Genomic DNA, 57,671 nt, shown 5'->3' with positions numbered 1-57,671 from the left:
TAACCGATAAAACACCGCCAACAATTTTGTTTCACAATCAGGATGATACGGCCGTTCCGCCGATAAACAGCATTTTGTATTTCAAGGCAATGACGAAAAACAATGTGAAAGGTGCGATGTTTATTTTCCCGAAAGGTGGCCACCGTTTTTTTGTAACCGACAAAGATCCAATGAACGAAAACTGGAAAAAACTGTGTGCAGACTGGCTTTCGAGTATTGGTAATGAGTAATTTAAAAATCGATTTGTGTAGAATTGATTTTTTGGGCAGCTATTCCGCCTTCCACTCCCGCTTTTTTGTTCGTCGTTCCTCCTCGCAAAAAGAGCTCCGTTCAAGTCGGGCTGCAGATTTGTCATCAAAACAAAATTTGTCTTTAACCGACAATAATTCAGATTAAAAAAAAAACGAATGTCCACAATTCATTTGTCATCATGAAGAACACTGTATTTCTTTGTTAAGTTTACGCCTTTGTGTAACTTAAGAAATGGTCATCATTTTAAACTCTTTGTTTGGCTTTGCGTTAAATTAAAAATTATAATCAATTGCGGATTTTTTAAAAAAAATAACAATGAAAAACATCATCCTTATATTCAGCATATTTATTGGAATTCAAATTTCTGCCCAGCAAAAAATAACCGTCTGGCCGAAAGGTGAAATGCCTAATTCCAAAGGTTTAAAATTAAACATCATTGAAGAAAAAGAAGGCCGGATTACGCAGATTCAGGAAGCTGAACTGTTCGCTTTTCTTCCCGCCAAAGAGGAAAGGAAAAAAATGGCTGTTATCATTATTCCTGGCGGTGGTTACAGACATTTGACCTATGACCTGGGTGGATATTCCTACGCAAAATGGCTCAACACTTTAGGCATTTCAGCATTTGTTTTAAACTACCGATTACCGACTTCTCCGGATTTAAAACAGAGAGAAATCGGACCGTTGCAGGATATTCAGGCTGCAATAAAATTAATCAGAAAAAATGCAGCTCAATATGGAATTTCACCTGATCAAATCGGAGTTTTGGGAACTTCAGCAGGTGGACATCTTGCAGCAATGGTAAGTAATATTCCAAAAGATTATACTGAATTGAAAGGAGATTGGACAAGCATTTCCACCGTTCCCAACTTTGCAATCTTGGTTTCTCCAGTAATTGATCTGGGCGAATTTGCCCATAAAGGAAGTCGTGTAAATCTTTTGGGAGAAAATGCTTCCGATGAAAAGATTAAAGAATATTCTATGCAAAATAGCGTGACCGAAAAAACTCCGCCAACCATTGTATTTCATGCTCAAAATGATCCTGCAGTTCCTGTGATCAACAGCATTTTATATTACGAAGCGATGATTAAAAATAAAGTAAAAGGAGCCATGTTCATTTTCCCGGAAGGTGAACATAACATCGGAATTTCCAACAAAACTGCACTGACGGATAACTGGAAGAAAATTTGCGCGGACTGGTTGGGGAATATGGGTAATAAGTGATGGGTAATGAGTAATATTTAAACGTTGATTTAGATTATAAGCATTCTATTTTAAGAATAGAGATTAAGATAAATCGCTGATGAAGCTCGAAAATGTATCAGCATAATTTATCATATTCAAAATAGATATTCGCCAGTTTTTTTTCAGCGCGTTTGTCATTCCGTAGGAATCTCAATATGCAGGGATAAAACAGTTCAGATTCCTAAGGAAAGACAGAGTAAATGCTGATTTTTAACTCTCAGAAAAACCTCTGCATTTAAATTTTAAAATTTATTTCACTAAAACATCTTTAAAATGCTAAGAATAATCAAACATAAAATAATCTTACTGGCTTGCGGAACGCTGATCTCTGTATCAACTTTTGCTCAGCAAAATTTAAAATTAACTTACAGCAAACCCGCAGAAAACTGGAACGAAGCTTTACCCATCGGTAACGGAAGGTTAGGTGCAATGGTTTTCGGTGGCGCAGTCCAAGAGCATCTTCAGTTGAATGAAGAAACCATCTGGGCAGGAGAACCTGGAAATAATGTTCCGAAAAACACATTCGACAGCATTCAGAAAGTCCGTCGTTTGATCAATGAAAGTCAGTTTGAAAAAGCACAGGATTTAACCAACAAAACCTATCCGAGAATGGCTCCAAAAGATTTGAATTATGGAATGCCGTACCAGACGATGGGTGATTTGTATCTGGATTTTAAAGGCCATGAGAATTTTACGAATTACCAACGGACTTTAGATATTGAAAAAGCAATCAGCACAGTTTCTTACGAAGTAAACGGCGTAACTTTTAAGCGTGAAACCCTCTCTTCTTTTGCCGATAACGTGATCATGATTAAACTGACTTCCAGCAAAAAAGGAAGTTTAAATTTCAATATCAACGCCTCTACTCCACACAAAATCAATTCAATTTTCATCGAGAAAAATCAATTGGTCATCAATGGAACGAGTGGTTCGGTAGACAATAAGATCGGGAAAATTAATTTTAAAACCGTCGCATTTCCTGTTTTAAAAGGTGGCAAACTGACCTCAACAAAAGATCAGCTGCAGATCTCAGGAGCCGATGAAGTGGCCATTTATGTTTCAATTGCAACCAATTTTAAAAAATACAATGATCTTTCCGGAAATCCTGATGTGAGAGTTTCAGAATATTTAAGTAAAGCTCTAAGTAAAAAATATGATACTGAGTTAAAGGCTCATATCTCCAACTATCAAAAATATTTTAAACGGGTAAGTCTAGATTTAGGAAAAACGGAACATTCAAATAAAACAACGGATATCAGAATTCAAGAATTTGGAAATTCACAGGATCCGGATTTGGTAGCTTTGTATTTTCAGTTTGGCCGTTACCTTTTGATTTCCTCATCGCAACAGGGAACACAGCCCGCCAATCTTCAGGGAATCTGGAATTATCAGCTGAATCCTGCCTGGGACAGCAAATACACGGTCAACATCAATACCGAAATGAATTACTGGCCGGCAGAAAATACCAACCTCAGCGAAATGCATGAGCCTCTGTTTGATATGATTCAGGATCTGTCGGTTACCGGACAGGAATCTGCCAAAGAAATGTACAAAGCAAGAGGCTGGAATATGCATCACAACACCGATTTGTGGCGAATCACAGGAATCGTTGACGGCGGTTTCTACGGTATGTGGCCAATGGGCGGAGCGTGGCTTACCCAACACGTCTGGAATCACTACCTGTATACCGGAGACAGGGAATTTTTAAAGAAAAACTACGATGCTTTAAAAGGTTGTGCTCTGTTTTACTTGGACGTCCTCCAACAGGATCCTTCAAAAAAATATCTGGTGGTTTCCCCATCGATGTCGCCGGAAAATAAATATTTTAAAAATGTAAGTATCACAGCGGGAACCACGATGGATAATCAGTTGGTTTTTGATGTGTTTAATAATTTTATCAATGCTTCAAAAATTTTAAATCAGGATCAAAGCCTTTCTAAAGACGTGAAATTAGCTTTGTCTAAACTTCCGCCAATGCAGATCGGGCAACACGGTCAGTTGCAGGAATGGCTGACCGATATGGACCGAACTGATGATAAACACAGACATATTTCACATTTGTACGGACTGTTTCCATCGGGACAAATTTCGCCTTTCAGAAATCCTGATTTAACGGAAGCCGCAAAAAAATCGATGACTTACAGAGGCGATAAATCTACGGGTTGGTCGATGGGCTGGAAAGTGAATTGGTGGGCAAGATTACTGGACGGAAACCGTGCTTTTAAATTGATTTCAGATCAGTTAACTCCTGCGCCGATGGAAAATAAAGGCCAATCCGGAGGAACCTATCCGAATCTTCTGGATGCGCATCCGCCATTTCAAATCGATGGTAATTTTGGCTGCACTTCGGGAATTGCAGAAATGCTGTTGCAAAGTTATGATGGATACATTTATCTGTTGCCTGCACTCCCCGATGCTTTGCCAAGCGGCTCTGTCAAAGGCTTAAAAGCCAGAGGTGGTTTTGAAATCGATATGGACTGGAAAAATTCTAAGCTAACGAAATTAGTTGTAAAATCCAGTTTAGGCGGAAATGCAAGAATCAGAGTGGCGAAAAATTTAAATTTAAAATCTAAAACCACTTTCATTTCAGCAAAAGGAACAAATAATAACGAATATTATCAGGTGGATATGATTAAAACGCCTTTAAAATCGGCTAAAGCAGAGCTGAAAGGTTTTGCAGTTCCGGAAACAGAAACGTTTGATTTTAAAACTGAAAAAGGCGGAGTTTATAGTTTTGAAGTGAAGTAGATTCGCACAGATTTCGCGGATTTTCACAGATATTTACGCAAAAGATCTGTGAAAATCTATGGAATCAGTGCGGGATTCAGACAAAATTTCTTTCAAATAAAATTTAATTTGAATTATGAAAAAAACTATTTATTTTTTACTGATAATTTTTGGCATCACAAGCTTAAAAGCTCAAAAATCTTCGGATTTAAAACCAAGAATCCTGATCAGTACAGACATTGGCGGAACCGATCCCGATGACAATCAGTCAATGATCCATTTACTGATGTATGCGGATAAATTTAATATTGAAGGGTTGGTTTCTTCGCCGTCTTTCGGAAACGGAAGCAAAGATGAAATTTCAAAAATGATTGGTCTGTACGAGAAAGATCTTCCAAAACTAAAAAAACACAGTTCAGGTTTTCCTACTCCAAAATATCTGCGCTCCGTTTCTAAACAGGGATTGCGTGGAAATGCACCTTATGAAGGATATTCAAAACCTACCGAAGGTTCAGAATGGATTATTAAATCTGCCAGAAAAAAATCAGCTCAGCCGCTTTGGGTTTTGGTTTGGGGCGGATTGGAAGATGTTGCTCAGGCTTTGCACGATGCACCCGATATTCAGACTAAGATTAAAATCTACTGGATCGGCGGACCCAATAAAAAATGGAGTGCCAATTCCTATTCGTACATCGCAAAAAACTTTCCTGATCTTTGGTTTATTGAAGCCAATTCGACCTATTATGCCTTCTTCTCAAAAAATGATGATCCTAAGATTCTGAAAAGCACTGAATATTATGACCAATACATCAAAGGTAATGGAGCGATGGGAAAAGATTTCAAAAATTATTATAAGGGCGAGATCAAAATGGGTGATAGTCCTACTCTCTTTTATCTTATGCATGGCAACCCCAATGATCCTACCGGAGAAAGTTGGGGCGGAAGTTTTGAAAAGATCAATCGAAGTGCGCAGGTTATTGTTGACGGAGCCAAAGGAAGTTCTGAAGAAATTGCTTTTTGTTCGCTAATTGAGTTTCGTTTTAAAGGTCCTGTTTTAAAGGAAAATCCTGTCTCTGTACCTTTTCACATGGAAACGATGCACAAAAAAGATGTTCAGAAATGGGCGGGTTCTTATCTTGGTGACGGAAATTATGCTTTGAAATATGTCCCGAAAGGTGCAGAAATTTTGACTTACAAATTTGTATCAGAAATTCCTGAACTGAACGGTCATGAAGGGAAATTAAATATTGTCAATCTTTGGCCGGGAAAGGAAAATCCTACCTATATTCCTTTAGGAAATACGTGGTTTTCTGATCAGTCTGATCCGAACCTGTATGAAGGAAAATTTCAGGGTGGAAAAACGATCTCAAAATGGAAAAATGATATTCTTCTGGATTGGGCGAAACGTTGGGAGTGGCTGAAGTAGTTTGCCACGAATGCACGAATTTTTTGATAGTGGAATTTTTGTGGATTTTAGCGCAAGGAGTTTCTCACGGATTTCACAGATCTTCACAGGTAATTTCGCAAATAAGAATCTATGTAAATCTGCGGAATCTGTGGGGAATTAAACATTTATTTCTTTATCACTTTTGAAACTTTGTTTAATGTCAAAATCTGCTTTGATAATCACATAAAAAAATCCTGACGCATATTTTGCATCAGGATTTTTATTTCTATCAAACCTCATAGGTTTTGAAAACCTATGAGGTTTACTTTGATCTATTGCGTCAATTTATTTCGCTTCAGCCATTTTGGAAACTCATTTTCAATCAGTTTTGTTCCAGATTCATTGTACCAACTGTAGCCCATTCTGCGCTCTTCTGAAACCTCTTCATAATTGAATTTCACACTTCCATCACGATCTCCGAAAACCGGTTTATTGGTCGGAATATCATAAAATCTCGCCCAAACTGCCGAACCTTCTTTCTTACTCAGCGTACGGATTGCCTTCTCACTTTCTCTCGAAACATTATAGGTATAACCGTCAATTTTGCTTTCTTTAAACCACTGAACAGCCGATTTGATTGACTTCTCAATTTCTGGAGTGACAGGCTGCAACATCAGAAATTTCACAATGTTCACCGATTCTCCTGTGGCCAGTGACATCGGTTCAAAAGCTCTGGCTTTTTCAGGGACTAAAGTAACTTCATTATACTGATCTGCCCAGATGGATAATTTTCCGTTTTGCAAAACCTGAGTTTTCAATACACATGCAATTCCTTTTTGTAAAGCAACTTTCGACTTTTCTTTTAGCTGAGAGCTGACCGCGTCAAAGCCTTCTTTTCCTTCAGAAATATTGTACAGAATCGTCAGTACATTAATCATAGCATTGTCGTTGTACGTCACCTGTTTTCTGTAAATCGCAGAGTTTGGGAAATACTGCGGGAAACCTCCATTTTCGTACTGCATAGAAAGCAAATACTCAATTCCCTTTTCTGCTGATTTCAGATATGCGGAATTTTTTGTGGTGCTATATGCGCTAATCAAACCGTTAATCTCTTTCGAGGTCGCGTTGTTATCAATGGTTGCAAGATTGTTGTCTCCGGCTTTAATGATTTTTAAAAGTTTAGGATCAATCTTTTTCTTGTAATCCACCTCTTTTTTATTGCTCATATGTTTTCCCCAACCACCGTTCGGAAGCTGATAGACCATCATTTTTTCGGCCAAAGTATCTTTTAACTGAGCAGAAAATGTGGCTGTTATTAAACAGAATGATGCTATTTTGAATTTTAAATTCATTATTATTTTAATTATTTAATCGTAATTACTAACGGATTGGCAACTATTTTCGCCTGCTTCTCCAAAAGATTTTCCCAATCTTTCAGCGTCTGAATCTGTCCGCTTTTCTGCCATGCAAATCCTGCGTAATAGGTCAGCTTTTTCTGAGGTTTCGTTACAACCAGCAAATTACTCTGATCCGGAGTTTCAGATTTTAAAGCTACAGATTTCTGAACAATTTTCGGATCTACCACAATGCCTTCGCCCACAAAGGCATCATCGATTTTTTCCCAGTGCAGATAGTACCCATTTTTGTCATTCAGCTTAGATTCGCCTTCGTTTTTATGAAGAGAAATTCCGACCGTGTAATTCGGAACAGGTTTTTCAGTTTCAAAAGTCGATTCGAACTTAGAAAAATTGGAACCTAAATCAAGTGAAATTCTTTTGGTCTCTTTCACACCAAACTCACTCCATGGTGCATACGTCAGTTCAAAAACGGTTCTCAACGGACCTTCAGCGATAGTTTTTGAAGTCACAAAATTCTGCGAAACCTCCAGTTTTTCATCTTTCCAAATCCCAATTCCGCCCGTTCCACGGCTGTCTCCAACGTGATACGGATCGTAGCCTTCGCCTCTCGTGTCTTTGTGATAATACATCGGATCGGTCAGATAACCTTTGTACCATTCGTTGATGACAGATTTTTCGGTTCTTTTAAACCAGATATCGACTCCGCTGGAAAGTGTGCTCCCTTTCACTTTTGCCGAAGCTTCAGCCTGACCTTTTGGGCCATACACTCTGAACGCCACCCTGTCGTTTTCCCAAGTGTAGTCATCCACCCTTTCCGGAACCAGTCTGGAATACGTAGTTACATGACTTTCAGGAATCGGCGTGTTGGCATCTGCTAAAATCGTATATGAATTTGTTTTCTTAGCATCGAGTTTCGCCTGAAAAAGAAGTTCATCATTTTTCCCGTCGCCGTCATTATCTATCCACTGAATGGGAAGATATTGGTTTTGGGCATCTTTTATTCTTAAATCTTCCGCTTTATTTTTCCCTAAAAATGCTTTCAACTGCTTCGCTGAAACAGAAACGATTTCATTTCTTGCAAAATCCTGAGTATTTTTAACCTGAACTGAAGTCTGTGCATTCATAAAATTCGCAGCAATGCAAACGATTGCACAACTTAAACTCAGTTTTGATATATTTTGTCCGAACATAAAATGTAGTTTTATCAAAAGTAAAGATATTCTTAATACTGTATGAATTTTTAACCTTAAATGTTTCTTAAAAAGTCACTTCAAATTTTTCTGTATGTTTTTTCAGTGAAAATTTTTATTTCATCCTACCATTATAAAATTTTTAATATTAAACTGAATTTTTAATATTAAACTGAATTTTTAATATCTGCTAAATTTGTCTAATCTGCGTGAACTTAATTCCGATATAAATTAAAAATTTCTTATTTTTAAATATCAATTAATTCCAATGAAAGACAATCCGGAATTTTACGAAATCCAACGTTTCAGGCAGTGGTGGCTTTGGCTGATTATTCTTTTTGTGCTCGGATTTTCCGCATATAATTCAATCGGTAATGCTGAATTTTTCTCTACTACGGAATTGATTATTTCTTTAGCCATTCCCATTTTAATTTTCCTTTTGTTTTTCATTATTAAATTAGAAACTAAAATTGATACTCTGGGAATCCGGGTCCGCCTTTTCCCATTTCATTTTCATTTTAAATATTTCCCGTGGAAATCTATAGAGAAAGCTTATATCAGAGAATATTCGCCATTGATGGATTATGGAGGCTGGGGATTACGAATTGTATCTTTCGGAAGAGGAAAAGCGTATACTGTTTCTGGTGATTTGGGATTACAGCTTGTTTTTAAAGATGGAAAGAAACTGTTGATTGGAACGCAGAAATCGGTGGAGATTAAAAAGTTTATCGCAGAAATTCAAAAATTTAATTAACGTATTTTTACATATAGCGCTAAAATCAGCGTCGTTTTGTCATTCCGTAGGAATCTCAACACTCAGAAAGCAAAAGGGTTTAGATTCCTATGGAATGAAAGACAAAGCGGTAAAACTAAATTATTACTATGTACGGACTTTAGTAAAAATAAGTCTAACCTCTACATTAATTCTTTTTATTTCAACTGACCAAAATCAAATTTAATGAAAATCCTGAAAAAATATTTTATCACTTGGTACATACCAATACTATTTTACTTAATCCCTTACCTCATTTTCCAGTTAGGAATGATTCTTAAAAAAGATGAAATAATTGATTTGTCTCTGGCTATTTTCTACTTAAATATTTTAGGAAATTTTATTTCTGCCGTTGTGCAAATTGTAATAAAAAAATGGTACTTTCTTTTTCCTCAAATTATGGTATCTGCGTTTCTGTTTTTTTCAGTATCAATGTATCTTGCATTTTCACCACCCGATTTCTATGGCGCTAATAAAGTAATTCCAAAAAATATAAAATTTGAAATTCCTGCTGAAAAAGAATTGACACAAAAAGACTTAAAGCAAAACGATTTTAGGCTAGCAGAACTTTCACAGCCTGGAATTTATAATTTCTACACTAATCATCAACCTAAAGAATCGGGATATTTTTATATTAAAGCATTTGAAATAACTTCAAACGACAGATTATCTGAAAATAGGATTACAGAGCATTCAAAAATTGTTGTCGAAAAGCCAGATACAAAAATCTACACCGGAGATTTTACAATTTACGAAGGGTCGTGGGATGATCAGTACGGAGCGAGAATTGAACTTTGGTATCATCCCAACAGCAGTTCTGAATATAAAATTAAACAGAAAAATTATATTATTGAAGGTTGGATGCGATGAATCAATCGGCCTTGAAATCAGTTTAAAAGAAAATTCCCACCTCTTTCCAGAATCATTCTCTACATTTGCCTCATGAAAATCCTTGTTGTAGAAGACGAAAAAGAACTTTTGAAATCGATTCATGATTCGCTGATTCAGGAGCAGTTTCTGATTGAGACTGCCGAAAATTATCAGTCCGCAAGCGAAAAAATTGCGCTGTATAGTTACGACTGTATCCTGCTCGACATCATGCTTCCCGGAGGAAATGGACTGCAACTTCTTCAGCAGCTGAAAGACATGGGAAAATCGGAAAATGTCATCATCATTTCGGCAAAAGATTCTCTTGATGATAAACTTGCCGGACTGGAACTCGGAGCCGATGATTATCTAACAAAACCTTTTCACAATGCCGAACTCAACGCCAGAATAAAAGCTGTTCTCCGCAGAAAAAATCAGGACGGCAAAAACAGTATTGAGATGGGCAATATCGAACTGGATCTTACAGAGCGGAGCTTTTCTGTAAATGGAGAACTGATTACGCTCAACCGAAAAGAATTTGACATTCTCCATTTTTTTCTTCTTAATAAAAAACGGTTGGTGACGAAAACGGCTTTGGCAGAGCATGTTTGGGGCGATCACATCGATCAGGCAGATAATTTTGATTTTATTTATTATCAAATCAAAAATTTAAGGAAAAAACTGCAGCAATCCAATGCCGAGATCGAAATTGAAGCAGTCTACGGAATCGGTTACAAATTGACAGAAAAATGAAACTGCTCAACAAATCTATACTTCATCTCATGAGCTGGCTTCTGCTGATCGTAAGTTTATGGTCGGTGGTTTTCTATTTTAATATGCTTGATGAAATCAAAGACAGCGTAGATGAAGAGCTCGAAAATTATAAAAGGCAAATCGTTTTTAAAGCAGAAAAAGATCCTACTATTCTGCAACAGAAAACTTTTGATGAAGGTTTTTTTTCTGTAAATCCAATAAGCAAAAACAAAGCACTTAACTTTAAAGATACGTACGAAGACACCGAAATTTATGCTCAGGACGCTGACGACGAAGCGCCGGAACTGGAACCTGTAAGAATTCTGACGACTGTTTTTGAGCAAAACGGAAATTTCTACGAGCTTAAAATTTTCAACAATATGGTTGAAGAAGATGATCTCGTAAAAGAACTGCTTTGGGACGCAGCAGGATTGTATGTGCTTTTGATTTTCAATATTTTAGTCATCAATAATTTCGTATTGCAGCGGCTGTGGAAGCCTTTTTATGAACTTCTGCATGAACTGAAAAATTACCGTCTGGGAATCAGCAAAGCTTATCCTAAAGTTGAAACCAAAACCAAAGAATTCAGCGATTTGCAGGATGCCGTCACGACTCTTTTGCAGTACAGTGAAAAAAGTTATGAGCAGCAGAAAGAATTTATAGGTAATGCTTCACACGAACTTCAGACTCCTTTAGCCATCGCCATCAGCAAGCTTGAACTGTTGATTGAAAAAGAGAATCTCACTGAAAATCAGGCAGAAAAGATTGCTGAAATTATGGAAATCATCGAAAGACTGGTTCGCCTCAACAAATCGCTTCTTTTGCTTACCAAAATTGAAAACAAACAGTTTTTTGACAATCAGGAAATTAAAGTCAATACAATTGTCGGAAGAAATATTGAAGATCTTCACGACATTGCTGAATTTAAACAGGTCGAAATTCAATTTTCACAAAACACCGAACTTTTCGTCCAAGCCGATGCTGCACTGATCAATATTGTCGTTTCCAATTTATTGCGTAATGCCATTTTCCACAATATCAAATCAGGAAAAGTGGAAGTTAAAATTGAAGCGAAAAAATTAATTGTTTCGAATACCGGAATTGAAAAGTCTCTGGATTCCGAAAAAATATTCACCCGATTCCAGAAATCAGAACAACATCAGTCCGGAAGCGGTTTGGGACTGGCGATTGTACAGGCAATTGCTGAACTTTATGATTTCTCAGTTTCGTATGATTTTAAAGATGGAATGCACGAATTCCAAGTCAGGTTTTAAATTCAAATGAATTAAAATTCCAGAATAGATTGTTCGAGATCGTGATATAGCAGGACTTTCCAGTGTTCTTTTTTCGCAAGAATCTCCCACTCTATCCGGTGATCTTTTGCAGTTTTACCGTCAAAATCCGTTTTGTAAGCCAAATGATATTTCAAATAAGCCGATTGTGGTAAATTATCTGCTCCATAAAAATAAATTTCCTCTTCATTTTTAATCCAGAAAACCTGATGGAAAGGCGAATGGCCACCGGTAACCTGAAAAGTAATCTCATTAGAAATACTTCCGGAATCTTCATTCATCCAGATAATTTCAGCATTTTTAATGATAAAATCAAGAATTTCAAAATCGAAAGATAAACTGCCTTTTTTACTCAAAGCAAATTCATATTCTCTTTTTTGAATATAAATTTCAGCATCAGGGAAATTTAAATTCCACTCTTCTGCGGAAGTATTGACCAGACCCGAAATATGATCTTTGTGCAGATGTGAAAGTAAGATTTTATCAATGTGAGAAGGCTGAAGTTTATGTTCTGAAAGATTCACAACAATTTTAGGCTGATGATTTTCAAGCCATCCCAAACCAGCATCCAAAAGGATATTTTCAGTTCCAGTCATCACCAGAAATGGCTGAATGGACATTTTAATCCCTTTCGAAGATTCATCCAGAAACACGAATTCTTTTTCTTTGTTAGCAGAAAAATTCCCTTCTTTCAATGCGACCACTTTCATAATTTAAGATTTAATTGTCTGTGTTTTTAAGGTTAATATAAATGAAATAGCAACGGCGAGACTTAGCAATCCGACAAACCAAAACCATGATGTAGCATGTAGAAAATAACCGCTGCCACTTCCCAAAACACTGGATCCAAAGTAATAAAACAGCCAGTAAATTGACGTTGCCGCAGATTTTGCCGCTTTTGCTTTTACAGCTACCATTCTGCTTGCCATCGTGTGTGCTGCAAAAAACGTGAAGGTAAATAATCCCAAGCCTACAATAACGATCCAGACATTGGTCGAAAAAAGACAGAAAACTCCGATAATCATAGTCAATACTGAAGTTTTAAGGATTGTCGACTGACAGTATTTTACAGACCATCTTCCTGAAAGCATCGTTCCAAAAACCCCAACTGTGTACATCAAAAAAATGAATGCAATGAAAATATGATTCAGTGAAAATGGAGGCTGTTCTAATCTGAAGCTCAGATAATTGTAAACACTCACGAAAGATCCCATCAGCAAAGCAGCGATGAAGTACAAACTTAAAAAATCAGAATCAGAAAAAAACGTTTTCATCTGTCGCATTTTTAAAGCCAGACGCTGTCTCTGTGGTCTGAAAAATTGGGATTCAGGGAAAAATTTCCAGAAAACCAATGCCAGAAAAAGGCTCTCAACACCGATGATTAAAACAGCATTTCGCCATCCCACTTCTCCTGCTAGCAAGATTGCAAAAATTCTTCCGCTCATACCTCCGATAATATTTCCGCTCAGATACATGCTCAAGGTCAGACCCAATACTGAGGTTGAGACTTCTTCAGTGATGTACGCCAGAGCGACTGCCGACACTCCCGAAATAACAAAACCTTTTAAAACACCGAGAAGAACAAGGATTTCAAGTTGATGGACGTATGAGGAAATTAACGTTAAAAATGCAGAACTGAGTAAAGAGAACAGCATGAGTTTTTTCCTTGAAAATGCATCAGCTTTAAATGAAAAAAACAACAGTCCGGTAGCCATTCCTATCGTCGATGAAGAGACCAACAGCGAACTGTCACCAACGGAAGTCTTGAATTCTGAAGCGACATTGGGAAGCAGAGGCTGAAATAAATAGAGCTGTGAAAAAACCGACAAACCCGAAAGAAAAATACAGATCTGGATCGCCCATAACCGTTTTGTATTTTTTTCCGCTTTGTCCATTTGCTGTTTAAATTATTTTGATAAAGCAAAGTTCAGTATAATTTTTAAATTTGTAAAACGCTTTATTTCGATAACATCAATCTATAAAACCGATTTACGAATGGAACTCCGTCAACTGAAATATTTCCTCAAAGCCAAAGAGCTGATGAACTTTACGGAAGCTGCGAATGCGATGCACATCAGTCAAAGTACGCTTTCCCAACAGATTAAACAGTTGGAAATGGAAATTGATACGCCGCTTTTCAATAGAATCGGGAAAAGAATTCAGCTTACCGAAGCCGGAAATGTTTTCGCTGAGTTTGCCAAAAAATCGGTCCGGAGCTCTGAAGAATCTTTACTGGCGATGAATGATCTAAAAAAACTCTCACGCGGAAGTCTTATGATTGGTGTTTCGTATGGACTTCGTTCGATATTGGTTCCTGCTGTGAAAAATTTCATTCAGAATTATCCTCAGATCAATCTTGAAATCCTTTTTGAAACTACCGATATTCTGCTGAAAAAATTAAGCGATGCTGAACTCGATCTGGTTTTAAGTTATCAGGAAGCTCATCCGGCAGAAAATTTCACGTATCAGAATCTTTTTGTTTCTGAAATGATGTTTGTAACTTCTACAAATTCTGAATTTTCAAAACTTAAAAAGATCAATCTTAAAACCATTGCTGAACTCCCTTTAGCAATGCCTTTTGACGGTTTTAGTACTACACATTACGTCATGGATTTATTTAAACAAAACCTCATCTCTCCCAACGTAAAAATGAAGATCAACGACATCCCTACTTTGATAGAAATTGTAGAAAACGGAATTTTTCACACCATTCTGGCCGATTCCACAGTAAATGACAGACAAAATCTGGTGACCATTCCGATTACAGAAAATAAGGCTGAGCGCAAAGCTGTTTTAATGCAGTTGAAAGAAGCATATCAAACCGAGGCGATGAAAAGTTTTTCTGAGATGATAATGAAAATCTAAATTCCCAGTTCTTTCCAGATTTCTTCCCAAATTTTTCCCGATTCGTGCTGTTGATTTGCAGTATGAAAACTACGGAACGAATTATACTCACAGGAATTTTAAGTATTTTAGGATGCTTTTCAGCATTTGCACAAACACAGTCTAAACCTGTAAAAGTTTCTCATGCAGAACCTATTTTTCAGGATTTGGTGCGGGATCTCGGAGCCAGAAAAGGCGAAAAGGAATTTAATCTGGGTGCAGATTTTTCAAGCGGAACTGATTACAGAGAAAATGGTTATTTAGCCGAATACGAATTTGCGCCGATCAACAGATTAGGTCTGGAGGTGGAAACAGATTTTTCTTTTTTCACTCCGAAAAACAATTCTACCAAAGAACAGATTCCGGGAAACCGATTAGACGGAATCAGGCTTTCTGCGCAGTACACGTTTTTTGTTTCGGAAAAATCTCAGACTTCGATGGCTTTGGGCTACACGCAGGTTCTGGAGTTCACAGATTTTAAAAATTACGGCAGAGGAAAATTCATTACCGGCTTGGTGTACAGTCCGTTTTTTGTGGCAGCGAAAAAATGGGGTTCCAATATTCACACTTTGGTTTACACCTATCCGATGATTCAGCACGAACTGGGCGAAAAAGCAACTCCGGTCGACTGGCAGATTAATACTTCCGTGATGTATTCGCTACCCAACTCCGGTCATTTCATCGGGATGGAAGTGAATAAAGAAATCACCCACGGAAAAATGTTTGTCACGCTCCGTCCACAAATCAAAATCAAACTGGATTCTCATTTTGCGGTAGGATTCGTAACGGGAATTCCTGTTTCGCACGATAAAGAAAATGTGTCTTCGTTTTTCAGACTGGTGTATGAGCCTTGATTAACGTTGTAATTTTTATTGTTATTGACACCGCAATCTGTTGAATTTCTCAAACTTTCTGAAGCAGGAATTTATCTTTGATTAATTTTTTTGAACATCTGCAATTTTTTATAAAATTTAATTTAACGCAAAGCCAAACAAAGAATTATAATAATTATCGTTTTTAAGTTACACAAAGGCGTTGACTTAAATAAGAAATACAAGGTTTTTCTAACGATGAAAATTTGCGGATCATCGTTAATTTTTTAGGATTCCCGAAGATTTTGCTGATGTTGCAGATTTTTAATTATTCGGCTCAATCTGTTTCATTTGCGTGAGATTTTTTTTTAAACGATAAGGTTTACGACTAACGCAAATCCTTTTTAATCACCAGATATTTCAAATCTTTATCTCCAGCATTGCTGATTCCGTGATCTGAGTTGGGCGGACAGTACAAACTGGTATTCGGGCCGACTTCCACGGTTTTTCCGTTGAGATAAAAAGAAGCTTTTCCTTCAAGAATATAAAAAAATTCTTCCTCAGGATGGCGATGTGGAGCGTGCGTAGATTTTCCGGGTTCTACAATACTCATCTTTAAGGTGTTTTCTTCAGTAAACTTTTTGTCGGCGAACCAATACTGATAACCGGAATTTGTTTTTTTTGCCTGAGCTAAATCAAATTCGTTGACGCAATTTTCGATGGTGTAATTACCAGGCACTTTTGCTGTTTCAACTTTCTGAGCATACATTTTTTGCTGAAACAGCATGATGAAGACGGCCGCGATGAGTGGTGAAAATATTTTCATTTTTAAATTATTAAAACAATCTTTTCAAAGATATTCAATTCTGTTCTGAATTTTCCGCTTTCAGCAGTTTTCGGATCTAAAAACTTTAAAGTATTTCAAAAACACACTCAGATTTTACTCAGAAGAAACATTCAAAAACATTTAATCTGTGAGAGAAAATAAAAATATAATCTTAAGAAATTTATTTCCCTTAAACCATCTTAAGTCCTTAACAAATCTTAATGGTTTAAAAAATTAAAAAATATTCCCAATTGTTTCCAGAATCGTGTCGGAAATTAGCATTATAAAAAATTTACGTTATGAAAAATTTAATTGCAGCCATCAGCATTTTTGGTTTAAGTTTAACCCACATTTCAGCGCAGGATATTCATCAGAATGAAGTTCCTTCCGTGATTCTCAACAACTTTCAGAAGAGTTTTCCAAAAGCCGCAGATACCGACTGGGAAATTAAAAGAAATCTATATGAAGTGGAATTTGAAACAGGATTTTTAGGCGACGACCACAAAGTTCTGTATTCAAGAGACGGAAAACTGGTGAGACACGAGGAAGAAATTTCTAAAGGTAATCTTCCGAAAGCTGTATTGGCCTCTATCAACAAATCTTTTGCAGGCTACAGAACCGATGATCTGAAGAAAATTACGGAAGGCAGAAAAGTAATTTACCATGTCGAACTGAAAAATATATCTCAGGAATGGAAAGTGGTTTTTGACGCGCAGGGAAGAATTTTGGAGAAGAGAGCAGATTAAAATGAAGAAATTTTTAGTTCTCAGTGCTTTAATAGGCATTGTCTTGCATATTTCTGCACAAATCAGTCCGCCGGGATTAGGACATGCAAAATCGGCGGGCTGGTTTGCTTTGGGAATAAAGAAAAAAATCAATAAAGAATGGGAATCCATGAGCTACGTCGCAATGGGAAGAACGGGTGAAACGTTGCTTAATCCTGTGCAAAAATCTTCAATTTGGGTTCTTAATCAGGAGTTTTACAGAACATTTAAAAGCAACTGGAAGTATTCATTCGCATTAAGTCTGAGGGATCAGAAAGAAAAAATGGCTGCAACGAATCAAACGGTTGACCAGCAGGAAGTAAGGCTGTATGGAAGACTGTCTTATGCTTTTAAAGGTTCAAAATTTAAAATAACACCCACTTTCAGGCAGGAATTCAGGAAATTTTTCGCCCCGAAAAGTCTGGAAGATGCTGAAACTTTTGCTTTAAGAAGCCGGTTGCGGCTGCAATTGAGTGTTGACCTGAATGAAGATGCCACCAAAAAAGTAATTATCAGTTCCGAGCAGTTATTTTCCACCGAAAAAGATTTTGTGTCAAAAGAATGGAGCGATTTGAAATACCATGAAAGCCGTTTTCTCGCTTACTACTCCGTCACCCCAAAAAATTCCGCTGTGACTTTTGATATTGGTTATATGAATAACCTGGTGGGAGGAAATCACCCGTATGACGTGAGTTATCTGGCGCTGGATGTGGTTTTTAATGGGAAAAAGAGAAAATAGAAGATCAGGGAAAGTTTGTATATTTGAGAGAAGAAAAATACTTTAAGATTTCACAAATGAAGAATTATCAAATGACCATTTTCTGTCTGATGCTGGCAATGTCAAGTTGCAAAGGCCAAAAATCAAATAGTGAAAAATATATTACAGAAATACAAAAAAACGAAGCTGCACACCTGGATAAAATTTATAAAGCAGCGGGAGAATTGATATCTGAAATCAACTTTGAACTTTCTGCAACCGATGAGCAAAAAGCAGATTGGCCCGAAGGCATAATACCTTGGATCAGTGTCGAAAATCCTCAGGATGAAATCAGTCAGCTGATTAATCCTAATGAAATTGTTATTAAAGAAAATAAGATTAATTTACTTATTGATTATCCATTAAAAAAACCAGCAAAAATTGAACTGTCAAACCCGAATGGTTTTACGCGAAAAGATTTAATTCTAGAAATCAGTAATAATTACCATAAAATTTACGCTGAGGAAGAAACAACAGCAAAAATCAAAACTATTCCTCTTGAAAAAAGAACAGATTTAATCAACCGAAATGAAACCAACGGAAAATATGGAATTTGGGGACATGATTTAGCAGATTTAGATTTAAGCGGAATTGAAGTTCATCAAACGACGGACGGAAAGATTAATTTAATTTTGATTATAGAATCTTAAGTAAATTTGCAAATACTGTATTCAATATCATCCGGAAATCCATTTTGTCAATATCTGTTTTATTTCTAAATTGCATTATCTCCCGAAAAGGAGAGTGATCACAAAATACATTTATGAATCAGATTATTCCGTTTGACTTACAGATACAGCACAGCTCTTATTTTAACTATACTTTTTGCCTCAACCAATATCCTTTTCTACAGAGCATTGCTTTCAGAGAAGTGACTGAAGATCTTGAAAATCTGAATCTTCAGATCAGTTCTTCATTAGGCTTGTTTGAAAAATACAATATTTACATTGACAAAATTAAGGCGAATGCACTGTACAAAATCTCCCTTTTCAATTTTGTCTTTGATAATTCTTTGCTGAAGAGGCTGACGGAAAAAGATTTAGATCAGATTAAAATTCAGGTTTTTAAAGACGGTGAATCTATTTTTGAAAAGAGTTTCAGCATAGAAGTTTTGCCGATGGATTATTTCGGTGGACTGCAGTCGTATCCGCAACTTTTGGCGTCTTACGTTCTTTCCAACAATACTTCACTGTACAAACTGAAAGCCGATGCCATCGATATTTTAGCAAGAAATAAACTCACACCATCATTTGAGGGCTATCAGCAGAAAAGTAAGGAAAGAGTTTTACAAATGGTTTCGGCGATTTATAAATCTATTCAGAACCTGGATTTGATTTACAGCTCAATGCCTCCAAGTTTTGAAAAGAACGGACAAAGGATCAGGCTTGTGGACACTGTTTTAGAAACAAAATTCGGGAACTGCATTGATATTTCCCTGCTTTTTGCGGCATGTCTGGAAGCCATCGATTTAAATCCGATAATTGTTGTAACAGAAGGCCACGCATTTGTCGGAGTCTGGTTGGATGATCAGCGGTTTGACGGGATGATCAATCTAGATCAGAAGGCGATTTCCAAAAGAATTGCTTCGGGAATTAAAGAAATTGCTTTAATTGAATCGACCAGCCTATGCAGAGGAACCCAAATTTCATTCAAAGATGCCATGAATTCTGCAGAAACCCAGCTGATGGATTCATCGAGATTTCTGTTGTCACTGGATATTAAAAACGCAAGATCAGCAGGAATCTCTCCGCTCCCACTTCTTAAAAATGAAACAATTCAGAGTCAGGATTTCAGTTCAATTCCACATTCAACTGAGCTCGATCAGGATTTTAATTTGGGAACGCAGTACGACGATCTTGAACTGACCGATTTTTCAAATTTAACCAAACAGAAAGTCTGGGAAAGAAAACTGCTCGATCTCTCGCTCAGAAATAATCTTCTGAATCTGCGCTTTACCAAAAGCATGCTTCAGCTGATTGACACGAAAATTAATGTGCTCGAAGACAGCCTTGCCGACGGAAAATCATTCACCATTCATCCCGACAACAATCAGGCTATGCTCAGAAAATATAGTCTGTATGGCGAACCTTTACATCTGTCGCAGCCGCTTTTCAAACTGGCGGAAGATGAGTTTAAATACAACCGACTTTTAACATATTATCATCAGGATGACCTCGACAATATTCTCACCAACCTTTACCGAAGCGCAAAACTTGCCGAAGAAGAAAACGGAAAAAGTACACTGTATCTGGGCATTGGTTTGTTGAAATGGTTTGAACCGAAAAATAAAGATATCTCGAGGCTCGCTCCTATTTTATTAATTCCCGTCGAACTGTCGCGGAAATCAGTAAATTCTAAATTTACGCTCCGAAGCCGTGAAGAGGAAACCATGATCAACATTACGTTGCTCGAATATTTGAAGCAGGAATTCAAACTCAACATCAACAGTCTCGAAAATCTTCCGATCGACGAATCGGGAGTTGATGTTCCGAAAGTTTTGGCGATTATCCGAAATGCCGTTCTCAATCTTGAAGGCTGGGATGTTCTGGAGCAGTTGGTTTTGGGTATTTTTTCTTTTAACAAACTGATTCTTTGGCAGGATATTTCAAAATATTCAGAAGAAATTCAGAAATCTTCGATTGTAAAAAGTCTGATCGACGGCCGCCTGACCGGAACTTTGGAAAGCGTGGAAAATGATGTTGAAAGTCTTGAAAACATCTCCGCTTCTGAATTGGTTTTGCCCATTTCGACCGATAACTCTCAGCTGAATGCTGTAAAAAATGCCAACCTCAACAAAAGTTTTATCCTCCATGGGCCTCCCGGAACCGGAAAATCACAAACGATTACCAACATCATCGCCGATGCTCTGTCGAATGATAAAAAAGTGCTTTTCGTGGCTGCCAAAAAAGCCGCTCTGGATGTGGTTCACAACCGTCTGGAAAATATTGGTCTGGGCGCATTCTGTCTCGAACTGCATTCCAACAAATCGAAGAAATCGGATGTTCTGAAACAGTTTGAAAGAACGCTGGAAGTTCCGAAATATAAAATCAACGCCGATTATCATGAGGAGGCAAAACGTCTCGACGAGCGCAGAAAAGAACTCGGAAAATACGTGAATGATCTGCATCAGAAATTCCCGATTGGCTGGAGTTTATTTGATACGATTGCCTTTCTGGAAACCAATCACGTAAAAGCAGACGAACGTTTTCACATCAATTTTCCTCTGGAAAGTGCCGATGTTTTCAACTGGAATCAGTGGAAAGACTGGTTAATTCCGTTTGCTTCGATTGTGCAAAAGGTTGGGCAGCCTTCGCTTCATGCTTTGCGACCGATCAAAACATCGAGCCATCAGTTTGAAAATAAAAACCTGATTCTGTCGGCAATTTCTCAGTTTAATGAAAAGAAAAATTCGGCGGAGCAGATTAAAAAACAGTTTCAGCTCGAAGAAGTTTCCAATGCGGACAGTGTGGAAATTCTTGAATTTTTAAAAGACAATCCGGTAAAATCGGGGTTGATTGATCTGGTTTTTAATGAAGGTCAGCTGAATTTATTTAAAAACTGGATGGCGCAACAGACGCAGTTTCAACAAACTGAAAGTCAAATCACTTCCAATTTTACTTCTTCCATCTTAAATATTGATTTTGCTTCATTAAAATTGATTTGGAATCAGGCGAAACATACCTGGTTTATTCCAAAATGGTTTAAACAAAGGAAAGTAAAGCAGCAATTAAACGGTTATGCGAAATCAGGAATAGAATCTGATGTGCAGATTGACGGACTTTTTGAAAAGCTTGAAAACTATCAGCAGCTTAAAAATCAACTTTCAAATCTCCATTACAACGCACTTTCACCGGTGACGAATCTTTATTTTAATGGAAGCGCATTTGATATTTCGGCGATTGAAAAAGATTTAAAAACCATTGAAAATGCGAAAGATTTAGCCCAAAAAATATCCATCAGAAATTTCCCGGAATGGCTGAAAGATTTTTCTTTAAAACAGAATAACAGTCAGAACATTTCTGAAAATGTTGAAAAGCTGAAAGAGCTCCACGATGCTGAAAATAATCTCTTGGAATATGTAGCGGAAATTCCCGGTGATGCCGATCTGCAGACTATTGTACAAAATATCAATCAGCTGGAAGACTGGATTAATTTTAATGGTTTAAAAGAGAAAGCGAAGGATTTGAACCTCATTTGGTTTATTGATTTTCTGGAAAAAGGCTGGCTCGACACAGAATCTTTGGAACTCGAATTTGAAAAAATCATTCATCTGAATTTATTCATTAAAACCATTTACAGCTCGGGAACTCTGAACGGTTTTGATGCCAATATTTACGAATCTCAGATTCAGCAGTATAAAAATCTGCACAAAGAATTTACGGAACTTACGAAAAATCAGCTGACGATGAAGCTCAGCGACCGCATTCCGAATTTTTCTCAGGAAGCCGTTCAGAGCTCAGAAATCGGAATATTGCAGAAAGCAATCCGGAATAAAGGTAGAGGTTTATCCATCAGAAAACTGTTTGACCAAATTCCAACTTTGATTCCGAGGCTCAAACCGTGTATGTTGATGAGTCCGATTTCAGTAGCGCAGTATTTTGATGTGAATGAAGAGCATTTTGACCTGGTAATTTTCGATGAAGCTTCTCAGCTGCCGACTTCGGAGGCGGTAAGTGCTTTGGCGAGGGCAAAGCAGGCGATTATTGTGGGCGACCCGAAACAGATGCCACCGACGAGTTTCTTTGCTTCCCAGAAAGTGGATGAAGAAAATTTTGAGCTCGAAGATCTGGAAAGTATTCTCGATGACTGTCTCGCACTTTCAATTCCATCCAATTATCTGTTGCGTCATTACCGAAGCAAGCATGAAAGTTTGATTTCGTTCTCGAATGCTCATTTTTATGACAATAAACTCCTCACCTTCCCGTCTCCGGATGATTTAAACCGAAAAGTAACGTTTGAATTTATCAACGGATTTTACGACAAAGGGAAAACACGAACCAATAAAAATGAGGCGGAAGCGATTATTGAATATATAAGAATTCATCTCGAAAATCAAAATAAAAAATCGATTGGTGTGGTGACTTTCAGTCAGACTCAGCAAAGTCTGATTGAAGATTTGCTGCAGAAATTATTTCAGGAAAATCCGCATCTGGAAGAATTTGCAATTAATTCTGAAGAACCAATTTTCATTAAAAACCTGGAAAATGTACAGGGTGACGAAAGAGATATTATTCTCTTCTCGATTGGCTACGGACCCGATGAAGACGGGAAAGTCTCGATGAATTTTGGTCCGCTTAATCGTGATGGTGGCTGGAGACGGTTGAATGTTGCCGTCACAAGAGCCCGTTACGAAATGAAAGTTTTCTCTTCGTTAAAAGGCGACCAGATCGACATGAACAGAACGAGTTCGGAAGGCGTTTTGGGATTAAAAAACTTCCTGAATTTTTCTGAAAAAGGTTTAGTGTATCAAAATTCAAATCAAACTGTCAGTCAGCAGAAACTGATGGTGAATTCTATTGCGAAAACCCTTGAAGAGCACGGTTTGAAAATCAAAACCAACATCGGAACTTCAGAATATAAAATCGACATCGGAATCATCGATCCTGAAAACGAAAGCGAATATCTTCTGGCGATTTTGCTGGACAGTGAGAATTATTTTAACATCCACACCACCAATGACCGCGAACTCCTCGTACCGAATGTACTGAAAGGTTTGGGCTGGAACGTTTTCAGAATCTGGACGCTGGACTGGATTAAAAATAAAGAGAAAATCGTTGGAAAAATTCAGGCTGAACTGGAAAAAATCAAAACACAGGTCAAAGAAAAAAAGGAAGAAATCATTGAACTGAAAACTTCTGAAAAAGTCTATCTGAGCGAAGTTTCGGAAGCAGAAAAGCCTACGAAAATAATTCCTTACGTCGCAGCAGATTTAAGTCCTGCAGTCAATGCCAACTCGGAATCGATTTATTATTTTGAAAACAGACCGGTTCTTTTAAGTCAGATTAAAACCATCATTGATACGGAATCGCCGATCAGCCAAAACGCTTTGTTCAGAAAGATTCTCAAGCTTTGGAACACTTCGAGAGCCGGCGGAAAATTGAATACCTATCTCCTGGAAACCTTGGCTTCTATTCCAAATATTCAAACCACAGAAAGTTATCAGAAATTTTACTGGAGCGAAAATTTACAGTCTCAAAATCTCGATTTTTACAGAGATAATTCCACAGAAAAAAGGCTGATCGACGAGATTGCGCCTGAAGAAATTTCTGTGGCCATGATGGAACTGATGCATTCGAGTTTGAGTCTGAATAAAGAGGAACTGATCCGCGCGGTTTGTAAGACCTTTGGTTTTTCGAAAGTGGGTTCGCAGATTGATGCGGTGGTGAAATTTTGTGTGGAGGATTTGGTTGGGAAAGGATTGCTGAAGGAGGTTGATGGGAGGATTGTTTTGGGGTGATAGATTTGCTCACATTATAATTTAAAAATAGAATTGTCCTGCTTCCAATAATTTAAAATATAACTAAAATGACAAAAACTTATAAAATTCTTATTATTATTTTTTTTCGATTATCAGCTGTACTCAAAAAACACAGCAACCTTGCGATGATTCTTTTATTAGAGCTAATAATTACGTCTTAGCGTCTGATTTTGAAAATGCTAAGAAGGAATTTGAAAAATCGATAAAAGCTGATTCAAAAAACGCAAATGCATTTTATGGACTTGGTTATACTTACAGTGTCGAAGGAAAATATGAAAAGGCAATTGAAAACTACACAAAAGCAATTGAAATAGATTCAAAATTCAAATTAGCACTCTTTGGTCGAGGTTCTATCTATTACGTTGTTGGAGACTACGACAATTCCGAAAAGGATTTTAGAGAAGTCACAGAATTAATGCCCAATTTCTCAATGGGCTATTTATACCTAGGGAATATAAAATCTCAGAAAGCAGATTTCGAATCGGCACTAATATACTTCGATAAGGCATTAATTTATGATAAAAAAAATTCCACAACATATTATTCAAAAGCAATTTGTCAATCTTATTTAAATAAGCCATTGGATGCAATATCTTCGCTAAAAAAGTCTATTGAAATCAATCCAAAGTATGGAATGGCATATTTTTATAAAGCAACTTTTGAGCACCAACTGAATTTGAATGATGAGGCTTGTAAAGACTTTAAAATGGCAGAAAAATTAGGAATTACAACGCAAACCAGCATTGCAGAATTTTGTAAATAATCAAAAATGAAAAAAGCATTATCACTTTTAGCCCTCTCAATATTCTCCATCTGTTTTTCACAAAAAATCTCAGACCGCTACCAATCTTCCCAACCGCAGGATCAATCTGTTCCGCCACCACCGAGGGTTAGTTTTCCTGCACAATTCCCAAGTAGTAACAAGGTATTTTTGAAGAAGATTGACCAGAATATCAACAAAAGTAATTTGAAAATTGCAGGTAGTAATTTAAGTACTGAAATCATTTTAAAGATAGACCAAGATGGTAACGTTCTTAATATTTCTACCTACGGAAAAAATGAAATTTTTAATAAAGAAGTAAAAGCTGCTGCGGGAAAATCAACAGAAAATATAAAATGGATTGCGGGAAAAAATAATCAGGGACAGAAAGTGATTGATATTGTGAAGATTCCGTATCGATTTAAAAAATTGTAAATTCTCAGAGCCTGTTTAAAAATGATTAAAAAACAAATTTTCAAGTCATTTTTCTTTTTCCCAACCCTAAAGGGTAGAAAAATGCCTTGAAAATTTCATCAAAATTAACTCCTATGTCATCCTGAGCTTGTCGAAAGACGAGTCGGGGCAAATTAATTCTGATGAAATTTAAACAGGCTCTTAATCATAAATTATTTTTCATAAAAATCACAAACAGGAGAAAATCAGTCCAGATTTTTCTTACCTTAGTTTCACAAATAGTCATCGATGAAACAATTTTTACAAATTATATTTCTGGTTAGCTGCCACTTTATATTTGCACAAAACCAGCCATTGGAAAACCAGCTTAAACAAGATTCTGCTGCAACGGCTTCGCAGAGAGACACTGCAAAAACTGAATCAAACAATATTAAAAGCAAAATGATTTTACCTGAAAAAAAATCAGATCCAATGAAATCTGTTGCCGAACATGATTTTGATCTTGAAATCAGAGCAATTCTCGATTACAGACTTAACCGTGTTTTAAGGGAGGATCTTTTTTGTCTTATTTGTGAAACCGAATCTGATAAAGGTCAACTTGCTTAATCTTTCCTTCATTTAAATTATACTAAATTAATGAAACTATACCTGAACTTTGTTGCCTTACTATACATTACGTTTGTGTCGGCTCAAAATAAAGAATTTACTTACGAATATCGGTTCATCTCAGATTCTACCAATCAGAAAGAGGTCAGCAGAGAAATCATGATTTTGAACGTAGGAAATGAGAAATCATATTATTACAGTTTAGATAAATTGATCTCGGATTCCACAATAAATGAAGAGAGTAAAAAAAATATGATGGTAATGCCGCTTCAATACAGAATTGGTGAAATGGTAATCAAAGATTTAAAAAACAATACAGTTTCTTTTGAAACTAAAGTTGGCGATGCTAATTTCAGCATCGAACAAAATATCAATTTAAAATGGAATTTAGTGAATGAATTTGATGAAATTCTAAACTATAAAGTTCAGAAGGCAACTACAAATTTTGGTGGAAGAATATGGAATGCATGGTTTGCCAAAGATATTCCGATTCAGGACGGTCCTTACAAATTCAAAGGTTTACCTGGATTAATTCTAAAAATTGAGGATAAAACTTTAAGCCATAAATTTATTCTGAAGGGCATTAAAAACGTGCAAAGTCCTTTCGAATATCCTTACCGAAAGGATGAATCTAATCCTAAAAGACTGGATTATGAAACTTATATAAAAAACTACCTTCAAAACAGAGCAGAACCCACATCCCATCTTATCGGGAGAATTCCTGACCAAACAGATGCCCAGGGAAATTTCAGAACGGGCGAACAGATTATCCGTGAAATCAGGAAAACAATGCTCGAAAAAATAAGCAAAGACAACAACATTATTGAGATTGATGTTTTGAAGAATAACGGCAAATCAAAGAAACGATAATCATTTTATTTTGCGTGAATGAAAGTAAATTTATTCTTTCCACTATTCTTCATTGCATTTGGGTGTTCTAAAACAAATACTAAATCTATAAGTTTCAGCAGCTTTGATATAACAGTTCCTGTTAATTGGAATAAAATTAACTTAAAAGGAACTGACAGTGATGTTGGCGCTATTGTAACAGAAAAGAATGATACGGTTTTCTTTGATCATGGCCCTTATTCAAATTCACTGGATGAAAATTCTGTAATCTATGAGAAATCATTTTTAGAGATCATCCTACAAAAAATTCCGGATATTGATACCACTAAAATGATTATCGTGAACGACCTCTCTAAAATAAATGTGGATGATTATAAACTTAACACCAGCAGATATGAAATAATTTCCGGCTACAAAGCAAAGATTGTAAGTCCAAAAAAACAAGGCAAAGGTATGACAGGTATTTACATTGACAGTTTAGGGTCTTCTTCGCTCGGCAAAATCAAATTTAATTTATATGCGGAAAATCTGAGCTCAGCGAATCAGAAAGATCTGTTAAAAGCTATTCGAACTATTAAATTTAAGAAGTAAAAGCTATAATTTTAATAATTCTCCTCTCTTAAAATCAATCTTAAGATGATCAGCATCATCTCCCGTAGATAGCTTTTCTAAAATGGCAAAAAATAATTTAAGCTGAGTCAAAAATTCATCATCCGTTTCCAGCATTGTAAAATTCTCTTCCAAAATTCTGTACTGAGACAGTCTTTTTTTCGGAATATCTTTTTTTGCCAGTTCGTCTGCAGACTGAAATTGATACAAATTTAAAAGTGCATCATCAAACCTCCATGTCTCAAAACTTTTTGTGTTGAATTTACTTAAGTCTTTAGAGTTTCCTAGACTTAATTTTAATAAATCTTTTCCCGAAAGCTTTGAAGCTTTTTCAATGAAATCTTTGGGCCAATCGGACGGCACGAAACGCAACCGCACCAATTCCTTCAGATGAAATAATGTGAAATCCCTGTAATTTTTTGTTTTTAAAATATCATGATTCCAGATATCGCTTGAGTTTTGAGTTTTTAAATTTTTGAATTCTCTCTCATACAACGAGAATAATTCATTAAATCGCGGAACATTTTTAATACATACCATTTCCACTTCAAATTCATCCTCAGATTTCACTGTCAGAATTTTATATCCCGGAATATACGCCGCCAGAGAAGACACCTGAATATTGACGAGCATTTTCCCGTTTTTAAACTTTTTAACTCCGGTGTCGTTAATGTGCATATGACCTGCAAAATGTAGCTTCAAACCCGCTTTTGCAAACAATTCTGCAACCTCATCATTCGGAACCCGATCCATTTGCCACTTGTCATTTCCTAAAAGTTGCTTTATTTCAGAATTGGCATCATCATTAAAATCCAGAATCGGATAATGGGTAAAAGCAATCAATGTTTTGTTGAGCCTTTTCGCTTCAGTTACCACTTTTTCAACCCATAAAAACAAATGTTTTTTATTGCTTAAAACGTTGTTGTAGCCAATGGATGCTCCGCTGTAATTATTTTCATCATCAGGATTGCCATCAATATTTTTTGGAATATAAGTATTTCCATCAATAGCCATCAGCCAAATTCCATCAGTGGGTTCGACCATATAAGAAAGATCAGGTACAGAAAAACCGGAACTCACCTCATACATTCTGTTTTCATATTCTGAATCTTTTAAAGCATTTTTAAACTGAAACTGTTGATAAGAATCTTTACTGAAAGGCGTTTGCCAAAAAATATCTTTTCCAGAAGGTGCAAATCCGAAATCATTCATGCTGTTCAAAATTTCCAGATATCCAGACATCGCAATGTCTCTGGTAAAGATGGATTTTGAATCTTTTTTTCTAATTAAATTTTCATCACTTACAATTGATAGTTCACCTCCATTTTCATCCATAAAATCAGATTTCCCACCCTGTTTCAAAAACGGACCAACCGGATCGTGATTTCCGGTGGTAATGAAAAACCTCATCCCATATTTCTTCTGATATCCGTCTAAAATTTTCTTTAAACCCCGTAAATTGTAGGCCTGTCCGTCATCTGTAAAATCTCCGGGAAGTGCGACAATTTTAATATTTCTTTTTGCAATATCATCTAAAGCCGCAAGAAAAGCGAAATAATTTTCATTAAAAATTCTTGTCGAATGCAGCTGAGAATCCATCGTTCTCAGAATGGTTTTCTTTCCCGTTCCCGGATTTTCAATTCCTTTAAAATCTGAATCCGAAAATTCACCGTACAGATCCTGAAAATGAACATCAGCCAGAAAAGCAATCTGCACAGGTTTTTGTTGGGCCGAAATCACAAAATGACCTAGAAATAAGATAGAAAACAGAAATTTCAAAAATATTTTCAAACCGGTATTTATTTAATTTAATGAAAAGAAATCTCACGCAGATTGAGCGGATTGAGCAATTTTCATAATCGGCTCAAGATCTGCGTGAGTAATTTACTGCAGTTTCAAAGCCTTGAGAATTTTATGAAAAATCTCATTGTTTTCATAAACTCCTATGAAGTTTTCAGAACCAGCACCATACGAAAACACTGGAATCAAGGTGGCAGAATGATCATCAGTAGTAAAATCTCCTTCCACCGTACCTGTTTCCATATCGCCATGCGGAATGCTGAAACCGCCCGTTTCGTGATCTGCAGTAATCACTACCAGCGTTCCCGGATTTTCATCTGCAAACTGAATCGCTTTCGTAATCGCTCTGTCGAAGTCAATTCCTTCTGTCACAATCGTGCCTGTCGTATTGCTGTGACCGCCACTGTCAATTTGCGCCGCTTCAACCATCATAAAAAATGGTTTTTTCTTGTTTTTTAAGAACTTCAGACCATTTTCCACCGTTTCTGCGAGTAGATTTCCACGGCCTTTTAAAACCTGTGGAACTCCGTTTTCAGAAAGATAGTAGGCTAAGTTTTCGGCCTTACTTTCTCCCACTTCTACCGCACTATTTGCCAGTTTAAAATGATTTAAACCTGAAACTTTTGATTTTCCACCTGCTGCAAAAAATGTGAGTTTCGATTTTGTTAAATCCTGCGCAATTTCTTTTTCCATGCCGCGGTCTTTCTGATGGGCATAAAAGGCAGATGGTGTGGCACCAACAATTTCGTCGGTGGTAATAATTCCTGTGCTGAAGCCTTTTCCAGACAGAACTTCCGTCATATTCGGTATCGGTTTGCCATCAGAGTCTACACCGATAAATCTGTTTTTTGTCTTCTTCCCTGTTGCAAAAGCGGTTGCTCCCGCCGCGGAATCTGTAGTGAAATTATCTGTTGCGGTTGTTTTAATTAAACCGATATTTTTCAGTTGGGTTAACGTCAGCTGACCTTTATTGGCTAAAACAGAAGATGAAATCTGGGATAAACCGTTTCCGTCACCAATTAATAAAATCACATTTTTTACCGGAGTCTTTTTATTTTCATAACCAAATTTTGGCTGATAAACTTCGCTGAACACTGTATTTTTAAAAGTCCGCTGCTCTAATTTACTTAAGTATTCTGCGCACTCCTTCGGATGGTCTGTATTGATAAAATCAACACCGTGGTGTGCGAAAAATTCCCACGACGTTTTCCCATCCGGAATCGCCCAGAATCTGAAAGGCTTGCCAAATGATTTTGCTTTTTTGATGACTGCACTTACTTTTGGCAGGTCATCTTCAGTCAAACCACCCTTCCCGTTCCAGACTGAGTATTGTTTAAAATTTAAACTTAAAAGCCCAACCTTTTCCCATTGTTGAGGAGTAAGATTTTCCAGCGACTGATAATCAAATCTGATAAAATCAGGATATAAATTAAATTTATCAGGTTTCGGCTGGTTTCCTGAAATCACAAAGCTGATATTTTTCTGAGCTGTAATTTTGGGATATTTTGAAATCTCAGCAACGATTTTATCTAAAGTCGGTTCCGCATCGGTTTTCAGATCAATTAAAATCTGAATCGGCTGATCTTTAATAATTCCTAAATCAAGGGCTTTTTCAATTGATTTTAAATACAAATTACCGAAAGTTCTTTCTTTCTGAATATTTTTCTGTTCATGCGAAACAAACAATTCATTATTTACAAGATAAACATCGGCTTCAACCGACTTTGCACCCGATCCTAAAGCATACCAGAACGGTACTTTCTGTTCGTAATCGTTGTGAGAATGCGCTGAATAATTCTGGGAAAAAGCTAAACTTGCTGCTGAAACAGCTAATGCTAAACTTATTTTTTTTAGGGTTGAAAACATTTTTGTTAGGTTGAGGTTAAGAGTAAGGTTAAGGTTAAGATTAAGGTTAAGGCTGAGATCATTTAAAAAATTAAACAGCTGTGAAAACTGACGGTTTTTTGGCCGGGAATCGGTTCGCCGTTCCTTCGTCGTCGCTTCGTCATCGCTTCGTCGAAGTAAAATCTCTGTTTTGGATTAAAAAAAAATTAAACAGTATCTTTTATAGGGTACTTTTTCAGCTACACCATCAAACCTTATCAAGGTTTTTTTTACTGATCATTAATCCTGACAAGGTTTTCTCAAGTGGTCATTAAAAATTACTTTACAGCGACGCCAGATTTTTTTAAAGCTTCCACCAGTTTGTGGTAAATGGTATTGTTTGGATACACTCCGGAAAACAGTTCTTGTCCTTTTCCCATCGCAAAAACGGGAACCAAAGCGGCAGTGTGCTGATTGTCTATAAAATTGACCTGTACTTTATCTTTTACTTCTTTCTTTTTTCCTGTGGCAGTATCTTTTTCCATAAATTTCCCGATGCTCGCGCCACCCGTTTCGTGATCGGCTGTTACCACCAATAAAGTGTTTGGATTTTTCTTAATGAATTCCATCACAACGCCGATGGTTTTGTCAAAATCCAGAACTTCCTTCACCATCATTTCAGCATTGGTTGCATGACCGCCCCAATCGATGAACGATCCCTCCACCATCAGAAAAAATGGTTTCTTTTCGGCTGAAAAATAATCTAAAGCGGTTTGTGTAGCTTCCGGGAGAAAATCTTTCCGTCCCTGAATTTTATTCGGCAATTCGTCTTCTGCCAAAAGATATAAATTCCGCTTCCCGATAACAGGCTTTGAAAGGGAAACCGTATCAATTCTGTACTGCTTTTTCAGTAAATCGTTTAACAGATTTTTCTGATCTTTTCTTTTATTGAAAAACTTTAAACCTCCTGCAGCAGCGAAATCCACATCAGATTTTATGAAATCCAAAGCAATATCCTCATGCCAGTCGCGGTCTTTGATGTGTGCGTAATAGGCAGCCGGCGTTGCATGGGTAAGGCTCGTTAAACTTACCAGTCCGGTTTTGTAACCTTTATCCTGAAGCTGTTCCAATATTGTCGGTATTGCCAGAGAATCTTTATCTACGCCAATCGCTCTTTTGTATGTTTTCTTACCGGTGGACAAAGCAGTTGCTCCAGCTGCAGAATCCGTAATTCTGTCGCTGGTACTTGAAGTTTCAGACAACCCGACAAATTTGAAATTCTGAAAATTGGGTTTTCCTTCTCCGAAATAAAATGCTGAAGTCACCTGCGATACACCCATTCCGTCACCAATCATAAAAATGACATTGATCGGTTTTTGACTTTGCGCAGTTAATAATGATTCAATTAGAAGCATAAAAACAGCCGTCAGTGCCTTTAAATTAAGGTTTTTACAATGATAATTCATATTGATTATAATTTTGATAATTAATTATTTTCAAAAACAACGGGCAAAATTACAGATTATAAGCAACGGAAATGCAGGTTTAAAATCCAATTAAATCAATGTTAACAGGCTATTAGTTCACACACAATGTTTTAACCAAAACGATTTAACATTAAGTTTACTGAAATTTAATTTTTCGCAATAAAATTCACATTTTATTAATTCTAAAAATCAGTTTCTTAACGGTAAATTAACGGAAATCGGGTTTTATTGACCCTAATTTTGCACCAAAATAAAAAGGAATGAAGCGTATTTACCTTGTGCCGACTGTTTTGATGAGCTGTGTAAGCCTAACATTTGCACAGAAAAAAGAGTCTGACACAATTAAAAGTGACAGCAAGCAGACAGACATAGAAGAGATTGTAATGATTGGTTACGGTTCTCAGAAAAAGTCTGATGTTACCGGAGCCGTTGGTTCTGTTAAGGCAGAAGATTTCAACAAAGGAATGGTTGCCAATGTAGGACAGCTGCTTCAGGGAAAAGTAGCCGGTGTAAATGTTGCCAACGTGAGCGGCGAGCCTGGTGCCAATCAGAATATCGTCATAAGAGGTGTCGGAAGTTTGCGTTCAGGAACCACTCCACTTTACGTGATCGACGGTTTTGTGATTGATAACAGCAATACGGGCGTTGCCAACAACCCGATGAACTTCATCAATCCGGATGATATTGCATCATTGGATGTGCTGAAAGATGCTTCTGCAGCAGCAATCTATGGAGCACGTGGTGCCAACGGAGTTATCGTAATCACGACCAAGAAAGGTAAAAAAGGAAGAACGCAGATGAATCTTTCTTCTAATCTTACGGTTTCAAAGCTTGCCAATAAGATGGATATTTTTGGTGCTGATGAATTCAGACGGCAAGTTGCTGCAATGGGTGCCAAAGTAGATGACATGGGTGGAAACACCGATTGGCAGGAGGAACTTACGAGAACTGCAATTTCCGAAAATGTAAATTTCTCAGCCGCCGGAGCAACCGATAACTCAAATTACTATGCTGCTTTAGGATATGAAAATCAGGAAGGTATTCTGTACAACAGTAACCTGAGAAGATATTCCGGACGTGTAAATGTTTCACAAAAAGCATTCGACGGAAGAGTAAATATTGATTTTAACCTCAACGGAACACGAACAGAAAATAACAGACCGAGTGTGACGAGCATGGTTTCAACGATGCTTACCTTAAACCCGACATATCCGGCTTTCACAAACGGTTCTCCAACAACGGTTTTCAATAACGGAGCCTTCAACCCACTCATCCGTCAGCAGATTTACAAGGATTTTACCAACAACAACAGGATTTTAGCCAACGTATCGCCATCGGTTGAAATTATAAAAGGTTTAACCTATAAAATGAATTTAGGGATTGACTACTCTTCCGCTGACCGTGTTGTACAGAATACACCGCATGCGATTCCTTTAGAAGTTGGTACATTAAACTTAAACTATTTTTCAAATAACAACACACTGATTGAAAACACTTTAACTTATAAATTTAAAATTAACCGTCATGATTTTAATTTTTTAGCAGGACATTCATATCAAAGATTATTTCTGGTAGCGAGAAGCTGGGATTACTCAGTATTTCCAAACAATGGAATTGAGCCACAATATCAAATCGGTGCAGCCAATAAAAACAACACGACTTCTTCTTCTCTGGCCAACAGAAATGAACTTCAGTCATGGTTTGGAAGGGTAAATTATGGATTTGATGACAAATATCTTTTAACCGCGACTTTAAGAGCAGACGGATCATCAAAATTCGGTGAAAATAACCGTTATGGATATTTCCCTTCTGTAGCAGCCGGTTGGAATATAGGTAAAGAGAATTTTATTGCTGATATAGATGCCATCAGTAACTTAAAGCTGAGAGCGAGTTGGGGTAAGACAGGAAATCAGGAAATCCCAAGTAAAATCACACAGAGAAGCTACAAATCTGCATCAGACGGAAGCGGACAGGCAACGTATCCCATGGACGACAGCGGAAATTATCCGGTAGGAATCTACCTTGTGAGAGCCAATAATCCTGATCTTCAGTGGGAAGTTACCACGCAGACCAACATCGGTTTAGATTTCGGATTTCTGAATAACAGATTATCGGGAAGCGTTGATTTCTTTAAAAAAGTTTCAAACAATATTCTTTTGGAGATCAGTCCCGAAGACCCAATTGAACCGGCAGAGACCATGTGGAAAAACATTCCGGACATGACCATCAACAACACAGGTCTTGAATTTGCGCTGAACTACGACAGCAACCGTAACAGAGATTTCACTTACAGTATCGGAGGAAATATGTCTTTCATTAAAAATGAGGTGAGAGATTCACCTTACAAAGTGATTTCAACCGGAGAAGCACAGGGTCCCGGAACGACCAATGCAGTGATCAACGGATACATCAACGGTCAGCCCATCGGAACTTTCTATGTAAGAGATTTCCAGGGACTGAATGCCAGCGGAACAAATATTTTCAGAGATGTAGACGGCGACGGACAGATAACCGACAACGACAGAATCGCAGCGGGAAGTGCTTTGCCGGACTTTACTTACAACATCAGCCTCAAGGCAGCCTACAGAAATTTTGACTTAGGATTAAATTTTAACGGTGTTGCAGGAAATATGATTTACAACAATACAGCTTCTACTCTTTTTACAAGAGGAAGATTAGGCCTTTCACAAAATACAACAGATGCAGCAACCCAGTTTCCGAACGAAAGTGCCAATAACACCAACGTAATCTCTACAAGATATCTGGAAAAAGGAGATTTCTTCAGATTAAACAACGCCACTTTGGGATACAGTTTAGATCCTAAAATCATCGGAATCGGAGAACATATTAGAAATATCAGATTTACGGTAACTGCTCAGAATTTGTTTGTCATCACAAAATATTCAGGTTTTGATCCTGAAATCAACACTGGTATTTCACAGGGAGGAATTCAGTCTTTCGGAATTGACTACGCCACTTATCCAAGAGCCAGAAGTTTTGTATTTGGTGTAAACGTAGCATTTTAATTCATATTTAAAATTAAACTTATGAAAAATAAATTTTTAATCACAATATTGAGTCTTGGAGCGCTTGTAGCAACAGGATGTACAGACCTTTCAGAAGAAATCATCGACGAATCGCTGGATGCAACCACAGAAAATCTCACCATGGGAGTAATGGCACCAGCTTATGGGCCGCTTCCGGATGCATTTACCCACACTAAAAATTACGGTCTTCAGTTAATCAGTTCAGATCAGGGAATTCTGCCTCCAAGAGGAAGTGGAAATGACTGGTACGATGGTGGGAAATACATCGAACTCAAACAACACAATACGACAACCACCAACGTGGTGGTGAGAGATACGTGGAATGCTTTCACACTGATGCTTTCCCGAACTGTCACTGCAATCGAAAGATTACAGCCACTGGCATCCACCAATCCTGAAGCTGCAAAAGGCTTATCTGAAATGAGAGCTTTAAGAGCATACTACAATATGCTGATGCTTGATAACTGGGGAATCGCCTTTAAAAAAGATGCTGCCAGCCAACCATCTGTAATTCTAAGAAAACAGGAAGCTATTTCGTATATTGAAAGTGAATTTCTTGCCGTTGTGAATGATCTTGACAATACAAAAGGTCCCGGAAGAGTTTCTCAGGCGGCAGTTAATGGATTCTTAGCTCAACTTTATCTGAACGCAGCCGTTTACAGAGATCCTTACGGAACTCCTGCTTTTGCATCAGCGGATATGGACAAAGTGATTGAATACACCAATAAAGTAATCAACACCGGTACATTCACTCTGTCACCGGAATACTTTGCCATCTTCGATGATAACAACCATTCAAACAAAGAACTGATTTTTGCCATCGATCAGCGTCAGGACTTGACTACATCTCACAACAGACTGGGATACTGGTCACTTTCCGGAAGTCAGTATCCACTGGCAGTTTTTCCTAAAGCAAACGGAACAGACGGACCGGCGATTACTCCAGAATTTTACCAGACATGGGTTCAGGCGAATGGAAGTGTAGATCCGGCACAGGCTGATGCAAGATTTTATAAAGAAAACTTTACAATTCCTGCTGATAAAAAGGATTTAACAGGAATTACACCAGCAAATGATGCCAATCATTACTTTTTGGTGAATGGTTCTACATACGAAATCAACAGAGGAATTCAGAGAGGGATTCAGTGGGGACTGAGAAATCCGGCTAACGGACAGCCATTCCAGACGGGGGCGAGCGGACAGTACAGAATCTATCCGATGATTGAGCAGAGAGACGGCTTCACCAAATACGTAAACCATGTTTTGGAAGTAGATCTGGAAGATCCTACTCATAAAGATTATGCAGACGGATACCGAGTTGCCAAATACCAATTCAGCAGAACTTCAGATACCGGAAGGAACAGAGGAAATGCAGATATTGTTCTCTTACGTTTAGCAGATATTTACCTGATGAGAGCAGAAGCTCAGTTGAGAAAAGGAAATGCAGGAGCGGCTTTGGCAGATGTAAATTTAGTGAGAGCTTCAAGAACGGCAAGACCTTCCGTGACTCCTCAGCCGTTGCCTTCCATCAATTTAAATACTTTATACAGAGAAAGAGGTTTTGAATTTTACTGGGAATTTTCAAGAAGAACAGACATGATCCGTTTTGGTCATTATGAAGATTCTTATACTTCAAAAACCAATGCAGATCCGAGAAAAAGATTATTCCCAATTCCGCAGTCAGCAATTGACGGCGCATCAAGTTCACCGGGATATCTGGTTCAGAACGAAGGTTACTAACTTTATTTTACTAATTTCTATACTTCAGAAACAGCCCGCAAATATTTTGCGGGCTGTTTTGTTTTTGTTTTGAGGTTAAGGTTGAGGTTAAGGTTGAGAGATAATCAAAATTTTGTGTTACAGATGTTTTCAGACAATTCTTTAAAACTTGTGATCTTTTTAACGCTTAACTATTAATTCTTAAGAATTCTTTTTTCTTTTCAGAAGAAGGTATATTGCTCCGGCAGCCAGTGCTCCCACCGCTATCATTTTCGTTTTTCTGGTAATTTCCGGCAATACTGTTTCGCCGTAAATTCTTGATGGACCGGGAGATGGTATAAAGATATTTCCGTTGGATTCTTTGTTTTTGTCAGGCTTCATCATTAATCTTAAAACTCCTGAACTTAGATTTGTAAAAACACCAGGCAAAACTTTGTAGAAACCTTTCATCATTACGGTTGAGAAATCGGGCATGACAGATTTTTTAGGATTTTTGGCGGTTTTCACCATGAGCTGTGCTGTATCCCTTGGATCTGTCGCGCCTGGAGGAACTTTGAAATCAAGTCCGGAGAATTTAGCTGAATGTGAATTTCCGGTAGATTTCTGCATCCCAGGATATAAAGAGCAGACATGAATATTAGGAAAATCTGAAACTTCACCCTGCAGCGCGTCTGCCATACCTCTGATTCCGTATTTTGAGGCAGAATACGCTGTTCCATAAGGAGTAGGAATCCACCCGCCAATTGAAATATTATTGATTAATATTCCGTCAGTCTGTTTTTTAAAAATGGGCAAAATGGTATGAGCTCCGTGAAGATAACCGAGCAGGTTGGTTTTTATAACCTGGTCTACGGCTTCTGCAGACATATCTTCAAACTTACCCGTTGCCATTACACCTGCATTGTTGATCCAGATGTCGATTCTGCCGTTAAACTGAAGTGCCTGTTCGGCAAGGTTTTTAACGTCATCCGCCACCGAAACATCGGTTTTTACAGCCAAGGTTACAGCACCCAGATCACGGAGTAAGGCAGTGGTATCTTCCAGACCTTTCTCTCCTCTGGCAGCGATTACAACATTGCAGCCTTCGAGTGCAAATGCTTCCGCAGTCGCCCGTCCTACTCCGCTGGTTCCTCCGGTAATTACTACCGTTTTTCCTTCGAGACTTCTATCTTCTATTTGATTTTTCATAATAATTTGATTGTGATATTCTTATTATGTTTAAACAAATAGCATGCAAAAGGAGACTTTAAAAAATTTACTTTTTAAAAGTAAGTTTACAGAAAAGCAATATCATATTGAGAAGAACAGCGAAAGCGTTGGATAAAATGATTGGCAGCTCATCATTGATCAAACCATACCATACCCAAAGTGAAAGTCCTGAAATCAAAATAACCAACATCATTGCAGAAAGATCTTTGGTATTTTTTGTTTTCAGAACTTTTAAAAGTTGTGGAAGCGCAGCTATGCTTGTAAGCGCTCCTGCGATAAGACCTAATATATTTTCATCCATTATAAATAAAATCCTTGTGATTTAAAAATCACTTCATTATCCAACGTGCGTCTGCAGTGCAATTTTATTGAGCTCACATTTCAGACATCCCAAAAGAAATTCTGTGTAGTACAGCTGGGCGTTTACTGCTTCTGTACGTGGATGAAGCTCTAAAATTTTTGTGAGAATAATCTCACCTTTGTAAGCAAAACTGAAGTAGGCAAATGTTTTAAAGTCTGAAAATTCTGAAGGTTGGGAATATCCTGTAATTCCTATCCCCCAGTCTGTATCGAAAATTTCCGAGATTTTTAATGCCATTTCTTCGGCAATTTCACCTGAAACAAGCTCTTCGCCGGTAATCCGGTCCTGACCTAATTTCATTACTTTTTCTTTCTGCGTTTTATCATAAACAGTCAATCCGCCTTTAAAAATATTGGACGAATCATCAATCTGTGAAAACGAAAACTGTAAAAAACCGGCGGTAACACTTTCTGCAACGGCCACCGTCTCACCAGCTGATGCGAGGCACTGCCCTATATTCTGTAGAAGGCTTTTCTGAAGTTCCATATAATTGATTTTTTGATTGGTAAAATCACAAAGACAAAAAGAATGCCCTAAATTATGGAATACAGTAAATGTGGTATTTAAAACTAAGTTTTAAGTTAAATTTTATGACTACAGAAATTGTTTTGGTTTAACTTTAAGCGAAGAAGCTTCCGCAATCTGCCCAATTCTGCTCTGTCTGGTTTCCGGCCGTTTGGCACTGATCACCCAATACAGCATCATTTTTCTTACCGATTTGCTTAAACTTTCAAAATATTCTCTGGCATCGTCGAAACTGTTCAGAGCTACGGCAAGATCATCAGGAATAATGAGTTCTTCCACCTCATCCAAACTCGTCCACGAGCCGTTCTCTTTTGCAATTTCTATCGATTTAAATCCTGCAGGAGTCATCAGATTATTTTCAATGAGCTTCTCTATCTTCTGTTTATTAATTTTCGACCAGGTACTTTTTGACTTCCGCTTGCTGAAAAACTGATGTGAAGTAGAATCATCAACTTTAATTTTCTTACTGTCTATCCAGCCAAAACACAACGCGACATCCACAGACTCACTCCACGTAATTGACTTTTTATCAGAGCCTTTTTTATGAAAAACCAGCCATACAGAATCTTCCGAAACGTGATTTTTTTCTAACCATTTCCGCCATTTGGAAACCGTTTCGGCGTAAAAGACCTGTGGTTTATTTTCTGACATTGTTTTAGGATTTAAATTACATCTGAATTCAGTTTTAAAATTAAAGTATTTTAAATTACAAAAATAATTCTATCTGAGTTCACTCCTTTTAAAAATAAAAAACCCTGAAACATTATATGAATCAGGGTTTTGTTGCGAGGTGCCTAGCGGATTCGAACCGCTGTAGATGGTGTTGCAGACCACTGCCTAGCCGCTCGGCCAAAGCACCGTTTTTACCATTTTCAGGTGTGCAAATATAGAAAAATAAGATTGTCTGCCAAAATTTTCATGCAATTTCTTTTGTTCCGATAGCTTCAATTTCTTCTTTTATCTGTCTATCAGCAAGATATTTTTTAATGTCGATTACTCTTGTCTGGCTTAAAGTATCGTGCCATCCGTTTTCTCCCAGAAAAGAAAAAGCATTGAACGGGATCAGCCTGCACAAACTCCTGTACCATATCTGCGTGGTTGAAGCATCTTCGCCATCAATACTTACAGCACGTGTTCCTGTAACGATTTTACCCAAAGTTCTGCCATTGCTGAAATATTCCCACATGAAATAATACACCGTTGAAATAACGTAACCGCTGAGAAATTCCCAAACCATCCCTCCATTGTTGTAAAAATAAAAGAAGTAGGCACTGGTCATTTCGTACAGAAACATAGATGCCAAAGAAATGACGAAATTTAGGGCAAAGAGTGCCAGAAGATCAATCAGATAGTTAGCAAATCTCTGCCCGCCGGTTGCGCGGTTCATTTCTATTATTTTTAAATGTTTTCTCATAGTTTGTTTTTAAAAAGCATTGAGCATCAGCCTCAAACCTGCCTGAATATCGATTACGGCAGTCAATCCCGAGTTATTAACCAGTATGTCTGACGGTTCTAATTTAAAAACTTTTCCATTCATTTTCAAACCTTTGTAGTACTCTTTATTAAAGGCTTCTTCGATGCTTTTCTGTGAGGAAACTTCCATATCTGAAGTTGGAATACCGTATTCATCTTCAATCATTTTCACAATCTTCCCCTGAAACATTACTGAAGCTGTTTTTTGGATGATATTGGTTGTTTTAAGTTTAAATTTCGTCTGGGAAAGTACAATTTTCTTTTTCGTTTTGTCATAGACAGGAATTCCCGAAATGAAGGATTTTCCGTTTACATAACCTTCCGTCTGCGCTTCAATCACAATTCTGTATCCTTCACCATAAACATTGATATCATTAATTTTCACTTTAGACCCACGGACATCGAATTCTTTATTCAGAAAAGTTTTTTCAGCAATTTCCGCAGCTTCAGAAAAAGGGATATTGGCTGTGGTCTGAAGTACAAAACTTTCGTTCAGAAGTGGCACAAAACTGAAGTTCATCGCAGTGCGTACAGGTTGGGAGGCTTCAGGTTTTACACCAGTGTATGTTTCAGAAAAAATATCAATTCCTATCGTGGTGTCAATGGCGTCGCCGTAAAATTTCAGTGGATTGATGTTCACATTCACGGGCGTTATTTTCAGCCACGTTTCATATTCATCAGAAATTTTAAACGGTTGCGAAAATGAGTTCCACGCTAACACTGCATATTGCTGAAAATTGAGCTGTGAAGCCATCTGCGCATCAATCGTTTTACAGAATTCTGCCTGCTGCTTCACCAGACTTTTTTCCACGAGACCTGTAATCGGGATTTTAATTTTTCCGAAATCCAGAACGGGTTTTACCACCCATTTAAAACCGTTGGGTTTGGTATTTGTGGCGACCGTCCAGTTGGTTTTAAAATCCATTGAAGCTACAAAATACATTACGGTTTCAAAAGTCGTCTGCTGATAGGTGTAAACGCCAAGTGTTCCAATTCCCTTTTCAGCCCAGATTTTTAACGGAACTTCAATAAATATCTTTTTGTTGACATCACCTACCAAACGGATGGGCCTTGTTTTCCAGACTTTAATTTTAAACTGATCATCATTATTGTCTGTATAGGAATTGTCTTCGAAAATCAAATCTTTGACCGAAGCATTCACCATCTTGCTTACCTCAGCCAGCGGTATTCTCACAGGCATCGTGATGCTTGATTTCACTTTTGGAAATGTGTAAATCTGCTGATTCTCCTGGCTGTATGAAAATCCGAAAATCAGTATTAAAATTATAGCAAAAATCCGTTTCAAGTTTCTAAATTTAAATTAAATTTTCTCCGCAGAACCACCTAATAAAAAGCTTTTCTCCAGCTCAATGCTCGCGCCTTTCATTTCCCCCTTCATTGGCGGACTGGTTTTGGTAATTCTCAGTTTAATGTAAGAAATCTGATTGAATTTTTCGCTGATTTTCATGATAATTCTTCCGGCAACATGCTCAAGCAGTTTAGATATAATCTTCATTTCATCATGAATAATCTGATTAATGTCCGCATAGCTTATTGTATCATTCAAATCATCAGAAACCGCAGCATCCCACAAATCGGTGTGTATTTCTGCATTTAAAATATAGTAAGTCCCGATAATGTTTTCTTCGGGAAGAACGCCGTGGTAAGCGTAGATTTTTACGTCTTCTAAAAATATTTTGCTCATAGTTTTTGAAATTCTAATTGTTTACCAATAAAATAATTATTTCCCAGAAATACAATTTTCAATTCATCCTTTTTTTTATCATCCATTTTTATATTGTTTTGAAAATAGTAAGGCTCTTTACCATATTTTAAAAGGAGATTAAAATATAAATCTAAAATATCTTCGGGACCGCGAGCAAATAATCCGCTTTCACTGTTTACTAAGAAAGATAATTTATCATTAGCTAAATATTTTTCAGGAACAATAAAATACTCAAAATCGAAATGATGAAGATTATATAAATCTACAAATAATTGATTCAAATTTGTACCTTCCTGTTTGAAAAAAAGTTCTTTCCAAGACTTTTGATAATGAGATAAAAGAACGTGTTCTGAAAAAACAGATATAGAAGCCTCAACATTAGTCGAGTCTTCAATATGATAATCTTTACAGTCTGTTATTTTTAATTTCCACTGATAATTTTCTTCTCCTTCATCTAATAATTCCTCTAAAATTTTTATTGTGAAGTAAAACTCAATTAAGTTATTTTCAAATACAACTTTGTCAATTTTAAAAATCCCATAGTTTTCGTACTCCACTGTATCAAAGAGAGAATCTAATTCTATAGGTAAGATTTCTTTAGTGATATCAATAGCTTTCATAGCTTTTTTCATTGTGGAAGTTAATTAAAGTAAAAAAGCGGGTAAAAAAACCCGCTTTGAAATTTATTTAATGCTTTTCGAAAGATCGAGCATTGCCTCAATCGGCTTCAGTGCTCTCAACCGAAGCTCTTCTTCAATGATGATTTCCGGAAGTTCATATTTCATACACAGGTACAGTTTTTCCATTGTGTTTCTTTTCATGTAAAAACATTCTGAGCAGTTACAGCTTTCGTCAAAAACCAAAGCAGGAATCAGTTCTTTGTGGGGAGCACGTTTTCTCATTTCGTGCAAAATTCCTTCTTCAGTCGCGATAATGAATTTCTGACAGTCTTCTTTTTCAACATAATTCAGAAGAGCAGAAGTCGAGCCGATGAAGTGAGCCAGTTTTAAAACTGATTCTTCACTTTCAGGGTGCGCAATTAGTTTTGCATCTGGATTATCTGCCAGTTGCTGCGCAATTCTTTCCATCGAGAAAGCTTCGTGTACGATGCAGCTTCCGTCCCAAAGAATCATATCACGACCCGTTTTTTGAGATAAATATCTTCCTAAATTTTTATCCGGTGCGAAAATAATCGGTCTGTCAGTCGGTAAAGCTTCAATTACAGTTTCAGCATTTGAACTGGTTACGATGATGTCGCTTTCCGCCTTCGTTTCGGCATTACAGTTGATGTACGTTGCGATCAAGGCGTTTGGATGCTGCTCACGCATTTTTCTCAAACCTTCTCCAGAACATCCGTCTGCCAAAGAGCATCCCGCCATTGTATCTGGAAGAACAACTTTCTTCGTTGGATTCAGAATTTTTGCAGCTTCAGCCATAAAATGTACTCCGCAGAATACAATCATGTCGGCATCGGTATCTTTTGCCTGTCTTGCCAGCTGAAGAGAATCTCCAAGGAAATCAGCAATATCCTGAATAGGTCCCGGTTGGTAATAATGCGCCAGAATAACGGCGTTTTTTTCTTCTTTCAGCTGTAAAATCGCCTTTACCAACTCCTCTCCTTCCGGAATAATAAGGTCTTTAATATCTAAAAATCCTCTTACGGGAATGGCTGATTTAGCTCTTTCTAATGTTTCGGTACTCATGTCGACCTGTGTTTTTATTTTATCAGAAATTAAAAGTAAAATTTAGAATCAAAATGATTTCGTTTGAATATAAGGTATTCAAAACTTCCATCATCCCGCTTCAAACTTCCAGCCTTTACTTTCCGATAAAACTTTTTATTAAACTTTCTATTTCTCTTTTTGCTTCACTCAAATCGCTGTTGATGACGATCTGGTCAAATTCTATTGCGTAGGTAAGCTCTTCTTCTGCTTTTTCTACGCGGGTTCTGATGGTTTCGGCATCATCGGTGTTTCTTGAAATCAATCTCCGTTCCAACTCGGCAATCGAAGGTGGTTCAATGAAAATGGATAATGCTTTGTCACCAAAATATTTTTTTAATGAAATTCCGCCCTTTACGTCTACATCAAAAATAACAACTTTTCCCTGATTCCAGATTTTTTCGACCTCAGATTTCAGAGTTCCGTAATATTTATCGGTGTAGACTTCTTCAAATTCCACAAAAGCTTCTTCAGCAATTTTCTGTCTGAATTCATCCGGCGAAATAAAGTGATAATCAACAGCATGAATTTCACTTCCTCTCGGCTGTCTCGTCGTGCAAGAAATGGAAAACTCCAGTTCCGGAATCGCTTCCAGAGAATGCTTTACCAATGTTGTTTTCCCGCTTCCCGACGGCGCTGAAAATATGATAACTCTATCCATAAATAATGATTGATAATTGATGCATGATGATTGATTAAAAACTTAATTGCTATTTAATCAATGATCATTTATCAACTATCATTTATAATACATTAAGCGTTTGCTCTTTAATTTTTTCCAAATCATCTTTCATCATCACGACTAATTTCTGAATTTCAGCGTGATTGGCTTTTGAACCTAAAGTGTTGATTTCTCTTCCGATTTCCTGTGAAATAAAACCTAATTTTTTTCCGTTAAAATCTTCATTTTCCATTACTTCAGAATAGTATTTCAAATGCTGGGAAAGTCTAACCTTTTCTTCCTGAATGTCTAATTTTTCAGTAAAATAAGCCATTTCCTGATAGAATCTTGTTTCGTCAACGTTCTCAAACTCTTTTAAAGTTTTCATGTAACGTTCTTTCACAGCATCAATTCTTACCTGCTCGTAAGGAACAACTTCTGCCAGAGATTTATCAATATTTTTGATGTTTCTTTCCAGCTCTTCATGAAGAATTTTCCCTTCAGTTTTTCTGAAATCCTGAAACTTATCTACCGCATTGTTTACGATTTTCGCCAAAGCTTCCCATTCACCTTCAGTTAATTCATCAGGTCTTGAAGTGATCGCATCAGGAAGTCTTACTGCCATTTTCAGGTACTCAAAATCCGGTCCGTCTGAAGCGATATTTTTAAGCTCATTCATGTAAGAATCGATCAGACTTCTGTTGATTTTTACATCATTCGTTTCTTCAAGATTCTCAATATTGATATAGCAATCTACCTTTCCGCGGATGATTCTATCGTTCAGAATTTTTCTTACTTCAAATTCTTTTTCTTTGTAACGCAAAGGAATTTTGATGTTCAAATCAAAGCTCTTGCTGTTCAGTGATTTAATATCGATCGAAATTTTCTTTCCTTCAAAAACACCTTCGGCTCTACCGAAGCCGGTCATTGATAAAATCATAGTTTTTTATTGTCGTACAAAGATAAACATTTAATTTAGCACATTTAAAAATTGATTCGAAATTTGAGGTTTGAAATTTGAGATTCATGCTGCAAATTATTCATCATACTCAGACATCCATTATCAAACATCCATCATTCCATGAAAACCCTGATTTCAGTTGTAGGCACCACAGGAATTGGCAAAACCAAACTTGCTATTGAGCTTGCAAAGCATTTTAATACAGAAATTATTTCCTGTGATTCCCGACAGTTTTTCAGCGAAATGAAAATCGGAACGGCTGCACCTTCGGAAGATGAACTTTCGCAGGTAAAACATCATTTTATTGGTCAGCTTTCGGTAAAAGATTATTATTCTATCGGTCAGTTTGAGCATGATTCTTTGGAATTATTGGATCAGCTTTTTAAAAAATACGACATTGTCATTATGGTTGGCGGAAGTATGATGTATGAGAAAGCAGTGATTGAAGGATTAAATGATTTGCCTGAAGCCAACGAAGAAAATCAGGAAAAACTGGAAAACATTTGGAAAACTGAAGGAATCGAAAAACTTCAGGAAATGCTGAAAGATTTAGATCCTGAATATTACGAAAATGTAGATATTCACAATCAGAGAAGGTTGTTGCGGGCGATTGATATTATTTGGCAAACCGGTAAAACATATTCTGAAAATATTTCTCATGACAAAAATCCAAGAAATTTCCAGACGATAAGAATCGGTATTGAAGCGCCCCGGGAAACGGTTTACGAAAGAATCAATCTGCGTGTTGATAAAATGATGGAAAATGGCTTGCTCGATGAGGCACAAAATCTTGATGAATTAAGAAAATCGCAGGAAGGAAAAAATTTGGCATCACTCAATACCGTTGGTTATTCAGAACTTTTTAAGTATTTTGATGGAGAATGGGATTTGGATTTTGCGGTTTCTGAAATTAAAAAAAACTCGAGAAGATTTGCGAAACGCCAACTGACTTGGTATAGAAAGGAAGAGAATATTCATTATATACAAATAGGATATTCAGAAAAGGATTTTGACGATTTAGTTAAATACCTAAATAATAAATTTTAAAGTGGATCTTATGTTTTTTAGAAAATTAAAACTAAAAGATTTAATGAGAAAATTTTATTGATTTAGTTTTGTAGACCTATAAAAAGAAACTGAATCTCATATAAATGAAATTCAGTTAATAGTGCTAGTTATGAATTAATTTAGGCAGCATCCCAAATTTTAATAATTTCTAAACATTCTTTTTTATAGGAATTAATAATATTCTTTTTTGCAGTTGAATTTGATATAAATCCACTACCAAAGATATCTAAAGAAATACAGAATTCGGGCAAAACAATCTGCTTGCCTGTTGTAACATTTTTCTCTAAAAAATTACAGATTCCTGAAGCGATAATTTGTTGTTGTTCTGTATCAAAACAGTTTGATTTTGATATGTGAAGTTTAATCCCGCCAAATACATCATTCCCATCAATTATCGTTTTAAAAATAATTTCGGGTGATATAATTATCGAAATTCCATTAACCTCAATATCACTTTTAAACTGTTTCGTGTTCAAAAACTCTAAATTTTCATCTCTAAGAACTTTAGGGATCGTTAACATTAAAAATTTTTCTAATGCTTCAATTGAAACAGTTTTATCACTTGATTGCCTTTTTGATTGAGGAACTCTTGCGGACAAGTTTGCTAGAGCGTCATCTATATGCTTCAGAGAGCCATTGTTTTTTAAGGTTTTTCTAATTCTTGCCTTTGCAAGCTGATAATAAGCAATTCTAAATACATTAGGTTTTTTTTGTTGCCTAATAATTCTTTGCTTTTTTGAATCAGTAGCTTTTACAAAATCAGCATACTGATTAACGGATATAATACATTTCTTCATAACTAACCTTTAGGTGGGAATGTATCGTTTCCATAAGAGTCCTTTGCTCTTATTTGTCCATTTTGCCTATGTATTATTAGTTCAGCTTGATTGTTTATTGCAACAGTCTTTGCTATTTGAATGGCTTCCTTTTGCATATCTACGACTCTATACGCCTTATTACTATTAGCGGTTTTAACCTGCCAATTTTCTCCTTTTGGAGTAACATGTACATTTTTTCTCATTGGTACAAAAATTTAATTGTTAAAATTATGTTAAAGTAGTACCAAAATTTGTTTAAAATATAATTATTTATACCTTTGCACACTTAAACGATCAAATTCAGTATTTATAAAAGGCTGAAACAAACTTTGGTGCAAACTAGCACTAAAGTTTTCTTGCACAAAAAACATTACTATTTAATTTTTAGTGACAATGTGTCAAAAAATGTGACATATTGTTTCGCTGTGACAAGCTGTCATGTTTAAAATAAACAAAAAAATGCGATCCCTTAAGACCGCACTTAAAACAATATAGTTAATTTACTACTTCCATCCGCCACCTAAAGCTCGGTACAAATCTACAATACTGCTCAGCCTCTGTCTCTTTACCGACGCGAGATTCAGTTCAGCCTGTAAAGAATTTCCCTGAGCGGTAATCACTTCTAAGTAATTTGCCATACCGCCTTTGTAGAGCATTTCGGCACTTTTGATTCCGTTTTTCAATGTTGTTACCTGTTCGCTGGCTTTCTGTTCCTGAACTTTTAAGCTTTCATTGGAAACTAATGCATCAGAAACTTCGCCTACTGCATTCAGAACAGACTGACGGAACGCCAAAACGTTTTTCTCTCTCTGAATTTTAGCAACATTTAAATCTGTTTTCAACTGTCTTTTTTGGAAAATTGGCTGAGTCAATCCACCTAAAACAGAACCGAACAATGAAGCCGGAATTGAAAACCAGTTGTCAACTTTAAAAGAATTTACGCCACCAGCAGCTGTAATTTTCAGTGAAGGATACATGTTTGCCTGAGCAATTCCTACGATTGAATTGGATTCCAATAAAACCAATTCCTGCTGACGGACATCGGGACGGCGGCTTACCATCGCTGCAGGAAGTCCAGCTGAAATATCCTGTGGTAAAGACGTATCAGACATTTCAATGGTTCTGTCTACTTTATCTGGATTTTCACCCACCAAAATACTCAGCGCGTTTTCCTGAATCGCAATATTCTGTTCCAGTTGAGTAATCAACAGTTCTGTTGATTGCTTCTGAGCGGTCGCCTGCTGAACTCCCAATGAAGTCGTATCGCCGCTTTGCCACAATTTTTCTGTGAGAGAAAGTGTGTTGGTGCTTAGTTCTAAATTTGATTTTGCAATCTGCAGTTGTTTGTCGAGCATCAACAGATTGTAATAACCCTGAGCAATTGCAGCAACAACCTGTGTCTGTATTGCTTTAGTCGCTTCATACGTCTGCAGATACTGCATTTTTGAAACTTCCTGCTGGTTTTTTATTTTACCCCAAATATCTGCTTCCCAGGATAAATTAAATGCAGCATTATAATCTTCAACATGACTCTGACCTAAAAATAAATTTAAGCTCTGCCCGTTCATGCTGTTTTTCGAAGGCTTTGAAATCTGCGCAGAAACTCCGAAACCAATATCAGGATACTGAAGATATTTTGCCTGCTTCAGCCTTTCCTGTGAGGAAGCGACCTGTTTTAAGGCAATCTGTAAATCGTAATTATTTTTAATTCCTTTTTCAATCAAATCCTGCAAAATCGGATCATTGAAAAACTGTTTCCACTGAAGGTTGGCAACACTTGCTGTGTCGGCGGTTGCGGTGTATTTGAAAGTTTCGGGAAGTTCGGGTTTGGCTTCCTGATAGGCCAGTTTCGGCACACAGGAAACGGCACCTAATGCAATCCCAAAAGCGATGATTATATTTTTTACTCGTTTCATAAATAGGATATTTTAAATTGATCACAAAACTTTGAGTGGTAAGCAACACTGTCTTTAGTAGGAGAAAATATTTTGCTTGTTAAATTTCCCACAGATTTCACAGATTTTCACAGATGTTTATGTTTTAAGAAAACTTATATGTTCTTTTATTTTCAAACATTTTAACTTAAATAAAAGGTGTGTAAATCTTTTGTGACTTTTGTTGTAAAAAAAATCTCAAAGTTTTGTTAATCATTTATTATTAATGTGCGGATGCTAAAAGTTCCTCTTCCAGTTTTTGTCTTTGAATTCTTTTAGTCTTTCTGCTCGGCATTTTTTCATGTAAATACTGGAAGATTACATACATCACCGGAATAATAAAAATCCCGAAAACAACTCCTGTAAACATTCCGCCCACGGTACTGATTCCGATAGAGTGATTTCCTTTTGCTGCTGCACCTTGCGTCCAAACCAATGGAAGCATACCGATGATGAAGGCAAATGAAGTCATCAAAATTGGTCTTAAACGTAATCTTGAAGCCTGTAAGGCAGATTCAATCAATGATTTTCCTGCTTTTCTTCTTTGAACGGCAAACTCGACAATCAGAATTGCGTTTTTCGCTAACAATCCGACGAGCATGATTAAACCAACCTGAACGTAAATGTTATTATCAATTCCAGCCAATCCTGTGAAAGCAAATACTCCGAAAATCCCGGTTGGAATCGTTAAAATAACCGCAAACGGAAGAATATAACTTTCATACTGAGCTGCCAGTAAGAAGTACACAAACAAAATACTTAGCATAAATACAAAAGCAGTCTGTCCGCCGGTTTTGATTTCTTCACGGGTAATTCCTGTCCATTCGTAACCATATCCTCTTGGAAGTGATTTTTGGGCAACTTCTTCTACCGCTTTGATCGCGTCACCGGTACTGTAACCAGGTTTCGGAGTTCCGTTGATGGTCACGGCGTTGAATAAGTTATTTCTTGACACTGTTTCCGGTCCGAAAGTTCTCTTTAAAGTCACCAAAGTCTTTACAGGAACCATTTCTCCGGTTTTATTTTTGACATAAATTCCTTCCATTGAATCTGCATCGTTACGGTAAGCAATATCTGCCTGAGCCATTACTCTGTAGTATTTCCCGAATCTGTTGAAATCTGAAACGAAGCTGCTTCCATAATAAATCTGCATGGTCTGCATCAATTCAGTTACGGAAACTCCGAGCTGATTGGCTTTATCTGTGTCCACATCAATCGTGTACTGAGGATTTCCTGCTGCGTATGTTGTAAATGCGAAAGCAATTTCCGGACGTTTCATTAATTCTCCGATAAAAGTCTGAGTGGTGGTTCCCAGCTGTTCAAATGAGCCGTTCGTTTTATCCTGCAACATAAATTCAAATCCTGAAACGTTACCAAAACCCTGTACCGTCGGGAAGTTGAAGAAGAATGCGTTGGCATCTTTTACCTGAGCTACTTTTCCTGTCAAGGCTGCTGCAATCTGATCGGGATCTTTTACTTCGCCACGGTCTTCAAAGTCTTTAAGCTTAATAAAACCTGCAGCATACGGTGATGCGTTAGAATTACTGATGAAATTCATTCCGTCGGCAACCCACAGATGATTTTTGGCTTTTTCACCGTTGATGATTTTATCAATCTGTTCAGTCGCTCTGTGGGTTCTGTCCAGTGAACTTCCAGGAGGCGTATTCACGGCATACAGAACAAATCCCTGATCTTCTGTTGGAATAAATCCTGTCGGAGCTTTATTGATTAAGAAAACACTTCCCGCTGTGATCAATGCAAGACCTGTAACGGCAACCCATTTATTTTTAATTAAAAATTTAAGGCTGTAAATATACTTTCTGGTCATGTTGTTGAAGCTTTTGTTGAAAGCGTTGAAAAACTTCGCTCCAAAACCTTTTTTCTGACCATGTTCGCCGTGTTCTCCCTTAGGATCATTCAATAATAAAGCGCATAACGCCGGACTTAAAGTCAATGCATTAACCGCTGAAATCAGAATCGCGATCACCAAAGTAAAGGCAAACTGTCTGTAGAAAACTCCCGCCGGACCCTGCATAAAACCAACCGGAATAAACACCGCACACATTACCAGTGTTATCGAAATAATCGCTCCCGAAATTTCGCTCATAGAGTTTGTCGTGGCTTGTTCTACTGGCATTCCTGTCTGTTCCATTTTTGAATGGACGGCTTCCACGACGACAATCGCATCATCCACCACAATACCAATCGCGAGTACCAGTGCAAACAAAGTCAGCATATTGATACTGAAACCAAACATCTGCAGGAAGAAGAATGTACCTACAATCGCTACCGGAACAGCAATCGCAGGGATTAAAGTGGATCTGAAATCCTGAAGGAAAATATACACCACAATAAAAACGAGAATAAATGCGATGACCAGGGTTTCCACCACCTGATGAATTGACGCATCCAAAAAGTCTTTTGAATTGTACATGATGATAGGCTCAACTCCTTTAGGTAAGGTTGTTTTCATTTCTTCAATCTGCTTTTCAATAGCAGTTAAAATTTCATTTGCATTTGAACCTGCTGTCTGTAAAATGGCAAATCCTGCTACAGGTTTACCGTCCATTCTGTTGGCTGCTGTGTACGTGTAAGAACCGAATTCTACTCTCGCAACATCCTTCAATCTTAAAAACGAACCGTCACTGTTTGATTTAATGGCGATGTTTTCATAGTCTGCATTTTTGTTTAATTTACCTTTATACTTTAAGATATATTCGTAAGTTTCCTTGCTTCCCTGTCCAAGACGTCCCGGTGCTGCTTCAAGATTGTGATCTTTTACTGCTGCTAAAACTTCCTGTGGAGAAAGATTGTTGGCTGCCAAACGGTCTGGTTTCAGCCAAAGTCTCATGGAATAATCTCTCGTTCCGAAAACCTGAGCCTGAGCAACTCCCGGAATACGCTGTATTTGAGGAATAACGTTGATTTTTAAATAATTCTGCAGGAAAAGTTCATCGTACTGTTTTGGATCCTCACTGGATAATCCCATAAACATAATCATACTGTTCTGAACTTTCTGCGTGGAAATTCCCGCCTGTACAACCTCCTGCGGAAGCTGACTCATCGCTTTTGAAACACGGTTCTGAACATTCACCGCTGCGTTATCGGGATCTGAACCCTGTTTGAAAAACACACTCAAAGTCATGGATCCGTCGTTACTTGAGTTGGAAGTCATGTACGTCATGTTCTCAACACCGTTCACCGCTTCCTCAATTGGAACGGCCACGGAACGGGCAACAACTTCTGCATTTGCTCCCGGATAAAATGCCGTCACCTGAACGCTCGGCGGTGCAATATCGGGAAACAGCGTTATCGGCAGGTTAAAAACCGACATCGCTCCCAACAGCAATAGTATAATGGAGATAACCGTAGAAAGTACCGGTCTATCTATGAATTTTTTTAACATAAGAAGTTTAATTTTAGGTTGCTATTAGCGATTAGCTTTTGGCCACTGGCTAAAAAAATAATGCTTCAGAAATAATATTATTAAATATTGAATTGAAAGCCAGAAGCAAAAAGCTGTTTTACAATGGTTTTGCTTTAAGTAAACTGTCAGAAGAAATCGCTTTTGGCTGAATAGTAACCCCATCTTTCAACGCTCCGATTCCGGTAAACACAATTTGGTCACCTGCAACCAGTCCTTCAGAGATAAAGTAATAGCTGTCTGTTTTTCCTGAGATGGTGATTGGTTTTCCGGTTACTTTTTTATCTTTTCCAACGACGTAGACGTAGATTTTATCCTGTATTTCGAAAGTAGCTTCCTGCGGAATAACCAACGTGTTGGCAAATAACTGAGGCATACGGACTCTCCCTGTATTTCCCGTTCTCAATGTTCCGTTCGGATTTGGGAAAACTGCGCGAACGCTGATGGCTCCTGTAGTTTTGTCAAATTGTCCATCCACGATACTCATTTTTCCTTTTTCAGGATAGGTGCTGTTGTCGGCGATGACCAAATCTACCATAGGCATATTTTTCAGTTTTTCGTTTAAGGTTGCTCCGGCGTACTTTTTCTGGAAACCGATGAAATCCAATTCACTTAACGAGAAGTAAGCGTAGATTTCACTGATGTCTGAAAGCATCGTCAACGGATCAGCATCTGTTCTTGAAATGAGACTTCCTTTTTTGTGAGGAATTCTCCCGATGTAACCGCTGACAGGCGCTGTAACTGTGGTAAATCCAACGTTGATTCTGGCACCGCCAACGGAAGCTTTGGCCTGCGATCCTGCAGCAACAGCCGCTGCGTAATTGGCTTTTGCAGTTCTTAATTGAACATCAGAAACTACTTTTGCAGCAACTAACGGCTGAAGTCTGTCTACTTCTACTTTCGCTTTTTGAATGTTAGCATTAGCAACCTGTAGATTGGCATTGGCCATATTCATCTGTTCACCGTACGCTCGTGAATCTATTTTAAATAAAGGCTGTCCTGCTCTCACGTAAGCGCCTTCTTCTACGTAGATTTTATCTAAATATCCGTCAACCTGTGATCTGATTTCAACATTGTTTTTTCCTTCCAAGGCGGTCGGAAATTCCTGATAAATTGTGGCTGGAGCTGAGGTTACGGTAAATACCGGCAATGCCGGAGCGGGTGGAGCAGCATTGTTGCCTTCTGCTGCTTTGGTGCAACTCTGTAAAAGAATGATACTTGATATTAGTACAATCAATTTTGCTTTTGCAGTTGTTTTCATTGTAAGTTTTATTTTTTAATGATGTGTAAGATTAAGTATGTAGTTTTGTATTAAATAGTGTTATTATTTCTAACAGTGTTAAGTACGGTGTAAAAAAAATAACAGAATTAACAGTATGATTATTTTGTTGCGTTCATGATTACGTATTTAAGTTTAATTTTTAGATTGGAAATATTAACATTGTTATTTTTATTAACACTGTTAATGATAAGGGAAGAAAATGGCTAGAAATAATGTAAAAAAATCGTATTTCATTTTTTAAAGTTTTAGTTTGTTTTAATTTAAATTATATAAAATCTCTCGTTAATTTTCCTAACAGCGTTAACCTGTGGTTCAAAAAAATTTTACAGAGATTTAATAAAGGCCGAAACCGTTTCGTCTAAAGTTGTTTTATTCATTGTAGAAGGAATATCATCATTTCTCATCATCATAATTGAGATCAATCCGTGTACTGCAGAAAACAAAGCGTGCGAAGAGTGACAGGCATTATCAGGATTTGAACCTTTCTTCTGAATAATTTCAAAAGTAGAGTCGTACAACATGTCCTGAAACGATGAAAATTCTTCTTTCATCATCCCTTTCCCGCTGCACTGCATTCCCAAACCAAACATTAACTGATAATATTCTTTATTTTTAAATGCAAAATTCCAATATGCGTCAACGATTGCTGTTAACTGATCTTCAGGAGTGTCGTGCTTTTCTTTAGCCTTCAGTAATTCGATTTGCAGACAATGAAAACCATTGATAGAAATTTCATAAAGAATAGCTTCTTTGTTTTCAAAGTGGTCATAGACTACCGGCGCACTGTATTCAATAGCATCCGCAATTTTACGGATTGAAAGTGAAGCCCAACCGTCAGTTTTAGCCAAAGTGAATGCAGCCTGCAAAATGTTTGCACGGATAGATTCCTTTTCTCTTTGACGACGTTCATGTAAACCCATGATTTTATTTTACTAACAGTGTTAGCAAAACTACAAACATTTAACTATACCAACCAAACTATTTTGTCTAATTTAACTTTTACCGAAACTTTTACAATATATTAAATTCGTAAAATGCTTGTGGATTGGACATTGGAAGACGTTATTTTTTTATTATTGTAAAAACAGATAGTTTAAATAGTCTGACTCAATTAGATTATCTTTTAACAATAACTGAAAGAATTCTCTATCTTTGCTTGAAAATATAAAGAAATGGATACTCCTTCAAATATGTTGGCATTAGGTACAAAAGCACCTTATTTCGAGCTCCCAAATCCTTCCAAACTCAACGAAACAGAAAATCTTGAAGATTTGAAAGGTGAAAAAGGAACTTTGGTCATTTTTATGTGTAACCACTGCCCTTTCGTGCTTCACATCATCGATAAGCTGAATGAACTCTATGAAGATTATAATGATAAAGGGATCGAATTTATAGCCATCAATTCAAACAACGTAGAAAAATATCCTGCTGACTCTCCCGAAAATATGATTGAATTTCAGATCGACAGAAAATTTGATTTTCCATATCTTTTTGACGAAAGTCAGGCCGTTGCAAAAGCATACGATGCAGCCTGCACACCGGATTTCTTTTTCTTTGATGATAAATTAGACCTTATTTACAGAGGACAAATGGATGACTCGAGACCGGGAAACAACAAAGATATTACCGGCGAAGATTTAATTATTGCTTTTGAAAATCTTCTTTCAGGCGAGCCTCAGGAAGAAATTCAGAGACCGGGTATGGGATGTAATATTAAATGGAAGTAAAAATTTTCTTTTAAAAATAGAGAGCCGTCCACACGACGGCTTTTTTCATGGAATTAAATAAAAATATATTGACCTGTGAATCATTTCAAATTTTCGATACTGGACTGGTTTTAGGGAATATTTTGCATGTACATCATTTTTAAATTTAAATTGAAACAACTTCAAGCTTTCATTTTAATTAAAAAAAATTTCCGTCCTCAATTTGGCTACATAATTTCCTGCTTAGGATACATGGTAAACTGTACGAATAATGACCTTTGCATCATTCAATAATTAAAAATTTAAAAAATATGCACTCAGATCAAAAATTAATTGCACTCGTTACCGGTGCCAATACAGGAGTAGGATTTCAGATTGCCAAAGCATTGGTTGAAGATCATTATCTTGTTTACATTGCATCAAGAAATATTGACAGAGCAAAGACCGCTGCTGAAAGTTTAGGCGAAAATGCCGTGGCCATAGAACTCGATGTTACAAAACAGCACACCATCGATGAAGCCGCAGCAAAGATTCTCAAAGAGCATGGCAAACTGGATCTTCTGGTGAACAACGCGGGAATTTCACACGCCGGAAAACCAGGCCGTACAATGCAGGAAGTATTGGCAGCTAACAAACCGAGCATAGCGCCGATCGAAGAAATGCGAACCGTTTGGGATACCAATGTTTTCGGTGTAGTATCAGTTACTCAGACGTTCCTGCCATTACTAAAAAATGCTGACAATGCAAGAATCGTGAATGTTTCCAGCGGTTTGGGTTCGCTCACTTTAAATATGAATCCTGAAAATCCTTACAGATCAGCTTACGACGTAGTGTACGGAGCTTCAAAAGCAGCAATGAACGCGATTACGGTAGCTTTTGCACTCGAACTTGAAAATACCAATATCAAAATCAGTGCAGTGAGTCCCGGCTTTACTGCAACGGCACTCAACAATTTTGAGGGTACAGATACTGTGGAAGAAGGCTCAAAAGAACCTGTGCGTGTGGCTCTGGAAAAAGACGGCATCTCAGGATTATTCACCGGTCCAGGACAGGAAGTATTCCCTTGGTAATAGTATAAATCTATGACCTGCATTGCCTCATGGTTTTGCAGGTTTTTTTTCTAAATTTAAATTATGAAAAAAGAGAAGAATCTCATCCGGTTTCAGTCGATCAACGAAATTCACGATGCCTGCGGTATTCCGAAACCAAAGCATCCTCTCATCAGCCTTACGCATATCGAAAAAGAAAGCTGTTTCGATGTGTCACAATTTCCGGTGTATGATGTGCTGAACTTTTACAAGATTACACTTGTCATGAAAAATAAAGG

The 57,671-nt window shown here is 37.2% G+C and carries 50 protein-coding genes, 1 tRNA gene and 1 pseudogene (2 of these 52 running past the window's edge); 26 read left to right on the top strand and 26 right to left on the bottom strand.

Annotated features, from left to right (window positions below; genetic code table 11):
• The 4 genes from IC610_RS17535 to IC610_RS17520 form a co-directional block, all read left to right on the top strand.
• On the top strand, nucleotides 1-230 hold the final stretch of the coding sequence (locus tag IC610_RS17535; RefSeq protein WP_191737995.1) for an alpha/beta hydrolase. The gene continues 670 nt to the left of window position 1, outside the view; the window shows 230 of its 900 coding nt (coding positions 671-900); its start codon lies beyond the left edge, outside the window; it ends in the stop codon at nucleotides 228-230.
• Nucleotides 231-567: 337 nt separating this feature from the next.
• A complete protein-coding gene (locus IC610_RS17530) occupies nucleotides 568-1,473 on the top strand; it encodes an alpha/beta hydrolase (RefSeq protein WP_191737994.1) in 906 nt (301 codons plus the stop codon).
• Nucleotides 1,474-1,767: 294 nt separating this feature from the next.
• Nucleotides 1,768-4,242, top strand: coding sequence for a glycoside hydrolase family 95 protein (locus IC610_RS17525; RefSeq protein WP_191737993.1), 2,475 nt, complete (start codon nucleotides 1,768-1,770; stop codon nucleotides 4,240-4,242).
• A gap of 115 nt (nucleotides 4,243-4,357) precedes the next feature.
• Nucleotides 4,358-5,647: a nucleoside hydrolase-like domain-containing protein gene (locus IC610_RS17520; protein ID WP_191737992.1), complete on the top strand. Its 1,290-nt coding sequence runs from the start codon at nucleotides 4,358-4,360 to the stop codon at nucleotides 5,645-5,647.
• Nucleotides 5,648-5,940: 293 nt separating this feature from the next.
• On the opposite strand, the gene pelA is transcribed toward IC610_RS17520, so the two are convergent.
• Nucleotides 5,941-6,960, bottom strand: coding sequence for a pectate lyase (gene pelA / locus IC610_RS17515; protein WP_191737991.1), 1,020 nt, complete (start codon nucleotides 6,958-6,960; stop codon nucleotides 5,941-5,943).
• 11 nt (nucleotides 6,961-6,971) lie between these two features.
• Entirely contained in the window at nucleotides 6,972-8,156 is a 1,185-nt protein-coding gene (locus IC610_RS17510) for a DUF4861 domain-containing protein (protein WP_194698936.1), read from the bottom strand.
• A gap of 268 nt (nucleotides 8,157-8,424) precedes the next feature.
• On the opposite strand from IC610_RS17510, the gene IC610_RS17505 reads away from it, so the two are divergent.
• The 4 genes from IC610_RS17505 (at nucleotide 8,425) to IC610_RS17490 (ending at nucleotide 11,822) form a co-directional block, all read left to right on the top strand.
• On the top strand, nucleotides 8,425-8,910 hold the full coding sequence (locus IC610_RS17505; RefSeq protein WP_191737990.1) for a hypothetical protein: 486 nt from the start codon (nucleotides 8,425-8,427) through the stop codon (nucleotides 8,908-8,910).
• A gap of 204 nt (nucleotides 8,911-9,114) precedes the next feature.
• The gene (locus IC610_RS17500; RefSeq protein ID WP_056075374.1) at nucleotides 9,115-9,798 is read left to right on the top strand and encodes a hypothetical protein; all 684 of its coding nucleotides are present in this window, start codon (nucleotides 9,115-9,117) and stop codon (nucleotides 9,796-9,798) included.
• A gap of 72 nt (nucleotides 9,799-9,870) precedes the next feature.
• The gene (locus IC610_RS17495) at nucleotides 9,871-10,548 is read left to right on the top strand and encodes a response regulator transcription factor (protein WP_191737989.1); all 678 of its coding nucleotides are present in this window, start codon (nucleotides 9,871-9,873) and stop codon (nucleotides 10,546-10,548) included.
• Nucleotides 10,545-11,822 carry a sensor histidine kinase gene (locus IC610_RS17490; RefSeq protein WP_191737988.1) on the top strand — a complete coding sequence of 426 codons (1,278 nt, stop codon included), beginning with the start codon at nucleotides 10,545-10,547 and terminating at the stop codon, nucleotides 11,820-11,822. The genes IC610_RS17495 and IC610_RS17490 overlap by 4 nt, the downstream gene beginning before the upstream one ends.
• A gap of 11 nt (nucleotides 11,823-11,833) precedes the next feature.
• On the opposite strand, the gene IC610_RS17485 is transcribed toward IC610_RS17490, so the two are convergent.
• Complete coding sequence (locus tag IC610_RS17485) at nucleotides 11,834-12,550, bottom strand: MBL fold metallo-hydrolase (protein WP_191737987.1); 717 nt, start codon at nucleotides 12,548-12,550, stop codon at nucleotides 11,834-11,836.
• 3 nt (nucleotides 12,551-12,553) lie between these two features.
• Entirely contained in the window at nucleotides 12,554-13,735 is a 1,182-nt protein-coding gene (locus tag IC610_RS17480; protein ID WP_191737986.1) for an MFS transporter, read from the bottom strand.
• Between the two features lie 100 nt (nucleotides 13,736-13,835).
• On the opposite strand from IC610_RS17480, the gene IC610_RS17475 reads away from it, so the two are divergent.
• Together IC610_RS17475 and IC610_RS17470 are read left to right on the top strand one after the other, a co-directional pair.
• A complete protein-coding gene (locus tag IC610_RS17475; protein ID WP_191737985.1) occupies nucleotides 13,836-14,705 on the top strand; it encodes a LysR substrate-binding domain-containing protein in 870 nt (289 codons plus the stop codon).
• Between the two features lie 62 nt (nucleotides 14,706-14,767).
• On the top strand, nucleotides 14,768-15,577 hold the full coding sequence (locus IC610_RS17470) for an HAEPLYID family protein (RefSeq protein WP_191737984.1): 810 nt from the start codon (nucleotides 14,768-14,770) through the stop codon (nucleotides 15,575-15,577).
• A 346-nt stretch (nucleotides 15,578-15,923) separates the two neighbouring features.
• Here IC610_RS17470 and IC610_RS17465 read toward each other — a convergent pair whose 3' ends face one another.
• Nucleotides 15,924-16,361 carry a cupin domain-containing protein gene (locus tag IC610_RS17465; RefSeq protein WP_191737983.1) on the bottom strand — a complete coding sequence of 146 codons (438 nt, stop codon included), beginning with the start codon at nucleotides 16,359-16,361 and terminating at the stop codon, nucleotides 15,924-15,926.
• A 299-nt stretch (nucleotides 16,362-16,660) separates the two neighbouring features.
• On the opposite strand from IC610_RS17465, the gene IC610_RS17460 reads away from it, so the two are divergent.
• The 10 genes and pseudogenes from IC610_RS17460 to IC610_RS17420 all read left to right on the top strand — a co-directional run bounded on the left by IC610_RS17460 (nucleotide 16,661) and on the right by IC610_RS17420 (nucleotide 27,580).
• Nucleotides 16,661-17,107, top strand: coding sequence for a PepSY-like domain-containing protein (locus IC610_RS17460; protein ID WP_191737982.1), 447 nt, complete (start codon nucleotides 16,661-16,663; stop codon nucleotides 17,105-17,107).
• A 1-nt stretch (nucleotide 17,108) separates the two neighbouring features.
• The gene (locus IC610_RS17455; RefSeq protein ID WP_191737981.1) at nucleotides 17,109-17,864 is read left to right on the top strand and encodes a DUF2490 domain-containing protein; all 756 of its coding nucleotides are present in this window, start codon (nucleotides 17,109-17,111) and stop codon (nucleotides 17,862-17,864) included.
• Nucleotides 17,865-17,920: 56 nt separating this feature from the next.
• Nucleotides 17,921-18,532 carry a hypothetical protein gene (locus IC610_RS17450; RefSeq protein WP_191737980.1) on the top strand — a complete coding sequence of 204 codons (612 nt, stop codon included), beginning with the start codon at nucleotides 17,921-17,923 and terminating at the stop codon, nucleotides 18,530-18,532.
• Between the two features lie 113 nt (nucleotides 18,533-18,645).
• Nucleotides 18,646-24,339: a DUF3320 domain-containing protein gene (locus tag IC610_RS17445; RefSeq protein ID WP_191737979.1), complete on the top strand. Its 5,694-nt coding sequence runs from the start codon at nucleotides 18,646-18,648 to the stop codon at nucleotides 24,337-24,339.
• A gap of 109 nt (nucleotides 24,340-24,448) precedes the next feature.
• Nucleotides 24,449-24,709 (top strand): annotated as a pseudogene (locus IC610_RS20235) (tetratricopeptide repeat protein); the annotation flags it as partial.
• Between the two features lie 81 nt (nucleotides 24,710-24,790).
• Complete coding sequence (locus IC610_RS20050) at nucleotides 24,791-25,123, top strand: tetratricopeptide repeat protein (protein ID WP_228462959.1); 333 nt, start codon at nucleotides 24,791-24,793, stop codon at nucleotides 25,121-25,123.
• 6 nt (nucleotides 25,124-25,129) lie between these two features.
• Nucleotides 25,130-25,555: a hypothetical protein gene (locus IC610_RS17435; protein WP_191737978.1), complete on the top strand. Its 426-nt coding sequence runs from the start codon at nucleotides 25,130-25,132 to the stop codon at nucleotides 25,553-25,555.
• 267 nt (nucleotides 25,556-25,822) lie between these two features.
• Nucleotides 25,823-26,140, top strand: a complete 318-nt coding sequence (locus IC610_RS17430) for a hypothetical protein (RefSeq protein WP_191737977.1) — start codon at nucleotides 25,823-25,825, stop codon at nucleotides 26,138-26,140.
• A 30-nt stretch (nucleotides 26,141-26,170) separates the two neighbouring features.
• Complete coding sequence (locus tag IC610_RS17425; RefSeq protein WP_191737976.1) at nucleotides 26,171-27,010, top strand: GLPGLI family protein; 840 nt, start codon at nucleotides 26,171-26,173, stop codon at nucleotides 27,008-27,010.
• 18 nt (nucleotides 27,011-27,028) lie between these two features.
• Nucleotides 27,029-27,580 (top strand): hypothetical protein, encoded by a 552-nt coding sequence (locus tag IC610_RS17420; RefSeq protein WP_191737975.1) that lies wholly within the window; start codon nucleotides 27,029-27,031, stop codon nucleotides 27,578-27,580.
• A 3-nt stretch (nucleotides 27,581-27,583) separates the two neighbouring features.
• On the opposite strand, the gene IC610_RS17415 is transcribed toward IC610_RS17420, so the two are convergent.
• The 3 genes from IC610_RS17415 to IC610_RS17405 all read right to left on the bottom strand — a co-directional run bounded on the left by IC610_RS17415 (nucleotide 27,584) and on the right by IC610_RS17405 (nucleotide 32,688).
• A complete protein-coding gene (locus IC610_RS17415) occupies nucleotides 27,584-29,314 on the bottom strand; it encodes a metallophosphoesterase family protein (RefSeq protein ID WP_317173449.1) in 1,731 nt (576 codons plus the stop codon).
• A 168-nt stretch (nucleotides 29,315-29,482) separates the two neighbouring features.
• Nucleotides 29,483-31,264 (bottom strand): alkaline phosphatase, encoded by a 1,782-nt coding sequence (locus IC610_RS17410; RefSeq protein WP_191737973.1) that lies wholly within the window; start codon nucleotides 31,262-31,264, stop codon nucleotides 29,483-29,485.
• A gap of 296 nt (nucleotides 31,265-31,560) precedes the next feature.
• Nucleotides 31,561-32,688 carry an alkaline phosphatase gene (locus IC610_RS17405; protein ID WP_191737972.1) on the bottom strand — a complete coding sequence of 376 codons (1,128 nt, stop codon included), beginning with the start codon at nucleotides 32,686-32,688 and terminating at the stop codon, nucleotides 31,561-31,563.
• A 281-nt stretch (nucleotides 32,689-32,969) separates the two neighbouring features.
• On the opposite strand from IC610_RS17405, the gene IC610_RS17400 reads away from it, so the two are divergent.
• Both IC610_RS17400 and IC610_RS17395 read left to right on the top strand, forming a co-directional pair.
• Nucleotides 32,970-35,735, top strand: coding sequence for a SusC/RagA family TonB-linked outer membrane protein (locus IC610_RS17400; protein WP_191737971.1), 2,766 nt, complete (start codon nucleotides 32,970-32,972; stop codon nucleotides 35,733-35,735).
• Nucleotides 35,736-35,756: 21 nt separating this feature from the next.
• The gene (locus IC610_RS17395; RefSeq protein ID WP_191737970.1) at nucleotides 35,757-37,496 is read left to right on the top strand and encodes a RagB/SusD family nutrient uptake outer membrane protein; all 1,740 of its coding nucleotides are present in this window, start codon (nucleotides 35,757-35,759) and stop codon (nucleotides 37,494-37,496) included.
• Nucleotides 37,497-37,676: 180 nt separating this feature from the next.
• On the opposite strand, the gene IC610_RS17390 is transcribed toward IC610_RS17395, so the two are convergent.
• From IC610_RS17390 to IC610_RS17335, 12 genes are all read right to left on the bottom strand, one after another.
• Entirely contained in the window at nucleotides 37,677-38,663 is a 987-nt protein-coding gene (locus tag IC610_RS17390) for an SDR family oxidoreductase (protein WP_191737969.1), read from the bottom strand.
• Nucleotides 38,664-38,730: 67 nt separating this feature from the next.
• Complete coding sequence (locus tag IC610_RS17385; RefSeq protein ID WP_191737968.1) at nucleotides 38,731-38,985, bottom strand: SemiSWEET transporter; 255 nt, start codon at nucleotides 38,983-38,985, stop codon at nucleotides 38,731-38,733.
• Between the two features lie 36 nt (nucleotides 38,986-39,021).
• On the bottom strand, nucleotides 39,022-39,531 hold the full coding sequence (locus IC610_RS17380; protein WP_191737967.1) for a CinA family protein: 510 nt from the start codon (nucleotides 39,529-39,531) through the stop codon (nucleotides 39,022-39,024).
• Between the two features lie 108 nt (nucleotides 39,532-39,639).
• Nucleotides 39,640-40,221: a YdeI/OmpD-associated family protein gene (locus IC610_RS17375; protein ID WP_191737966.1), complete on the bottom strand. Its 582-nt coding sequence runs from the start codon at nucleotides 40,219-40,221 to the stop codon at nucleotides 39,640-39,642.
• A gap of 137 nt (nucleotides 40,222-40,358) precedes the next feature.
• A tRNA-Cys gene (locus IC610_RS17370) sits at nucleotides 40,359-40,429 on the bottom strand.
• Nucleotides 40,430-40,486: 57 nt separating this feature from the next.
• Nucleotides 40,487-40,984, bottom strand: coding sequence for an RDD family protein (locus IC610_RS17365; protein WP_191737965.1), 498 nt, complete (start codon nucleotides 40,982-40,984; stop codon nucleotides 40,487-40,489).
• A 9-nt stretch (nucleotides 40,985-40,993) separates the two neighbouring features.
• On the bottom strand, nucleotides 40,994-42,349 hold the full coding sequence (locus IC610_RS17360; protein ID WP_191737964.1) for a DUF4403 family protein: 1,356 nt from the start codon (nucleotides 42,347-42,349) through the stop codon (nucleotides 40,994-40,996).
• A gap of 15 nt (nucleotides 42,350-42,364) precedes the next feature.
• Nucleotides 42,365-42,748 (bottom strand): dihydroneopterin aldolase, encoded by a 384-nt coding sequence (gene folB / locus IC610_RS17355; RefSeq protein WP_191737963.1) that lies wholly within the window; start codon nucleotides 42,746-42,748, stop codon nucleotides 42,365-42,367.
• Complete coding sequence (locus IC610_RS17350) at nucleotides 42,745-43,401, bottom strand: hypothetical protein (RefSeq protein ID WP_191737962.1); 657 nt, start codon at nucleotides 43,399-43,401, stop codon at nucleotides 42,745-42,747. Before IC610_RS17350 ends, folB begins: the two co-directional genes overlap by 4 nt.
• Before the next feature lie 51 nt (nucleotides 43,402-43,452).
• Nucleotides 43,453-44,472 (bottom strand): quinolinate synthase NadA, encoded by a 1,020-nt coding sequence (nadA, locus tag IC610_RS17345; RefSeq protein WP_191737961.1) that lies wholly within the window; start codon nucleotides 44,470-44,472, stop codon nucleotides 43,453-43,455.
• A 115-nt stretch (nucleotides 44,473-44,587) separates the two neighbouring features.
• Nucleotides 44,588-45,151: a guanylate kinase gene (gene gmk, locus IC610_RS17340; RefSeq protein ID WP_191737960.1), complete on the bottom strand. Its 564-nt coding sequence runs from the start codon at nucleotides 45,149-45,151 to the stop codon at nucleotides 44,588-44,590.
• 82 nt (nucleotides 45,152-45,233) lie between these two features.
• Nucleotides 45,234-46,091: a YicC family protein gene (locus IC610_RS17335; RefSeq protein WP_191737959.1), complete on the bottom strand. Its 858-nt coding sequence runs from the start codon at nucleotides 46,089-46,091 to the stop codon at nucleotides 45,234-45,236.
• Between the two features lie 141 nt (nucleotides 46,092-46,232).
• On the opposite strand from IC610_RS17335, the gene miaA reads away from it, so the two are divergent.
• On the top strand, nucleotides 46,233-47,159 hold the full coding sequence (miaA, locus tag IC610_RS17330) for a tRNA (adenosine(37)-N6)-dimethylallyltransferase MiaA (protein ID WP_191737958.1): 927 nt from the start codon (nucleotides 46,233-46,235) through the stop codon (nucleotides 47,157-47,159).
• 140 nt (nucleotides 47,160-47,299) lie between these two features.
• Here the strand turns inward: miaA and IC610_RS17325 are convergent, their stop codons facing one another.
• The 6 genes from IC610_RS17325 to IC610_RS17300 all read right to left on the bottom strand — a co-directional run bounded on the left by IC610_RS17325 (nucleotide 47,300) and on the right by IC610_RS17300 (nucleotide 55,558).
• Nucleotides 47,300-47,977: a hypothetical protein gene (locus IC610_RS17325; protein WP_191737957.1), complete on the bottom strand. Its 678-nt coding sequence runs from the start codon at nucleotides 47,975-47,977 to the stop codon at nucleotides 47,300-47,302.
• Nucleotides 47,978-47,979: 2 nt separating this feature from the next.
• Nucleotides 47,980-48,201 (bottom strand): DUF2188 domain-containing protein, encoded by a 222-nt coding sequence (locus tag IC610_RS17320; protein WP_191737956.1) that lies wholly within the window; start codon nucleotides 48,199-48,201, stop codon nucleotides 47,980-47,982.
• Nucleotides 48,202-48,501: 300 nt separating this feature from the next.
• Complete coding sequence (locus IC610_RS17315) at nucleotides 48,502-49,914, bottom strand: efflux transporter outer membrane subunit (RefSeq protein WP_191737955.1); 1,413 nt, start codon at nucleotides 49,912-49,914, stop codon at nucleotides 48,502-48,504.
• A 241-nt stretch (nucleotides 49,915-50,155) separates the two neighbouring features.
• Nucleotides 50,156-53,338, bottom strand: coding sequence for an efflux RND transporter permease subunit (locus IC610_RS17310; protein ID WP_191737954.1), 3,183 nt, complete (start codon nucleotides 53,336-53,338; stop codon nucleotides 50,156-50,158).
• 118 nt (nucleotides 53,339-53,456) lie between these two features.
• Nucleotides 53,457-54,617: an efflux RND transporter periplasmic adaptor subunit gene (locus IC610_RS17305; protein WP_191737953.1), complete on the bottom strand. Its 1,161-nt coding sequence runs from the start codon at nucleotides 54,615-54,617 to the stop codon at nucleotides 53,457-53,459.
• 344 nt (nucleotides 54,618-54,961) lie between these two features.
• Nucleotides 54,962-55,558, bottom strand: a complete 597-nt coding sequence (locus IC610_RS17300; RefSeq protein ID WP_191737952.1) for a TetR/AcrR family transcriptional regulator — start codon at nucleotides 55,556-55,558, stop codon at nucleotides 54,962-54,964.
• 252 nt (nucleotides 55,559-55,810) lie between these two features.
• Between IC610_RS17300 and IC610_RS17295 the strand changes: the two genes are divergently transcribed.
• The 3 genes from IC610_RS17295 to IC610_RS17285 all read left to right on the top strand — a co-directional run.
• A complete protein-coding gene (locus IC610_RS17295; RefSeq protein WP_191737951.1) occupies nucleotides 55,811-56,365 on the top strand; it encodes a thioredoxin family protein in 555 nt (184 codons plus the stop codon).
• Between the two features lie 290 nt (nucleotides 56,366-56,655).
• Nucleotides 56,656-57,414: an SDR family NAD(P)-dependent oxidoreductase gene (locus IC610_RS17290; protein WP_191737950.1), complete on the top strand. Its 759-nt coding sequence runs from the start codon at nucleotides 56,656-56,658 to the stop codon at nucleotides 57,412-57,414.
• Between the two features lie 63 nt (nucleotides 57,415-57,477).
• A protein-coding gene (locus tag IC610_RS17285) for a helix-turn-helix domain-containing protein (RefSeq protein WP_191737949.1) crosses the window boundary here: on the top strand, nucleotides 57,478-57,671 show its start. The gene runs 724 nt beyond the window's last position; the window shows 194 of its 918 coding nt (coding positions 1-194); the start codon lies at nucleotides 57,478-57,480; its stop codon lies off the right edge, out of view.

It is taken from the genome of Chryseobacterium caseinilyticum, assembly GCF_014837145.1.
Classification (GTDB): Bacteria; Bacteroidota; Bacteroidia; order Flavobacteriales; family Weeksellaceae; genus Chryseobacterium; species Chryseobacterium caseinilyticum.
This window is presented reverse-complemented; position numbering and strand designations above follow the sequence as displayed.

What these genes read in the sequence shown, in the direction of transcription:
- IC610_RS17445 (WP_191737979.1), top strand. Translation starts at nt 18,646, where the DNA reads ATGAATCAGATTATTCCGTTTGACTTACAGATACAGCACAGCTCTTAT.
- IC610_RS17320 (WP_191737956.1), bottom strand. Translation starts at nt 48,201, where the DNA reads ATGAGAAAAAATGTACATGTTACTCCAAAAGGAGAAAATTGGCAGGTT.
- IC610_RS17405 (WP_191737972.1), bottom strand. Translation starts at nt 32,688, where the DNA reads ATGAATTATCATTGTAAAAACCTTAATTTAAAGGCACTGACGGCTGTT.
- IC610_RS17290 (WP_191737950.1), top strand. Translation starts at nt 56,656, where the DNA reads ATGCACTCAGATCAAAAATTAATTGCACTCGTTACCGGTGCCAATACA.
- nadA (WP_191737961.1), bottom strand. Translation starts at nt 44,472, where the DNA reads ATGAGTACCGAAACATTAGAAAGAGCTAAATCAGCCATTCCCGTAAGA.
- IC610_RS17505 (WP_191737990.1), top strand. Translation starts at nt 8,425, where the DNA reads ATGAAAGACAATCCGGAATTTTACGAAATCCAACGTTTCAGGCAGTGG.
- IC610_RS17500 (WP_056075374.1), top strand. Translation starts at nt 9,115, where the DNA reads ATGAAAATCCTGAAAAAATATTTTATCACTTGGTACATACCAATACTA.
- IC610_RS17470 (WP_191737984.1), top strand. Translation starts at nt 14,768, where the DNA reads ATGAAAACTACGGAACGAATTATACTCACAGGAATTTTAAGTATTTTA.
- IC610_RS17495 (WP_191737989.1), top strand. Translation starts at nt 9,871, where the DNA reads ATGAAAATCCTTGTTGTAGAAGACGAAAAAGAACTTTTGAAATCGATT.
- IC610_RS17480 (WP_191737986.1), bottom strand. Translation starts at nt 13,735, where the DNA reads ATGGACAAAGCGGAAAAAAATACAAAACGGTTATGGGCGATCCAGATC.
- IC610_RS17310 (WP_191737954.1), bottom strand. Translation starts at nt 53,338, where the DNA reads ATGTTAAAAAAATTCATAGATAGACCGGTACTTTCTACGGTTATCTCC.
- IC610_RS17400 (WP_191737971.1), top strand. Translation starts at nt 32,970, where the DNA reads ATGAAGCGTATTTACCTTGTGCCGACTGTTTTGATGAGCTGTGTAAGC.
- IC610_RS17295 (WP_191737951.1), top strand. Translation starts at nt 55,811, where the DNA reads ATGGATACTCCTTCAAATATGTTGGCATTAGGTACAAAAGCACCTTAT.
- IC610_RS17520 (WP_191737992.1), top strand. Translation starts at nt 4,358, where the DNA reads ATGAAAAAAACTATTTATTTTTTACTGATAATTTTTGGCATCACAAGC.
- IC610_RS17305 (WP_191737953.1), bottom strand. Translation starts at nt 54,617, where the DNA reads ATGAAAACAACTGCAAAAGCAAAATTGATTGTACTAATATCAAGTATC.
- IC610_RS17525 (WP_191737993.1), top strand. Translation starts at nt 1,768, where the DNA reads ATGCTAAGAATAATCAAACATAAAATAATCTTACTGGCTTGCGGAACG.
- IC610_RS17410 (WP_191737973.1), bottom strand. Translation starts at nt 31,264, where the DNA reads ATGTTTTCAACCCTAAAAAAAATAAGTTTAGCATTAGCTGTTTCAGCA.
- IC610_RS17460 (WP_191737982.1), top strand. Translation starts at nt 16,661, where the DNA reads ATGAAAAATTTAATTGCAGCCATCAGCATTTTTGGTTTAAGTTTAACC.
- IC610_RS17300 (WP_191737952.1), bottom strand. Translation starts at nt 55,558, where the DNA reads ATGGGTTTACATGAACGTCGTCAAAGAGAAAAGGAATCTATCCGTGCA.
- folB (WP_191737963.1), bottom strand. Translation starts at nt 42,748, where the DNA reads ATGAGCAAAATATTTTTAGAAGACGTAAAAATCTACGCTTACCACGGC.
- IC610_RS17390 (WP_191737969.1), bottom strand. Translation starts at nt 38,663, where the DNA reads ATGAAAAATCAAATAGAAGATAGAAGTCTCGAAGGAAAAACGGTAGTA.
- IC610_RS17315 (WP_191737955.1), bottom strand. Translation starts at nt 49,914, where the DNA reads ATGAAACGAGTAAAAAATATAATCATCGCTTTTGGGATTGCATTAGGT.
- miaA (WP_191737958.1), top strand. Translation starts at nt 46,233, where the DNA reads ATGAAAACCCTGATTTCAGTTGTAGGCACCACAGGAATTGGCAAAACC.
- IC610_RS17350 (WP_191737962.1), bottom strand. Translation starts at nt 43,401, where the DNA reads ATGAAAAAAGCTATGAAAGCTATTGATATCACTAAAGAAATCTTACCT.
- IC610_RS17325 (WP_191737957.1), bottom strand. Translation starts at nt 47,977, where the DNA reads ATGAAGAAATGTATTATATCCGTTAATCAGTATGCTGATTTTGTAAAA.
- IC610_RS17425 (WP_191737976.1), top strand. Translation starts at nt 26,171, where the DNA reads ATGAAACTATACCTGAACTTTGTTGCCTTACTATACATTACGTTTGTG.
- IC610_RS17455 (WP_191737981.1), top strand. Translation starts at nt 17,109, where the DNA reads ATGAAGAAATTTTTAGTTCTCAGTGCTTTAATAGGCATTGTCTTGCAT.
- IC610_RS17365 (WP_191737965.1), bottom strand. Translation starts at nt 40,984, where the DNA reads ATGAGAAAACATTTAAAAATAATAGAAATGAACCGCGCAACCGGCGGG.
- IC610_RS17420 (WP_191737975.1), top strand. Translation starts at nt 27,029, where the DNA reads ATGAAAGTAAATTTATTCTTTCCACTATTCTTCATTGCATTTGGGTGT.
- IC610_RS17485 (WP_191737987.1), bottom strand. Translation starts at nt 12,550, where the DNA reads ATGAAAGTGGTCGCATTGAAAGAAGGGAATTTTTCTGCTAACAAAGAA.
- IC610_RS17375 (WP_191737966.1), bottom strand. Translation starts at nt 40,221, where the DNA reads ATGTCAGAAAATAAACCACAGGTCTTTTACGCCGAAACGGTTTCCAAA.
- IC610_RS17510 (WP_194698936.1), bottom strand. Translation starts at nt 8,156, where the DNA reads ATGTTCGGACAAAATATATCAAAACTGAGTTTAAGTTGTGCAATCGTT.
- IC610_RS17335 (WP_191737959.1), bottom strand. Translation starts at nt 46,091, where the DNA reads ATGATTTTATCAATGACCGGCTTCGGTAGAGCCGAAGGTGTTTTTGAA.
- IC610_RS17385 (WP_191737968.1), bottom strand. Translation starts at nt 38,985, where the DNA reads ATGGATGAAAATATATTAGGTCTTATCGCAGGAGCGCTTACAAGCATA.
- IC610_RS17450 (WP_191737980.1), top strand. Translation starts at nt 17,921, where the DNA reads ATGAAGAATTATCAAATGACCATTTTCTGTCTGATGCTGGCAATGTCA.
- IC610_RS17475 (WP_191737985.1), top strand. Translation starts at nt 13,836, where the DNA reads ATGGAACTCCGTCAACTGAAATATTTCCTCAAAGCCAAAGAGCTGATG.
- IC610_RS17465 (WP_191737983.1), bottom strand. Translation starts at nt 16,361, where the DNA reads ATGAAAATATTTTCACCACTCATCGCGGCCGTCTTCATCATGCTGTTT.
- IC610_RS17490 (WP_191737988.1), top strand. Translation starts at nt 10,545, where the DNA reads ATGAAACTGCTCAACAAATCTATACTTCATCTCATGAGCTGGCTTCTG.
- IC610_RS20050 (WP_228462959.1), top strand. Translation starts at nt 24,791, where the DNA reads ATGGGCTATTTATACCTAGGGAATATAAAATCTCAGAAAGCAGATTTC.
- gmk (WP_191737960.1), bottom strand. Translation starts at nt 45,151, where the DNA reads ATGGATAGAGTTATCATATTTTCAGCGCCGTCGGGAAGCGGGAAAACA.
- IC610_RS17530 (WP_191737994.1), top strand. Translation starts at nt 568, where the DNA reads ATGAAAAACATCATCCTTATATTCAGCATATTTATTGGAATTCAAATT.
- IC610_RS17430 (WP_191737977.1), top strand. Translation starts at nt 25,823, where the DNA reads ATGAAACAATTTTTACAAATTATATTTCTGGTTAGCTGCCACTTTATA.
- IC610_RS17395 (WP_191737970.1), top strand. Translation starts at nt 35,757, where the DNA reads ATGAAAAATAAATTTTTAATCACAATATTGAGTCTTGGAGCGCTTGTA.
- IC610_RS17380 (WP_191737967.1), bottom strand. Translation starts at nt 39,531, where the DNA reads ATGGAACTTCAGAAAAGCCTTCTACAGAATATAGGGCAGTGCCTCGCA.
- pelA (WP_191737991.1), bottom strand. Translation starts at nt 6,960, where the DNA reads ATGAATTTAAAATTCAAAATAGCATCATTCTGTTTAATAACAGCCACA.
- IC610_RS17435 (WP_191737978.1), top strand. Translation starts at nt 25,130, where the DNA reads ATGAAAAAAGCATTATCACTTTTAGCCCTCTCAATATTCTCCATCTGT.